The organism is Acidovorax sp. CF316 (genome assembly GCF_000276605.1).
Taxonomy (GTDB): domain Bacteria; phylum Pseudomonadota; class Gammaproteobacteria; order Burkholderiales; family Burkholderiaceae_C; genus Acidovorax.
In genome coordinates this window covers 1-49058 of record NZ_AKJX01000129.1, presented here as the reverse complement: position 1 = coordinate 49058, position 49058 = coordinate 1, and the positions used below count along the sequence as shown (strand labels likewise).

The 49058-nt window shown below is 67.7% G+C and carries 46 protein-coding genes, 3 tRNA genes and 1 pseudogene; 25 read left to right on the top strand and 25 right to left on the bottom strand.

The features are described from left to right. Window positions 1-317: 317 nt before the first annotated feature. Both murI and PMI14_RS16080 read left to right on the top strand, forming a co-directional pair. Complete coding sequence (gene murI / locus PMI14_RS16085) at window positions 318-1196, top strand: glutamate racemase (RefSeq protein ID WP_007856116.1); 879 nt, start codon at window positions 318-320, stop codon at window positions 1194-1196. Between the two features lie 47 nt (window positions 1197-1243). Continuing rightward, complete coding sequence (locus PMI14_RS16080) at window positions 1244-1906, top strand: TonB family protein (RefSeq protein ID WP_157405899.1); 663 nt, start codon at window positions 1244-1246, stop codon at window positions 1904-1906. A gap of 53 nt (window positions 1907-1959) precedes the next feature. Here PMI14_RS16080 and PMI14_RS16075 read toward each other — a convergent pair whose 3' ends face one another. The 4 genes and pseudogenes from PMI14_RS16075 to PMI14_RS16060 form a co-directional block, all read right to left on the bottom strand. Next, the gene (locus PMI14_RS16075) at window positions 1960-2496 is read right to left on the bottom strand and encodes a M48 family metallopeptidase (protein ID WP_007856105.1); all 537 of its coding nucleotides are present in this window, start codon (window positions 2494-2496) and stop codon (window positions 1960-1962) included. A 58-nt stretch (window positions 2497-2554) separates the two neighbouring features. Beyond that, window positions 2555-3199: a DUF6806 family protein gene (locus PMI14_RS16070; RefSeq protein WP_035204089.1), complete on the bottom strand. Its 645-nt coding sequence runs from the start codon at window positions 3197-3199 to the stop codon at window positions 2555-2557. A gap of 469 nt (window positions 3200-3668) precedes the next feature. Beyond that, window positions 3669-5182 (bottom strand): annotated as a pseudogene (locus PMI14_RS16065) (tripartite tricarboxylate transporter permease). Between the two features lie 7 nt (window positions 5183-5189). Beyond that, window positions 5190-5612, bottom strand: a complete 423-nt coding sequence (locus tag PMI14_RS16060; protein ID WP_007856097.1) for a tripartite tricarboxylate transporter TctB family protein — start codon at window positions 5610-5612, stop codon at window positions 5190-5192. Between the two features lie 151 nt (window positions 5613-5763). Between PMI14_RS16060 and PMI14_RS16055 the strand changes: the two genes are divergently transcribed. Together PMI14_RS16055 and PMI14_RS16050 are read left to right on the top strand one after the other, a co-directional pair. Continuing rightward, window positions 5764-6465 (top strand): response regulator transcription factor, encoded by a 702-nt coding sequence (locus PMI14_RS16055; RefSeq protein WP_007856089.1) that lies wholly within the window; start codon window positions 5764-5766, stop codon window positions 6463-6465. Continuing rightward, a complete protein-coding gene (locus tag PMI14_RS16050) occupies window positions 6446-7927 on the top strand; it encodes a sensor histidine kinase (protein WP_007856087.1) in 1482 nt (493 codons plus the stop codon). The genes PMI14_RS16055 and PMI14_RS16050 overlap by 20 nt, the downstream gene beginning before the upstream one ends. A gap of 33 nt (window positions 7928-7960) precedes the next feature. Here the strand turns inward: PMI14_RS16050 and PMI14_RS16045 are convergent, their stop codons facing one another. The 7 genes from PMI14_RS16045 to PMI14_RS16015 form a co-directional block, all read right to left on the bottom strand. Beyond that, window positions 7961-8923, bottom strand: coding sequence for a tripartite tricarboxylate transporter substrate binding protein (locus PMI14_RS16045; protein ID WP_007856086.1), 963 nt, complete (start codon window positions 8921-8923; stop codon window positions 7961-7963). 14 nt (window positions 8924-8937) lie between these two features. Further along, window positions 8938-10071 (bottom strand): porin, encoded by a 1134-nt coding sequence (locus PMI14_RS16040; protein ID WP_007856083.1) that lies wholly within the window; start codon window positions 10069-10071, stop codon window positions 8938-8940. A gap of 125 nt (window positions 10072-10196) precedes the next feature. Next, a complete protein-coding gene (locus tag PMI14_RS16035) occupies window positions 10197-11888 on the bottom strand; it encodes a dihydroxy-acid dehydratase (RefSeq protein ID WP_007856082.1) in 1692 nt (563 codons plus the stop codon). Next, on the bottom strand, window positions 11885-12340 hold the full coding sequence (locus tag PMI14_RS16030) for an aconitase X swivel domain-containing protein (RefSeq protein WP_007856080.1): 456 nt from the start codon (window positions 12338-12340) through the stop codon (window positions 11885-11887). Before PMI14_RS16030 ends, PMI14_RS16035 begins: the two co-directional genes overlap by 4 nt. Next, window positions 12337-13632 (bottom strand): aconitase X catalytic domain-containing protein, encoded by a 1296-nt coding sequence (locus PMI14_RS16025; protein ID WP_007856079.1) that lies wholly within the window; start codon window positions 13630-13632, stop codon window positions 12337-12339. Before PMI14_RS16025 ends, PMI14_RS16030 begins: the two co-directional genes overlap by 4 nt. A 40-nt stretch (window positions 13633-13672) precedes the next feature. Next, a complete protein-coding gene (locus PMI14_RS16020) occupies window positions 13673-14515 on the bottom strand; it encodes an IclR family transcriptional regulator (RefSeq protein ID WP_007856078.1) in 843 nt (280 codons plus the stop codon). A 73-nt stretch (window positions 14516-14588) separates the two neighbouring features. Then, entirely contained in the window at window positions 14589-16049 is a 1461-nt protein-coding gene (locus tag PMI14_RS16015; protein WP_007856077.1) for an FAD-dependent oxidoreductase, read from the bottom strand. 154 nt (window positions 16050-16203) lie between these two features. On the opposite strand from PMI14_RS16015, the gene PMI14_RS16010 reads away from it, so the two are divergent. Both PMI14_RS16010 and PMI14_RS16005 read left to right on the top strand, forming a co-directional pair. Then, window positions 16204-17202 (top strand): tripartite tricarboxylate transporter substrate binding protein, encoded by a 999-nt coding sequence (locus tag PMI14_RS16010; RefSeq protein ID WP_007856076.1) that lies wholly within the window; start codon window positions 16204-16206, stop codon window positions 17200-17202. Continuing rightward, window positions 17199-18209 (top strand): tripartite tricarboxylate transporter substrate binding protein, encoded by a 1011-nt coding sequence (locus PMI14_RS16005; RefSeq protein WP_007856075.1) that lies wholly within the window; start codon window positions 17199-17201, stop codon window positions 18207-18209. Before PMI14_RS16010 ends, PMI14_RS16005 begins: the two co-directional genes overlap by 4 nt. 40 nt (window positions 18210-18249) lie before the next feature. On the opposite strand, the gene PMI14_RS16000 is transcribed toward PMI14_RS16005, so the two are convergent. The 3 genes from PMI14_RS16000 to PMI14_RS15990 all read right to left on the bottom strand — a co-directional run bounded on the left by PMI14_RS16000 (window position 18250) and on the right by PMI14_RS15990 (window position 19962). Beyond that, window positions 18250-19503, bottom strand: coding sequence for a serine hydrolase (locus tag PMI14_RS16000; RefSeq protein WP_007856074.1), 1254 nt, complete (start codon window positions 19501-19503; stop codon window positions 18250-18252). Window positions 19504-19628: 125 nt separating this feature from the next. Beyond that, a tRNA-Leu gene (locus PMI14_RS15995) sits at window positions 19629-19721 on the bottom strand. Between the two features lie 165 nt (window positions 19722-19886). Continuing rightward, window positions 19887-19962, bottom strand: a tRNA-Gly gene (locus tag PMI14_RS15990). A gap of 584 nt (window positions 19963-20546) precedes the next feature. Between PMI14_RS15990 and PMI14_RS15985 the strand changes: the two genes are divergently transcribed. Further along, window positions 20547-22040, top strand: coding sequence for an ABC transporter substrate-binding protein (locus PMI14_RS15985; protein WP_007856072.1), 1494 nt, complete (start codon window positions 20547-20549; stop codon window positions 22038-22040). Window positions 22041-22138: 98 nt separating this feature from the next. Here the strand turns inward: PMI14_RS15985 and PMI14_RS15980 are convergent, their stop codons facing one another. Further along, entirely contained in the window at window positions 22139-24115 is a 1977-nt protein-coding gene (locus PMI14_RS15980; RefSeq protein ID WP_007856070.1) for a GAF domain-containing protein, read from the bottom strand. Window positions 24116-24421: 306 nt separating this feature from the next. Here PMI14_RS15980 and PMI14_RS15975 point away from each other — a divergent pair, with 306 nt between their 5' ends. The 9 genes from PMI14_RS15975 (at window position 24422) to PMI14_RS15935 (ending at window position 34213) form a co-directional block, all read left to right on the top strand. Continuing rightward, the gene (locus tag PMI14_RS15975) at window positions 24422-25213 is read left to right on the top strand and encodes an SDR family oxidoreductase (protein WP_007856068.1); all 792 of its coding nucleotides are present in this window, start codon (window positions 24422-24424) and stop codon (window positions 25211-25213) included. Window positions 25214-25256: 43 nt separating this feature from the next. Beyond that, on the top strand, window positions 25257-26507 hold the full coding sequence (locus PMI14_RS15970; RefSeq protein WP_007856067.1) for a branched-chain amino acid ABC transporter substrate-binding protein: 1251 nt from the start codon (window positions 25257-25259) through the stop codon (window positions 26505-26507). A gap of 128 nt (window positions 26508-26635) precedes the next feature. After that, window positions 26636-27577, top strand: a complete 942-nt coding sequence (locus tag PMI14_RS15965) for a branched-chain amino acid ABC transporter permease (RefSeq protein ID WP_007856066.1) — start codon at window positions 26636-26638, stop codon at window positions 27575-27577. A 4-nt stretch (window positions 27578-27581) separates the two neighbouring features. Next, entirely contained in the window at window positions 27582-28907 is a 1326-nt protein-coding gene (locus PMI14_RS15960) for a branched-chain amino acid ABC transporter permease (RefSeq protein WP_007856065.1), read from the top strand. Continuing rightward, complete coding sequence (locus tag PMI14_RS15955) at window positions 28904-29659, top strand: ABC transporter ATP-binding protein (RefSeq protein ID WP_007856064.1); 756 nt, start codon at window positions 28904-28906, stop codon at window positions 29657-29659. The genes PMI14_RS15960 and PMI14_RS15955 overlap by 4 nt, the downstream gene beginning before the upstream one ends. Continuing rightward, the gene (locus PMI14_RS15950; RefSeq protein WP_007856063.1) at window positions 29656-30375 is read left to right on the top strand and encodes an ABC transporter ATP-binding protein; all 720 of its coding nucleotides are present in this window, start codon (window positions 29656-29658) and stop codon (window positions 30373-30375) included. The genes PMI14_RS15955 and PMI14_RS15950 overlap by 4 nt, the downstream gene beginning before the upstream one ends. A 65-nt stretch (window positions 30376-30440) precedes the next feature. Beyond that, window positions 30441-31382, top strand: coding sequence for a 3-keto-5-aminohexanoate cleavage protein (locus PMI14_RS15945; protein WP_007856062.1), 942 nt, complete (start codon window positions 30441-30443; stop codon window positions 31380-31382). 55 nt (window positions 31383-31437) lie between these two features. Then, on the top strand, window positions 31438-32346 hold the full coding sequence (locus PMI14_RS15940; protein WP_007856061.1) for an SDR family NAD(P)-dependent oxidoreductase: 909 nt from the start codon (window positions 31438-31440) through the stop codon (window positions 32344-32346). Window positions 32347-32506: 160 nt separating this feature from the next. Further along, the gene (locus tag PMI14_RS15935) at window positions 32507-34213 is read left to right on the top strand and encodes a tannase/feruloyl esterase family alpha/beta hydrolase (protein WP_007856060.1); all 1707 of its coding nucleotides are present in this window, start codon (window positions 32507-32509) and stop codon (window positions 34211-34213) included. A 24-nt stretch (window positions 34214-34237) separates the two neighbouring features. On the opposite strand, the gene PMI14_RS15930 is transcribed toward PMI14_RS15935, so the two are convergent. The 8 genes from PMI14_RS15930 to PMI14_RS15895 all read right to left on the bottom strand — a co-directional run bounded on the left by PMI14_RS15930 (window position 34238) and on the right by PMI14_RS15895 (window position 39834). Further along, window positions 34238-34570: a YciI family protein gene (locus PMI14_RS15930; protein ID WP_007856059.1), complete on the bottom strand. Its 333-nt coding sequence runs from the start codon at window positions 34568-34570 to the stop codon at window positions 34238-34240. Window positions 34571-34607: 37 nt separating this feature from the next. Beyond that, complete coding sequence (locus PMI14_RS15925) at window positions 34608-35045, bottom strand: nuclear transport factor 2 family protein (protein WP_007856058.1); 438 nt, start codon at window positions 35043-35045, stop codon at window positions 34608-34610. After that, entirely contained in the window at window positions 35042-35593 is a 552-nt protein-coding gene (locus PMI14_RS15920; RefSeq protein ID WP_007856057.1) for an NADPH-dependent FMN reductase, read from the bottom strand. The genes PMI14_RS15925 and PMI14_RS15920 overlap by 4 nt, the downstream gene beginning before the upstream one ends. A 63-nt stretch (window positions 35594-35656) precedes the next feature. Further along, window positions 35657-36646: a tripartite tricarboxylate transporter substrate binding protein gene (locus PMI14_RS15915; protein WP_007856054.1), complete on the bottom strand. Its 990-nt coding sequence runs from the start codon at window positions 36644-36646 to the stop codon at window positions 35657-35659. A gap of 105 nt (window positions 36647-36751) precedes the next feature. Beyond that, window positions 36752-37339, bottom strand: coding sequence for a VOC family protein (locus PMI14_RS15910; RefSeq protein WP_007856053.1), 588 nt, complete (start codon window positions 37337-37339; stop codon window positions 36752-36754). A gap of 19 nt (window positions 37340-37358) precedes the next feature. Next, window positions 37359-38198: a fumarylacetoacetate hydrolase family protein gene (locus tag PMI14_RS15905; RefSeq protein ID WP_007856052.1), complete on the bottom strand. Its 840-nt coding sequence runs from the start codon at window positions 38196-38198 to the stop codon at window positions 37359-37361. Window positions 38199-38425: 227 nt separating this feature from the next. After that, window positions 38426-39175 (bottom strand): TetR/AcrR family transcriptional regulator, encoded by a 750-nt coding sequence (locus tag PMI14_RS15900; protein WP_007856051.1) that lies wholly within the window; start codon window positions 39173-39175, stop codon window positions 38426-38428. A gap of 143 nt (window positions 39176-39318) precedes the next feature. Further along, window positions 39319-39834, bottom strand: coding sequence for a DUF1697 domain-containing protein (locus PMI14_RS15895; protein ID WP_007856050.1), 516 nt, complete (start codon window positions 39832-39834; stop codon window positions 39319-39321). Between the two features lie 265 nt (window positions 39835-40099). Here PMI14_RS15895 and PMI14_RS15890 point away from each other — a divergent pair, with 265 nt between their 5' ends. The 8 genes from PMI14_RS15890 to PMI14_RS15855 are packed head-to-tail and all read left to right on the top strand — an operon-like array spanning window position 40100 to window position 47377. After that, entirely contained in the window at window positions 40100-40891 is a 792-nt protein-coding gene (locus tag PMI14_RS15890; RefSeq protein ID WP_007856049.1) for a GntR family transcriptional regulator, read from the top strand. Next, entirely contained in the window at window positions 40888-42627 is a 1740-nt protein-coding gene (locus PMI14_RS15885; RefSeq protein ID WP_007856047.1) for a fumarate reductase/succinate dehydrogenase flavoprotein subunit, read from the top strand. The genes PMI14_RS15890 and PMI14_RS15885 overlap by 4 nt, the downstream gene beginning before the upstream one ends. 27 nt (window positions 42628-42654) lie before the next feature. Further along, on the top strand, window positions 42655-42888 hold the full coding sequence (locus tag PMI14_RS15880) for a ferredoxin family protein (protein ID WP_007856045.1): 234 nt from the start codon (window positions 42655-42657) through the stop codon (window positions 42886-42888). Between the two features lie 49 nt (window positions 42889-42937). After that, the gene (locus tag PMI14_RS15875; RefSeq protein ID WP_007856043.1) at window positions 42938-44350 is read left to right on the top strand and encodes an ABC transporter substrate-binding protein; all 1413 of its coding nucleotides are present in this window, start codon (window positions 42938-42940) and stop codon (window positions 44348-44350) included. 53 nt (window positions 44351-44403) lie between these two features. Next, a complete protein-coding gene (locus tag PMI14_RS15870) occupies window positions 44404-45213 on the top strand; it encodes an ABC transporter permease (protein ID WP_007856042.1) in 810 nt (269 codons plus the stop codon). Next, window positions 45210-46058, top strand: a complete 849-nt coding sequence (locus PMI14_RS15865; protein WP_007856038.1) for an ABC transporter ATP-binding protein — start codon at window positions 45210-45212, stop codon at window positions 46056-46058. Before PMI14_RS15870 ends, PMI14_RS15865 begins: the two co-directional genes overlap by 4 nt. Window positions 46059-46068: 10 nt before the next feature. Further along, window positions 46069-47082 (top strand): HEAT repeat domain-containing protein, encoded by a 1014-nt coding sequence (locus PMI14_RS15860; protein WP_007856037.1) that lies wholly within the window; start codon window positions 46069-46071, stop codon window positions 47080-47082. Continuing rightward, window positions 47072-47377, top strand: a complete 306-nt coding sequence (locus PMI14_RS15855; RefSeq protein WP_007856036.1) for a gamma-butyrobetaine hydroxylase-like domain-containing protein — start codon at window positions 47072-47074, stop codon at window positions 47375-47377. The genes PMI14_RS15860 and PMI14_RS15855 overlap by 11 nt, the downstream gene beginning before the upstream one ends. Window positions 47378-47486: 109 nt before the next feature. On the opposite strand, the gene PMI14_RS15850 is transcribed toward PMI14_RS15855, so the two are convergent. After that, window positions 47487-47560, bottom strand: a tRNA-Cys gene (locus tag PMI14_RS15850). Window positions 47561-47609: 49 nt separating this feature from the next. Continuing rightward, on the bottom strand, window positions 47610-48302 hold the full coding sequence (locus PMI14_RS15845; protein WP_007856035.1) for an aspartate/glutamate racemase family protein: 693 nt from the start codon (window positions 48300-48302) through the stop codon (window positions 47610-47612). A 26-nt stretch (window positions 48303-48328) separates the two neighbouring features. Between PMI14_RS15845 and PMI14_RS15840 the strand changes: the two genes are divergently transcribed. Continuing rightward, a partial coding sequence (locus PMI14_RS15840) for an AraC family transcriptional regulator (RefSeq protein WP_007856034.1) occupies window positions 48329-49058 on the top strand: 730 nt, incomplete at its 3' end.

Sequence of the window (49058 nt, the reverse complement as noted above, 5' to 3'; positions counted from 1 at the left end):
GGTGACGGTGGCGGTGGATGCCGGCGGTACCAGTGCCCACATCACCGGGCCGGCCGAGTGGCAAAAGCGCATCGCCACGGGCGAGTTCCGCGGCATCGAGGTAGCCGCGGCCTGAAACGCAGACACTCCCGGCTGAGCCACGGTCCCCCGGCAGCGCACAAGGCGCGGCCGGGGGATTTTTTCTGGGCCGTCCGCGCACCCGGGCGAGTCCAGCAGCGGTCACGGGTTTTCGCGCCGCCATCCGTGCACCAAGGGCCCGGCAGCGTTACAGTGCGGGGCATCGATCGCATGCCTGCTCCGCCCTATTCCTTTCTCCCATGACCTCCCCGAATTCCCAGCCCATTGGTGTGTTTGACAGCGGCGTGGGTGGCCTGAGCGTGCTGCGGGCCCTGCGCGCCGAGCTGCCGCACGAGCGCTTCGTCTACCTGGCCGACAGCGCGCATGCCCCCTACGGCGAGCGCGGCGATGCCTATGTGGGTGCGCGCACGCATGCCATCACCCGCCACCTGCTGGAGCAGCATGGCATCAAGGCGCTGGTGGTGGCCTGCAACACGGCCACGGCGGCGGCCATCCACGAGGTGCGCAGCCGCTACCCGGCGCTGCCGCTGGTGGGGCTGGAGCCGGCCATCAAGCCCGCCCTGGCCGCCACCCGCACCGGGCGCGTGGGCGTGATCGGCACGCGCGGCACCTTGACCAGCGCCAAGTTCGGCAAGCTGCTGGCCAGCCTGCAGGGCGCCACCGAGTTCGTGGTGCAGCCCTGCGACGGCCTGGCCCATGCCATCGAGCGCAGCGTGGACCAACCTGTGCCCACCAGCCCCCAGGGCACCGAGACCTGGGAGCTGTGCGAACGCTACATCCAGGCCATGGGTGCCTTTGGCACTGGCGCAGGCGAGATGGACACCCTGGTGCTGGGCTGCACGCACTACATCTTTGCCGAACGCGACCTGCGCACGCTGGTGGGCCCCGCGGTGCGCTTCATCGAGACCGGCGAGCCCGTGGCGCGCCAGACGCGGCGGCTGCTCGAAGGGGCCGGCCTGCTGGCCGGGCCGGGCGTGGCGCCAGCACCGCTGCAACTGCTCACCACCGGCGGCTTGCCCCAGTTGCAGGCCGCCGCGCAGCGCTGGCTGGACGTGCCCGCCGGCCGCTGCGAGACCGTGGCGATCGCCTCGGAAACCACGGAACACAGCGCGCTCTGATCCGGCATGCCGCCGGATTTCCCAGCCTTCCATTGACGATGACCACCATGCGAATCCGGCCCCTCATGGCCCTGGTATGCGCCCTGGCCGCCGCTTGCGCGGCCGCGCAGCCGGCCCCTGCCACGCCCCCCTCTCCGTCTTCTTCTGCATCGCCCGCAGAGCAGGCCGCGCAGATTGCCGAGCTGGAAAAAGCCCAGCGCGAAATGCTGCGCGACCTCAAGCGCCAGCTGGCGGAGATGCCGGAGACCGTGCGCAAGCAGCGGCTGCGTGCCCGCATTGCCGAGATTGAAGGCCGCGCCAACCCGCCCCGGGACCTGTACATCTCGCCCGGCGCCAACATGAGCGCGCCCATGAAGACCTACTACGCGCGCATGAAGCGGCGCATCGAAGACTGCGGCACGCGCCATTTCCCGAGCAAGGACGGGAACCGGCTCTACGGCCAGGGCGTGGTGGGCGTCACCCTGGCCAACGACGGCGCAGTGATCCAGGCCGATGTGCTGCAGTCATCGCAAGACCGCGCGCTGGACGAGCACATGCTCAAGGTCGTGCAGGCCTCGGCCCCCTTCGGCACGCCCCCGGCCAGGCCCATGGCCGATGGTTCGCAGCGCTACCGCAGGCTGGTCGTGATCACCGGCTTCGATTTCAACCGCGACAATGGCAAACCGGCACCCGAGCCCGTGCCGGCCCAGGAGCGCTGCAACTGGCAATGAACTGAGCACCGCCCGCGCACGGGAGCGGGCAAGCCCCTGCGCACAGTAGCCAGTCAGGCCGGTTCGCCACCCCAGAGCCTCTCGCCCGAGTGCTCCACATGCGTGAGGTACAGGCGCAGGTCGAACTCGTACTGGTGGTACTGCGGCTCCATGTGCTGGCACAGCTGGTAGAAGGCCTTGCCGTGGTCTTTCTCGCGCAGGTGCGCGAGTTCGTGCACGACGATCATGCGCAGGAACTCGTCGGGCCCCTGCTTGAACATCGCGGCAATGCGGATCTCGTGCTTGGTTGCAAGCCGGTTGCCCTGCACGCGTGACACCGTGGTGTGCAGGCCCAGGGCATGCCGCACCACGTGGATCTTGTTGTCGAACAGCACCTTGTTGATGGTGCCCGCATTGCGCAGATGGCGGTTTTTGAGCTCCTGCGCATAGTCGTACAGGGCCTTGTCGCTGCGTACGGCGTGGGCCGCAGGGTACTTCTTCTGCAACGCCATACCCAGGCGCCCCTGGGCGAGCAGCTCGCGCGCCTGCTGCTGCAAGGGTGCGGGGTAGGACTGCAGGTAGGGCAGCAGTGCGGGGGCAATCGTCGTCATGCGTCACGCTCCCTGCATCCCCGAAGGGTCCGTGGATGCAGGTGAGATGCAGGATCGATCAGTGCAGGTGGCGCGGACGGCGGCCACCGCCACCATGGCCGCTGCCGCCAGAACCGCCGCCACCCGGGCCGCGCGGTGGCTTGCCGATCTCCAGCGAATTCACCAGGGCGTCGAAACGCTGGCTGAACAGCTTGTCGATCTCGGCCACCACGCCACCGAGCTCGGCGCCGTCGAAGTGGCGCTCCATCATGTTCACCACGTCCTGCACCAGCAGGTCGCGCTGCACCTGCATGATGGCTGCGGGCGTGGGGCCCACGAAGAGCATCAGGAAGTCGTCGCGCGACTCGGCACCCTCGCCACCGTCGTCGTCCTCTTCGTCGAAGTCCGCGTCGTAGAACGTGACCTCGATGGCCGCGCCCAGTTCGGAGAGCTCGTTGAGGCTCATGCACATCTCGTCGAGCGACTGGCGGAAATCCTCGTCGCCGCGCACCGTCCAGCACATCTGGAGCAGATGCTCCTGGGCGTCGAACTTGATGCCGGGCTCTTCCTCGTAGGCGCTGGCAGCGCCATCGGCCAGCGAACGCGCGCCAGCGTATTTCCACAAGGGCTTCAGGGCCTCCTGGATCTGTTCGAAGCTGGCATCGGCGCGCAGTTGGACCTGGCCATGGACGTGGATTTCGAAGGGTGCGTTGTAACTTGACATGATTTTCGAATCGTAATGGAACCCGGGGCCGGGATCGGCAAGCCTCATGCCTCTGGCTCGCCCTGGATCTGGGGAAAAATGGGGACCTGTGCTTGCGCTGGCGCATCCTTTCGGCCCCACGATAGCGCTATTTTCTCATGGCGCCAAGGGTGTCCCGGGGAACCTGCGCGGCGCCGTCCTGCCAGGGAGCGGCGTGGCCACCGCCGGAGCCGGCATCCAGAGAACCGGCCCGCGCCAGGAAATTTGCTTGCTTTTTCACAATCTGGAATTTTCCTAGACAGACGGCTCTTCACTAAGCAAGCGATCGCCGGACCGAATCGACGCCACCGCTCCAGCCCCCCCCCGGAGTGGGAATGTCCTGGCGGCGCCGCGCAACGGTCCCCATCCCCCGCCCGGTGGACACCACAAAAAAAAGGGCTGGCCCCATGGCGGCCAGCCCCTCTCTTCATAGCAAGCCAGCAACACCAGCTCAGGCGGCGGCTGGCTCGGCCTCCAGCTTCTTGGCGCCGCTGCCGCGCTGGCGGAAGAAGGACACCGTCTGCCACAGGATGAACAGGACGATGAGCCCGATCAGCGTGCCGCTGATCGGGCGGTTCACGAACACCTCGAAGCTGCCGCGCGAGAGCAGCATGGAGCGGCGGAAGTTCTCCTCCAGCATGGGGCCCAGGATGAAGCCCAGCATCAGCGGCGAGGGGTCCATCGCCAGCCGCATGAAGAGGTAGCCCAAGGCGCCAAAGGCCACGGTGATGAACACGTCGTCCAGGTTGTTGTTGATGCTGTAGGTACCGATGCAGCAGAAGAACAGGATGGCGGGGAAGAGCACGTTGTACGGGATCTTGAAGACCGACAGCCAGTAGCGCACCAGCGGCACGTTCAGGATCAGCAGGAAGCAGTTGCCGATCCACATGCTGGCCACCAGGCCCCAGAAAAGCTCGGGGTGGCCGGCGATCATGTTCGGGCCGGGCTGGAGCCCTTGATGATGAATGCGGCCATCATCAGCGCCATCACCGCGTTCTCGGGGATGCCGATGCTCATCAGCGGGATGAAGCTGGTGCGCGCGGCAGCCTCGTCGGCAGCGGCCTGGCCGGCCACGCCCTCGATGGAGCCATTGCCGATCTCGTGCCTGTACTTGCTGACCTTCTTGTCCAGGGCATAGGCCGCGAACTGCGCGATCACCGGGCCGCCGCCGGGCAGGATGCCCAGGATGGAGCCCACCACGCTGCCGCGCAGGGCGCTCGGGATGATGCGCTTGAACTCGGGCCAGGTGGGCATCAGCTTGATCTTGCCGTTGAAGGGCGAGCGCTCTTCGCGCGCATCCAGGTTCTTGGTGATCTCGGCGATGCCGAAGCAGCCCAGCGCAATGCTCACGATGCCCACGCCGTCGGCCAGGAAGGGCATGTCGAAGGTGAAGCGCGCCAGGCCGCTGTTGACGTCGGTGCCGATCGAGCCCAGCAGCACGCCCACCATGCACATGGCCAGGCCATTGAGCAGGCTGCCGGTGGTGACGAAGCTCACGCACACGAAGCCCACCAGCATCAGCGCGCAGTAGTCCGCGGGGCCGAACAGGAAGGCCACCTCACCCAGGCTGGGGGCCAGGAAGGCCAGCACCACGATGGCCACCGTGCCGCCGATGAAGCTGGAGACCCCCGCCGTGAACAGCGCCAGGCCGGTCTTGCCCTTCAAGGTCATCTGGTACCCGTCGATACACGCCACGATGGAGCTGGCGTGCGGGATTTTCATGGTGATGGCGCTCACGCTGTCGCCGTACTGCGCCCCGTAGTAGATGCCGGCCAGCATGATCAGCGCGCCGGTGGTGTCGATGGAGTAGGTCAGCGGCAGCAACAGGCTGATGGTGGCCAGCGGGCCCAGGCCCGGCAGCAGGCCCACCAGGGTGCCCACCGTACAGCCCAGGGCGCAGAACATCAGGTTCTGCAGTGTCAGTGCGTGGCTGAAGCCGAACGCAAGGTTGTGGAGAACGTCCATGGCGACCTCAGTAGAGTGGCAGGTTGACGCCCAGAAGCTTCTGGAACATGAAGGCGATGCCCACCAGCACCGCCGCAATCTTGAGGTTGCGCACCACCGAGTACGAGGTGCCGGCGAAGCCCGAGCAGAACACCAGGAAGACGATGCCGGCGATCATGTTCACGAAGTGCGACAGGGCCGCGAAGCCGCACAGGCTGGCGAGGATGACGGCGATGTTGCGGAACTGGAAATCCATGGGCACCGGCGCCACCAGGCGCGCACGCACCACGGTGACAAGCCCGATGGCGAACAGCATGCAGCTGACGATGAACGGAAACAGCCCCGGGCCGGCACGGCTGAGCTGGCCCAGCGAATACCCCATCGACGGCACGCCGAAGCCCAGCGCCAGGGCCATCAGGGCGAAGCCCCGGACCATATTGCGGTTGACCATGAAATTTGTCTCCATGAAGATTTTTGGGATACCCCAGGTGGCCTGGCGATGCCGCACAGGGCTGGGGTATGCTGGAGAGGACTATCCCCATCGAACCTGATCGCAGGCTGATATCGGCCATGCGTAATTCCACGTAGCCCCTCCTCCTCCCATGCGCCTCCTCCTGGTGGAAGACGATCCCGTGCTGAGCCGCACCATGGCCCGGGGCCTGGAAAGCGCGGGCCACCGCGTCGAGCTGGCCTGCACGGTGGAAGATGCACAGCACTGGTGGGCCGTGCAGGCCTTCGATGCCGTGCTGCTGGACCTGAACCTGCCCCACGCTGCCCACGCCCGCAGCGGCCTGGGCAGCGGGCTCACCGCCCTTCGCGCCGCCCGCGCACGCGGCGACCGTACCCCCGTGCTGGTGCTCAGCGCACGCGACAGCACCGAAGAACGCATCGCCGGGCTGGACGCCGGGGCCGACGACTACCTGGGCAAGCCCTATGAGCTCAAGGAGGTCGAAGCCCGGCTGCGCGCGCTGCTGCGCCGTGCCAGCGGCACGGCCGACCTGGTCACCGTGGGCCGGCTGGCGCTGGACCGGCTGGCGCGCCGCGTGAGCATTGCAGGGCAGCCGCTGGAACTGCCCGCACGCGAATTCGACCTGCTGTGGGAGCTGATGACGCCCCCCGGCCGCGTGCTGAGCAAGGGCGACCTCTCGGCACGTCTGTCGGACGCGGGCGAGGTGCTGGGAGAGAATGCACTGGAAGCCTCCTTCTCGCGCCTGCGGCGCAAGATCGCGGACAGCGGCGCCACCATCCGCACCCTGCGCGGTCTGGGCTATGTGCTGGAGGACGATGCCGGCAGCACCCGCTAGCAGCCAGCGCCACCCTCCCGCGCTGCGCCAGCGCATCGGGCGCCGCGTGCTGCTGTCGCTGCTCTTGATCTGGGGGCTGGGCAGCGCCGTGATGCTGGGCGTGGGCAACCACTTCGTGGCCCAGGCTTTCGACCGGGCCCTGCTGGACGATGCCCATGCGCTGGCGGCGCTGGTGCATGGCGGCGGCCTCCGTGACCGCGATGGCCAGGGAGCCAGCGGGCTGCGGCTGGAGCTGACGCCGCGCGAGATGGATCTGCTGCGCTTCGACCAGAGCGAGACCGTGTGGTTTGCGGTGTACGGACCCGGCGGCAACTTCATCGCGGGCGACCGGGACCTGACAGCAGGCACGATCACCCCCGGCAGCACCCATGCGTTCTCGCAACTCGCGCGCGAGGGACTGGAGCTGCGCCGCGTGACCTTGCTCACCCCGGGAACGCCCTCCTTCACGGTGGTCATGGCGCAGACCACGGCCGAGCGCACGCACCTGCTGCGCCGGCTGCTGGTGTATTCAGGCCTGGCCCAGCTGTGGCTGCTGGTGGTGCTGGGGTCGTGGCTTCTGCGCGGCATCGAGCGCGACCTGCGGCCGTTGACCGCACTGCAGGATGCGGTGGACCAACGCGACGCGGCCGACCTGCAGCCCCTGCCCCAGGCACTGACGCAGCGGGCGGACAGCAGCGATGTGCAGCGCCTGGGGGAAGCCCTGGATGGCCTGCTGGCGCGGGTGCAGCACAGCCTGCATGCCCAGCGCGAGTTCGCCGGCAATGTGGCGCACGAGCTGCGCACGCCGCTGGCAGGCATCCGCGCACAGGCCGCGCACGCGCTGGCGCAGGACGACCCCGCCGTCTGGCGCAGCGAGCTCGAAGGCATCCGCGCGTCCGAACAGCGTGCAAGCCGCACGGTCGACCAGTTGCTCGCACTGGCGCGTGCGGCCGAGGGCGGCATTGCGCTGGCGCTGCAGCCCATGGATCTTTCCACCCAGGTGCGCGATGTGCTGCTGCGCTTTCTGCCGCGCGCAGACGCCCTGGGCGTGGACCTCGGTGCCGAAGGCCTGGAGCAGGCGGTGGAGGTGCGCGCGAGCGCCGCCCTCGTCGAAGGGATCCTGAACAACCTGCTGGACAACGCACTGCGCTACGGGCGCGGCCATCCACCGCGCATCACCGTGGCGCTGCAGGTGCAGGACGGGCATGCCGTGCTGGGCGTGATCGACAACGGCCCCGGGGTGGATGCCGCCCTGGCCCAGCGGCTGCTGCAGCGCTGGGCACAGGGCGACCAGGGCATGCGCCTGGGCCAGGGTGCGGGGCTGGGGCTGTCCATCGTGGCGCGCTACGCGCAGCTGATGGGCGGGCGGCTGGCGCTGGACCCGGCGCCGCATGGCCCGGGCCTGGTCGCCAGCGTCCGGCTGCCGCTCGCCAGGCCCACCGAGGGGCCCGAGGCTGCTGCCGCGGGTGCCGCCGGGCTGTAACCCGTCCGCTTGCACGGCACAGGGCCGTGCGGGTTACTCGAACTTCACGTTGTGCTGGCGCACGGTGGCGCCGAACGCGTCGTACTGCGTGCGGAAGAACTCGGCGAACTTCGCCGGGTTCATGCCGTAGCCCTCGAAGCCCTGCTGCACCAGTTGCGCCTGCACCTCGGGCCGCTTCAGGGTGTTCTGCAGCTCCTGCGACAGCTTGTCGGCAATGGCCTTGGGCAGCCCCGGCGGCCCGAAGAAGCCCGCCCACGGCGTGATGGTGAGCGTGCCCAGCCCGAGCTCGGCGCCCGTGGGCACATCGGGCAACAGGCCGCTGCGCTGGGGCAGCAGCGTGGCCAGCGCGCGGATGCGCCCCTCCTTCACGAAGCCCGGCGCCAGCGTGCCGGTGGTGAACATCATGTGGATCTGCCCGCCCAGCAGATCGGTCATGGCCTGCATGTCGCCCTTGTAGCGCGCGTTGACCACCTTGCGCTGCTCACCCAGCAGCTGCAGCATGGCCAGTTCGGAGGCGCTGTTGCTCGATGCCGAGTTGTAGGCGCCGGGTTTGGCCGCGACCAGGGCCAGCAGCTCGCCCACACTCCTGGCCGGCAGGCTGGCCGGCACCACCAGGAACATCGAGAACTGCCCGGCCGAGCTGATGGGCGTGAAGGCCTTGAACGGATCGTAGGGCGGCGTGGGCCGCAGCGTGGGTGCCGCCACCATGGCGGTGTTGGTGCCCATCAGCAGCGTATAGCCATCCGGCCGGGCGGACGAGGTGGCCTGGGCCGCCAGCACGCCGTCGGCGCCGGGGCGGTTTTCCACGATCACCTGCTGGCCGAGCTGCTTGGACAGCCCCTCCGCGATGATGCGCGTGAGGGCGTCGGCACCGCCGCCGGGGGCAAAGCCCACGATCAGGCGCAGGGGCTTGTCCGGAAAGGACTCGGCCCCGAAGGCCTGCACCGCCGGCAGTGCTGCGCCGGCCGCCAGGGTGATGAGGTGTCTGCGTCGCATGTGCGGCCCCTTTCTCAGAAGAGGTGGCGCACGCCGAACTCCCAGCCCGACGAACTGCGCCCGCCGGCCGGTGCCGCACCACCGCTGACCACGTAGCGCGCCTCGCCCTTGTTCGAGATCCGTGCCCAGGTGCCGTAGAGCGCGGTGCGCTTGGACAGGTTGTGCACGTAGCCGGCGCCGAGCTGGCGCGCGTCGTCGCCGCTGCGTGCCAGGCCCCCGGCGGTGCGCAGGCCGCTGTCGCTGCGGTCGTCCAGGATGGCATAGCTCAGCCGGATGCGACCCACCTCACCCGCCGGGATGTGCGCGCCGATCTCGGCCGTGTTCTTGCGCACGGAACCGGCTGCGAGCTTCACCGCCACGCGGTTGTAGAGCACGAAGAATTTGGCAAAGCCCGCATCCCAGGTACCGCCGATGTTGGCATGCGTGTAGTTGCCGATGGCGGCGGTGCTGCTGAACTGCGTGCGCGTGACAGCCGCCGCGATGTCGAAGGGGCCCGAGGCATAGCCCAGGCGCGCTCCCGCGAAGTTGCCGTCGTCGCTGTTCGCCACGCTGGAATCGTTCTCTCCGGTACCCGCCATCGCCATGCCGTAGAGGCCGCCGAGCTTGCCCGGCAGCCAGTAGCTAACCGTGTTGCTGCCGGTAATGGCGGTGGGCAAGGGCCCGGTGCCCACGCCTGCAAAGGTGAGGTTGCCGGCCCGCGCCACGCCGTTGGCGTTGAAGGGGTCGAAATAGATGCTGTTGTAGTGCGTGGGAATGAAGTCGCGGCCCAGGCGAACCTCGCCGAAACTGTCGTGCGACAGGCTCACATAGGACATGCGGTCGAAGGTGAGCGGCCCGGCCGTGGTCGCGCCCGTGGTCTGGTTGTTGGTGTTGCTGGCCCGGCCGGTGCCGCTGTCGGGATTCAGGCTGCCTTCGAGCCAGAAGCCCGCGCGCAGGCCGCCGCCCAGGTCCTCGGTGCCGCGAAAGCCGATGCGGCTGGTCGAGAGCCCGCCGTTGGACAGCGCCCGCACCGAGCCATTGCCCCCGCCCTTGGTGTACTGGACCCCCAGGTCCACCACGCCGAACAGGGTGACACTCGATTGCGCGTGCGCCGCGCCACAGGCCAGTGCAATGGCCGAACAGATCCACAGTGGTTTTTTCATCTTCATGGTTTTGTCTCCTGCTTCTTTCTTCTCTGGTTGAACAACTCACTCACTCGACAATCGCGCATGGCTGCGCCACCGGGGGCGGACTCGGGTCCGCACCGGTTGGCGAAAAGCCGGGGAAAAAGGGCTTAGCCGGACAGCTCGGTGCGCACCAGCACCGCACCCTTGGACAGGGGGCTCACGTTGCGCCGGTACTGCTGCAGCCAGCCGGTGTCGAACGCCGGTGCAGGCGCCTGCCAGTCGGCGCGGCGCGCCTGCAGTTCGGCGTCGGTCAGCGCAATATCGAGGCGCCGTGCATCGAGGTCGATGGTGATCACGTCGCCATCGCGCACCAGGCCGAGCGGCCCGCCCAACGCTGCCTCGGGCGAGACCTCGGCAACGACCAGGCCCTTGCAGACCAGGCCCGAGAGGTGGCCGTCGGTCAGGATCGCGACCTGGTCGCCCAGGCCCGCACCGTCGACCGCAAAGACCACGCGCGATGCACCGCCGCCCATGGCCGGGCCACCGCAGGCACCGGCACCGCGCATCACCACCACCTGGCCGGGCACGATCTCGCCGTTCTTGAGCGCCGCGATGGCCGCGTCCGAAGTCCAGAAGCACACGGCCGGTCCGGTGAAGCGGCGCACCTTGCGCTCCACGATGCCGGTCTTGATGAGGCCCGACTCGGGCGCCAGGTTGCCGCGCAGCAGCACGATGGCCGGCAGCGGCGCCACGGGGTTGCCGATGGGGCGGATCACCTCGGCATCGGCCACTTCGGTACCGCGCAGGTTGTCGGCTACCGTGCCACCCGTCACGGTGAGCGCGCTGGTATCGAGCAGGGGCGCGAGTTGCTTCATGAGCGCGCGGCAACCGCCCGCGGCCTCGAAGGCTTCGATGGAATGGTGGCCGATGGGCCGCACGCCGGCCAGCACCGGTGTGGTCGGGCCCAGGCTCTCGAACAGCCCGTACACGTCGACCCCGCACTCCCCTTCGGTCGCCACGGCCTGCAGGTGCTTGGCGGTGTTGAGCGAGCCGCCGACGGACAGCACCGCGCGCACCGCATTGGCAAAGGCACCGGGGGTGAGGATGTCGCGTGGCTTGAGGTCATCGAGCACCATCTGCACGATGCGTGCACCGGCCGCGCGCACGTCGGCCATCATCTTGGCGCTCAGCGCCGCCACCGGCGCGCTGCCGGGCAGGGCCAGGCCGAGCGCCTCGCACACGATGTGCATGGAGTTGGCCGTGCCCAGGCCCGAGCACACGCCCGGCCCGCGGATCGCCTCGCGGCTCATGCCCACCAGCTCTTCCACCGGCAGGTGGCCGGTCACCGCGTGCATGGCGCCGATGAACACCTCCTCGATGTCCATGTGCTTGCCGCGGTACTCGCCGCTGGGCTGGTAGCCGCAGGGCACGAGCAAGGTGGGAATGTTCAGCCGCGCCGCCGCCATGAGCTGGCCCGGCACGGTCTTGTCGCAGGACGTGAGGCAGACCATGCCGTCGAGCTGCGCGCCCTCGACCGCAACCTCGATGTCGTTGGTCACCAGGTCGCGCGCGCCGAGCATGTAGGCGCCGCGCGCGCCCGCGCCGGTGATGAAGTCGCTGGGCGCCGCCGTGCGGATCTCGAAGGGAACGCCGCCCGCCGCACGGATGGCGGTCTTGATCTCCGCCGCCACCTGGTCCAGGTGGCTGAAGCAGGCGGCCAGCTCCGAGGAGCTGTTGACGATGGCGATCTTGGGCTTCTCGCAATCCTCTTCGGGGATGCCAAGCGCTCGCCAATGCGCGTTGCGCACCGACCAGAGGTAGGAGCCGCGCGGGAAGTTGCTGCGCAGGGGGCGGGTCATGGGCGGTCTCCGGACAGGTTTTTCTTGCTGATCTCGATCACGCCACGGTCGGCGTCCACGCGCACCCAGTCGCCGGTGGCGATGCACTCGAGCGGGTCGCGCTCGAAGTCGGTCATCGATGGCGCGTGCGTGACCACGGCGCCCAGCGCCATCTTGGTCGTCATCTCGTTGAACAGAAAGGCCGCGGGCGCCACGTTCATGAGCCGCGTCATGTGGAACATGGCCGACCAGCCCGAGGAGCCCTTGGCCCCGGGGAACACCAGCACCTTGCCCGCGAAGCTCTGGCCGCGCAGTTCGTGCCGGGTCTCAACGACGGTGCCGGTGCGCGGATCGATGCCGCCCCAGCCCGAGATGCGGTCGCGGGTGACCAGGGCCTCGCCCTCGGCCACGCCGCCCACCACCTTGCGGCCGCGGATCACGATGGTTGTATCAGTGACGACTGCATCGCTCATGCCTGTCCTCCGTTCCAGCGGCCGGTGCAGGCCGCGTCGATGCATTCGGCCGTGCTGCCGAACCACGCCTGCACGCCCAGGATGGCGGGCAGGTAGTGCGCCTGCTTGGCCGAGTCGAGCGCCACGGTCTTCGTGCCCTTGGGCACGGCACGGCTCATGGCCGAGCAGCTGTCGGTCATGAGGATGCCGCCCGCATCCTCGATGATCTTCGTGTACCCATTGCGGTCGGCCAGCGACTTGATGGCGCGCGGCGTGAAGATCCACAGCTCGCAATCGGGGTGGATCCTGCGGCCCTCGATGAGCTGCGCGGCCTCCCAGATCTGCTCGATGGTGTAGTGCGGGCAGCCCAGCATGACGTACTGCACCTCGGCATCCTTGCCGGTGGCGTTGATCTTTTCGTAGGTGGCACGGCGCTCGGCCTCGCCGTAGCGCAGCACCTGCATCGGCTTGCGGCCGCCCAGGGCCTGCTCCAGCGTCAACGCCTCGGGCGTGACGCCGACGATGTGGTACATCTCCACGCCGCCTGAAGACGACGCCGCTGCACCGAAGTGCTTGAGCCGCGGCAGGTTGGGCACCCTGCCGATGCCGCCCTTGCGGTGCACCACGGGCACGCGCTCCTGCACATGCTCGCCCATGAAGTAGCCGAGCAGGCCCCAGTCCTGCACCGATTCCACCTCGACGTCGAGCTCCACCACGTGCGTGGCGAGGCGGTTCTCGTCCAGGTGGTAACCCCAGTAGGGAATGCGGCCGGTGAGCATGGCGGCGCCCGTGCTCTCGCGGCCTTCGGTGTTGGTGCGCGCACCCAGCACCGAGTTGCAGTACACCACGGCCGACGACTCCATCCATGCGCAGTGCTCGCCACGCGTCGGGATGTTGCCCACCTGGTAGGGCGTGCAGGTGTTCATGATCTGCGCGCCCAGGCCGGCCGCGTGGCGCTCGCTCTGGTGGTAGAAGTTCACGATCGCCTCGCTCACGCCCATGCGCTCGGGCTGGCCGGGATCGAAGCCCAGTTGCAGGTGGCTGGTGAAGACCTTGAACTTGGGGATCTTCACGGTCTCCTGGCTGTCCAGGCTGAATTCGGAGAACACCGCGTCCATGCCACCACCCTTGGCGAGCGCGAAATCGCGCTGGAAGGGCGTGGTCGAGGTGATGCTGGCGCAGACGTTGCGTGTCTCCACCAGCCGCTCTGCCCCCAGCGCCTCGCCGTAGCGCACCAGCAGGTCCATCGCCTTCTGCAGGGCCGGCCCGTCGCGGCCGTCCATCATGGCTTGTTCTTCATCGCTCAGGTACATGGCCTGTGTCTCCGTTCTTTTGTTGTCGTGGGGTGCCGGGCTATCCCGGCAAAGGGGTGGGCACATGGCCCCCGATGTCGCGCGCAATGGTCAGCGCGATGTCGTGCAGGCGCGGTGCCAGTTCGTTGCGCAGGCGTTCTTCGGTGAAGACGAAGCCCGCACCGCCGCCGTTGAGCGCCATCACCTCGCCGTCAGGCCCTATGAGGGGCACCGACACCGAATTGATCTCGCGGTGGAACTCACCGAGCGACAGGCAGTAGCCCAGCCGCCGGGCTTCGCCGATGGCGCGGTTCATGCCAGGCGCAATGCTGTCCCACTCGGGCCCGCGCAGCAGGCGCATCGAGTCGACCAGCTGGTTGCGCTGCGCCTCGGGCAGGGCCGACAGGTAGGCCCGGCCCAGGGCCGAGTTGGCCAGGGGCGCACGCGAGCCCACGTCCAGCCTCGCCGAGAGCATCGACGAGCGCGGCCGGCAGGCCTCGATCAGCACCATCTCCATGCCGTCGCGGATGGCCAGGTAGACCGAGGCACCCACCTCTTCCGCCATGGCCTGCATGCTGGGCCGAGCGGCGGCGCGCACATCCAGGCTGCCCAGGAACACGCGCGACAGCGACACCACGCCCGGCCCGAGCATGAAGCGGTCACTCGCCTGCGCGGCCTTGAGCATGCCCAGCGAGAGCAAGGTGGCGACCAGCCGGTTGATGGTGGGCCGCGGGATGCCGGTCATGCGCGCGATGTCGGCATGGCCGAGCACCGGGCGCTCTTCGCTGAAGCAGCGCAGCACCGAAATGCCGCGCTCCAGCGCGCTCACGGTGTCGGACCGGTCGCCACGCGCATCGGCGGAGTCGGCGGCAGACAGGGAGGTGTCGTTTTTGTCAGTGGACATGGAAGAACCCTTTGCAAGACTCTGCACTGTAGAGGCTGGCGAAAGAGAATCGGTCAGGTGCACGGCAAATCACTCACGCACTGGCTTCGGCCGCCACGGGCGCCTGAAGGTCCTGCACGCCCTGCCCGGCACCAGGGCGCAGGTACACGCCCTGTGCCAGCAGCGCGGACTGCAGCGCCGCCACGTCCACCGCCCGCGGCTGGACACCGCCCTGCGAGGCCAGGGCCGCCGCTACGCCCGCGGCCTGGCCGGTGATCCAGCACTGCGGAATCTCGCGCATGAAGCCGTGCGAATTGCGGTCGCACGAGATGTGGCGGCCACAGGCCAGCAGGCCGTCGAGCTGCTGCGGCACCAGCGCGCCGTAGGGGATGGAGATGTTCGGGAACTTGGGCGACACCGCGGGCGTCACGCCCACCTCGTCGGGCAGTGCCACGCCGTCGGGCCACTGGCTGCGCAACACCGCGCCCACACCGGTCAGGCGCCGCGCATGGCGCACGCCAATCTGCGGCGCGCTGAGCATCAGGAAGGCGTCCTCGAACCCTGGCGCATGGGCGCGAAAGTAGTCGAGGTGCGCGGCCATGGCGCGGTGCGAGCGCACCTCCACGGCGGTGAGGTCGTCCACGTCCAGCGCCGAGTAGCCCGACTGGCGCGGCCCCATGAAAAGGGCCACGTCGTTGCGCCAGGAGACGAAGGGCCGCTCGAACAGGCCGAGCTGCTCGCGCCCGCGCGCCATGAAGCCGGAGAAGGCCTCGGGCTGGCCGGCCTTGAATTCGATCCAGCGGTTCATGTCCACGCCGCCGAACAGCCACGAGGTGTTCATGCAGTGGTGCACGTCGGCCTCTTCGATGTCGTTGACGAAGGCCGCGCCAGCGCGGGCGAACAGGTCGCCGTCGCCGGTGGCGTCCACCACCACGTCGGCCATGATGGCCATGCGGCCTTCCTTGCTCTCGAACACCACGCCCTTGACGGCGCCGTCCTGCACGATGGGGATGGCGGCCCACGAGTGGTAGATGAGCTTGACCTTGCGCTCCAGCACGATCTCCTGGCTCAGCAGCTTCAGGCGCTCCGGGTCGATGGTCGGCGACCAGGTGACCACGCCGTGGTAGGCGGCCGTGCGCTGTGACCAGTGTGCGGCCTTGGCCGCGTCCTGCGAACCCCAGTCCTCGCGCACCGGGCCGGCGATGGCGTCGGCGGGCAGGCGTTCGAACAGCTCTTCGGCGAAGCCGCGGATCACGAGCTGGCCCTCCCAGTCGGTCATGCGGTCGATCCAGATCACCAGGCCGCCGGTGGACAGGCCGCCCAGGTGGTTGTAGCGCTCGAGCAGCGCCACATCGGCGCCGGCCCGCGCAGCCGCAGCGGCCGCCGCGGTGCCCGAGGGCCCGCCACCGACCACCAGCACGCCGCAGCGGTGGTAGACCGGAATGTTCTTGCCGGGCTCGGCCCAGCTGCCATGGTCAGGCCGCTTCGTGCGGCTGTCGCGATCGAAGATGTCGGAGGTCAGGATGCGCTCGTCGGTACGGACGACTGTTTTCATGGATAACTGCCTTGGGTGGTCGATTTCGTTGAATTATGATTTCATTTTCCATTTTGTCAAAATAAAAAGCCATGATTTCAGGGTTTTCCCTGGCTTGTATGGACTTTTTATGATTTCAAAGACCAAAATACAAACAACAACCAAGGAGACATCGATGAAGCGACTTCACGGCACCCGCCGTGCCTTCGGCCTGGCCGCGGGCGCAGCGGCCTTCTGGGGCCTTGCGCCGCTGGCCCGGGCACAGGACTTTCCGGCACGCGGCGGCAAGCCCATCCGCATCGTGGTGGGCTTCACCGCGGGCGGGGGCACCGATGCACAGGCGCGCATCGTGGCGCAGAAGCTGGGCGAGGTGCTGGGCACCAGCGTCATCGTCGACAACCGGCCCGGTGCCAGCACCATGCTGGCTGCCAGTGAGGTGGCGCGCGCGCCGGCCGACGGCTACACGCTGATGTACGCACCCTCGTCCACGATGGCGCAGAATCCGCACACCTTCGCCCAGGTCCCCTACGACCCGTTCAAGGACTTCACGGCCATCTCGATGGGCGGGCGCGGGCCGCTGGTGCTGTCGCTGAGCACCAGCGTGCCGGTGAGCAACGTGAAGGAACTGGTCGCCTACGTGAAGGCCAACCCCGGAAAGGTCAGCTATGCCTCGTTTGGCGCAGGCACCTCGTCGCACATCTACGGCGAGGCCTTCGTGAAGAAGACCGGCATCGACGCGGTGCACATCCCCTACAAGGGCGGCTCGGACGCGGCCAAGGACCTGATCGGCGGGCGCGTGCAGTACATGTTCGACTCGGCCTCGTCAGCGATCATCACGGCGGGCACGGGCAAGGTGAAGATCCTGGCCGTGGCGGCCAATGCACGCATCTCCGCGTTGCCTGAGGTGCCCACCTTCGCCGAGCAGGGCTATGCCGGGCTCGACCTGCCCAGCTGGCTGGGCTTCTACGGGCCGGCGCGCATGCCGCAGCCCGTGGTCGACAGGCTCAACACCGCGCTGGCCCAGGTGCTGGCCATGCCGCAGGTGCGCGACTTCTACCGCAACGGCGGCTACGAGGCCGGCAGCACCACGCCGCAGGAGTTCGCCAGCATCACCCGCACCACGTACGAGCAATGGGGCGCGATGGTGCAGCAGGTCGGGTTGGCCAAGCAATGAGCGGCATGCCACTCCACCTGTGCCGCCGGCGCTTTGCCACCGGGCTGGCGCTGGGCGCGCTCGGCACGACACTGGCACCGCTGGGCGCGCTGGGCGCCGAGCCCTTTCCCGCCAAGGGCCGCACCATCCGCATCGTGCTTGGCCTGGCGGCGGGCGGCGCCTCGGACGCACAGGCCCGCTTTGTCGCCACCAAACTCGGCGAGGTGCTGCAGACACCAGTGATCGTGGAAAACCGGCCGGGCGCGAGCTTCATCCTGGCGACCGAGGAGGTGATCCGCGCCGCACCCGACGGCTACACCATGATGTATGCGCCCTCCTCCGTGGTGGCGCAGAACCCGCAGACGCTGGCCAGCGTGCGCTACGACCCGTTCAAGGACCTCACGCCGATATCGCTGGGCGCGCGCGGGCCCCTGGTGCTGACCGTGCATGCGAGCGTGCCCGCACGCACGGTGCGCGAGCTGGTCGACTACATCAAGGCCAACCCGGGCAAGATCGGCTATGCCTCCTTCGGCACCGGCACCTCCTCGCACATCTACGGCGAGGCCTTCGTGCGCCAGGCCGGGCTGGATGCGGTGCACGTGCCCTACAAGGGCGGCGCCGACGCGGCCAAGGACTTCCTTGCGGGGCGCGTGCAGTTCTACTTCGACGCGGCGCCCAATGCCATCCAGAACACCGCCACCGGCAAGGTGCGCATGCTGGCCGTGGCCGCTCCCCAACGCAGCCCCCTGCTGCCCGACGTGCCCACCATGGGCGAACAGGGCGTGAGCGGCATCGACATGGCGAGCTGGCTCGGCTTCTACGGGCCGGCCCGCATGCCCGCACCGGTGCTCGAGCGGCTCAACGCCGCGCTGGCCCAGGTGCTGGCCATGCCGGCCACGCGCGACTTCTTCCGCCAGGGCGCCTACGAGGCCGAGTCGTCGAGCCCGGCCGCGCTGGCGGCGCTCACGCGCACCACCTACGACCAGTGGGGTGAGACCATCCGCAAGCTCGGTCTCACCAAGCAGTAGCAGGTGCCTGCCGGGGCCTGCCGAGGCCCGGCCCCCGCCACTACCACTGACCGTAGTGCTCGACGATGCCGCGCCACAAGGCCAGCAACTCGGCACGGGCCGCCCGGTCACCCGCCGTCTTCCAGACAGCGGTCTGCACCAGGACCAGGCCCAGGGCCGGGTCCACGAAGATCACCTGGCCACGCACGCCGATGAATGCAAACCGCCGCTGTTCGCCGGGAAACACCCAGACCTGGTAGCCATAGCCGAAGTAGGAGCTGGCGATGAACGGCTGTGCATGCGGCGCGGCCGCCCCGGTGGCGCGTTGCAGCCAGGCGGCCGGCACGATCTGCCGGCCGTTGGCGCGACCGCCGTTGGCCGCCAGCATGCCCAGCCGGCCAAAGTCGCGCAGCCTGGCATGCAGGAAGGCGAAGGTCGCCTCCTGGCCGGCCGCGTCGATGAGGTAGCTGGCATCGTCCTCCGCCCCCATGGGCTGCCAGATGCGCGTGCCCAGGTAGTCGGCCACCGGCATGCCGGTGGCGGCACGCAGCACCAGGCCCAGCACCTGGGTGTCGGCCGAAGAGTAATAGAACATGCGGCCGGCCGGCGCGCGCCGCTCGGCGTACGGCAGCAGCGCCGCTGCCGCACCGGCAGACTGCTGCTCGATGGTGTCACGGATCAGCGCGGCCAGGTCGTCCCGGCCATCGTACTGTTCCGCGAAGCCCACGCCCGAGGACATCTGCAGCAGGTCCTTGATGGACGTCTCGCCATACGGATGGCCCGCCAGGGCCGGGACATACTGCCGGGCCAGGTCGTCGATCGAACCGATCCGCCCTTCTTCCACCGCAATGCCCACCAGCAGCCCGACGATGGACTTGGCCATCGACGCCGACAGGAAGCGCGTGGTTTCCGAGCGCCCGTACTGGTAGCGCTCCAGCACCACCGTGCCATCCTTGATGACCAGCAGGCCCGTCACCCGCTGGCGTGCAAGGTAGTCCTCGACGCCCAGGCGCCGGCCCTCGTGCAGGTAGGTGAACGCCTGCGGCGTCTCGGCGCGTGCAAGCAGCGAGGCGGACACCCCTTTTCGCACGGTGCGGTGGGGCAGCAGCTTTTCCAGCCCGCCGCTGAAGGAGTCCACCAGGTTCTCCGGCCGCTCCGTGCCGACCAGGTGCTGCACCTGGGGCCCGCTGGCACCACGGGGATAGCCCTTGGGGCCGCCCAGCAGCACCTCGTCGGGTGCAGCCTGCGCACACACCGCCCCACCGAAGGAGAGCCACAGGGCGATGATCGTCGACAGGTACGGGGGGCGGGGCATCGCAACTCCTGGGTGGTCCCGCATGCATTGTGCGCGAGCCAGGGTGGACAGCGGCCAGGCGGGGAGGCCCGCCAAGTGACTGGTGGAAAGGAAAGCTATGCAATTGATAGCTACAACCCGTTATCTGGTGCCCCGAGCCGGGGTCGAACCGGCACGCCCCTTTTCAGGAAAGCGGCGGATTTTAAGTCCGCAGTGTCTACCAATTTCACCATCGGGGCGCCGGCTGCCAGCGGGGTGCGTACGCGGTACGGACCTGCGCTGCAGCGTAGCGTGGGCCGTGCGGGTGTGCAATGCCCTGTCGCATCCGGTCACAAAGCCGTCCCTCACGGGTGCGCATTGCAACGCCAAGAAAAAAGGGAAGCCTAAGCTTCCCTTTTTGAATCTGGAGCGGGAAAAGAGTCTCGAACTCTCGACCTCAACCTTGGCAAGGTTGCGCTCTACCAACTGAGCTATTCCCGCATTTCACTGAACTACTGTCGTTACCGTCAGTCTGCATCAGCAAGACTCAAATTATAGCGCCATTTTTTGGGCTTGCAAACTTCGGCACCAAAATTTTTTGCATCCGACCTGCGCAGGCCTGCCCGGAGCCTCGCTCACGGTACAGGCCGCAGGTCGGCAGCCTGCCCGATCCGCCCTGCACCGCACGGAAAAAAGCCCGTATGGAGGCGGGCTTGAACTCGTGATGGTCACGAGGGAGGAAGCCGCTGGTGCTGCGGCGCTTCCATGCTACTACGGAACCGGGGCGCGGTGTAGGCAATGCGCCCCCGGCCGGATCGCCACGCCGGCAAGGGGCACAACGATTCTTCTTCTTAGACCCATTCCGAGGAAGCAAAGGTGGAAAACCTGCGTTCCGCCACGGCGCTCCAGGGGGCAACCGATCGCCATGGGCCCGCATGCGTGCTCATGGACGATTCGGTCATAAGCATCTGGTTGCACGGCGCCCCGCCCCTCGCAGATGATGCGGCGCACTTGCGTGCCCTTGCATTCTTTGTGCAGTGGCGCATTCCCGACATCGAACATCTCCTCTTCCCCAGGAATCCAACTTGTTGAAACGCCGTACCTTGCTGGCCAGTGGCGCCGCAGCCGCCGCAACCCCAATGGCCGTGCCCCGCGCATTTGCGCAGAAGAAGAAAGACAGCCTCGTGATCGGCCTGACGCTGGAGCCCACAGGGCTCGATCCGACCGCCAAGGCGGGCGCGGAGATCGCCGAAGTGGTGCTCTACAACATCTTCGAGACGCTCACCAAGATCCAGTCCGACGGCAGCGTCAACCCCCTGCTGGCCGAGAGCTGGGAGGTGTCGCCCGATCTGAAGACCACCACCTTCAGGCTGCGCAAGGGCATCAGGTTCCACAATGGAGAGCCCTTCAATGCGCAGGCCGTGAAGTTCTCGTTCGACCGCGCGGGCGGCGAGAAGAGCACCAACAAGGACCGGCGCCTCTTCAGCGGCCTCACGACGCGCGTGGTCGACGAGCACACCGTGGTCGTGCTCAACAAGGACATCGAGCCCGACCTGCTGTTCCTGCTGGGGCAAGCCACGGCCATCATCGTCGAGCCCAAGACCGCAGACACCAACGAAACCCGTCCCGTGGGCACGGGCCCCTACCAGTTGGGCGCCTGGAACAAGGGCTCGCTGATCGCGCTGACCAAATGGGCGGGCTGGCGCGATGCCAACGCAGTGCAGATCCCGCGCGTGACCTTCCGCTTCATCTCCGAGCCGGCCGCGCAGACCACCTCCCTGCTGGCGGGTGACGTGGACCTGTTTCCGCACGCGTCCGTATCGCGCACCCTGCCGCAGTTCGAGCGGGACAAGCGCTTCCAGGTGGTCTTCAATGCCTCGCGCGGCAAGACCATCCTGGCCCTCAACAACGCCAGGAAGCCGCTGGACGATGTCCGCGTGCGCCGGGCCATTGCATCGGCCATCGACCGCAAGGCCGTCATCGCCGCTGCCGTGGATGGCCGTGGCGTACCGATCGGAAGCCACTATGTGCCCGGCGCGCCCGGCTACGTGGACACCACGGGCGTGAACCCCTTCGACATCGAGAAGGCCAAGCGCCTGCTGGCGGAAGCCGGCGTCAAGACGCCGCTGGAACTGAGCTTCGTGCTGCCCCCGCCGCCCTACGCGCGCCAGGGCGGCGAGCTGATCGCGGCCCAGCTCGCCAAGATCGGGATCATCGCCAAGATCCAGAACGTCGAATGGGCGCAGTGGATCAGCGGAACCTATGGCCAGAAGAACTACGACCTCACCCTGATCCTGCATGTGGAGCCCTTCGACCTGGTGAACTACACCAAGCCCGAGTACTACTGGGGCTACCAGTCGGCCAAGTTCAACGAGATCTTCGAGAAGACCAAGAGCAGCCTGCGCACGGCGGACCGCCAGCGCTACCTGGGCGACGCCCAGCGGCTGCTGGCCGAGGACGCGGTGCACACCTACCTCTACCAGCCGCAGTTCATCACCGTGGCGGCGCGCAACCTGCGCGGGCTGTGGAAGGACGCGCCGATCTTTGCCAACGATCTCTCGGCGCTGTCCTGGGGCTGAGGGGCCGCCAGCCCGCGTGCTCACCACCATCGCACCGGCTTGCGGCAGGTGCGGTGCTCGCCCTGCGGCGAAGCCCTGCCCTGCACTGCCCGCGCAGGTCAGGCCTGCGTGCGCCCACTGAGGACCCAGAGCCTCAAGGACACATGGATCTCCAGCGCACGCAGCGCGTTGCCCCAGTGCCCGGCCAGTCCTTCCGCGGTCGCCAGCCTCTGCCGGATGGTGTTCACATGGATGCCCAGCCGCTCGGCTGCGGCCTTGGCGTTCTGGTTGCAATCAAAGTAGGCCAGCAGCGTGGCCACCAGCTCCGAGCCCCGCTTTGCGTCATAGGCGACGAGGGCGCCGATGGTGCTCTGGAGATAGGCATGCAGGCTTGCCTGGTCATGCGTCTCGAACAGCGTGGAGTACAGCGCCATCTCGTTCTGGCCGATGATCACTCCGCGCATGCCCACGCGGGCCATCACCGGAAGCGCACGGCGCAGCGACGAGTGGAGTGCGGGGATCTCCGAAGGCTGCGCGATGGGGCGAGAGACCACTCCGAGGAAGCCCGCCCCGAAATGCTGCCGTGCCGCGCTGTCGATGGTGCGCCGGACATCGTCCGCGCGGGTCGTGGCACACAGCACGGTCAGCACGCCATCGATTTCATCGAAGAGGATGTGCGGCAGCACCTGCGCGGAGCGCAGCCACCGTGCCAGGTACCCGGTCTCGGGGGCGCGTGTTTCCAGCAACAGCAGGGACGTGGGCCGCGACAGGTCCACCCCGAACCGCCCGGCACGGTCGCCGAGCAGGTGAAGGTCGTCCTGGCGGGGTGACAGCAGGCTGCGCAGCAGGCTGGACAGATCACGGCTTTGCGAGGCCTCCGCGCGCTCTCGCGACAGCAGCACGATGCCCACGATGCTCGCGCATCGCTCATACGTGCGTATCGCCACTTCATCCAGCGCCGCCCCGCTGAACAGCAGCATCGTTCCGAGTACATCGTTGCCACCGATCACCGTGATGAGGCGGCAGGTCTCGCCCAGCGCTTCGTAGGCCACCACCGAGCGACCGATGCGGCGGCTGTCACCCAGCGCACGTGACAGAGCGTCGCTGTGCTCTCCATGGGGTCGGTACGCACCGGCACCCTGGCCCTGGTAGCCCTCGGCTGCGCCCCGACCGATGGTCTGGCCGACCTCGTCGAGCACCAGCACCTCGCCCTCCATGATCTGCGCGACCGACTGGCAGATGGTGGCCAGCGTGGCGCCCTTGGCCAGCAGCGTGGTCATCTGGTCATGCGCCTCGGCCGCAGCCTGCACGCTCAGGGCATGTCGCTCCAGTTGCGCATGGGCCATCTCGGCACTGCGCAGCGCCGCATGGGTCTGCTCGAACGCCATGGCGTTCTTGATGGCCACGGCCGCATGCGTCGCCAGGGTGCTGAGGATGGAGATGTTGTGCGCGGTATGCGTCCGGTGGTACCGGTCGGCCACGAAGAGCAGGCCGATGACCTCGTCCTCCCACAGCAGCGGCACCCCGACCACCGCGGCAATGCCCTCCTCCCGAAACGTCACGTCCAGCTGCGGGTCGTGGGGGAAGCGGGTGTCATGCAGGTAGTCGGCGGTGGTGAAGGGCAGCCGGGTCTGGACCACCACACTCACGATACCCAGGTCGCGCCCCGCCAGCATCTCACCGGTGCCGCGCGACAACGCGCCATCGGCCGTCAGCACGTGAAAGGCGTCCAGGCCCGCGTCGTAGGCCGACAGCCAAGCCACCTGCGACCCCAGGAGCCGGCGGGCCCGCGACACCACCGTGGCCAGCAGCTCGGGCAGGTCCAGGCGGCTGGAGAGGTCGCGCGCGGACTCGATGACGGCCAGCATCCCGCTCTCGCGCTGGTGCTGCACGTCCAGGCGGTTGCGAATGGCCATCGCCATGCGCACCAGCTCCAGAAGGTCTGGCTTGCGGGCCGTTGCGTCGGGAAGCGACTCCACGCGCGCCAGGCAGGCCGCAAGCTCCTCGGAGGAGCCGGCGCGGTGCAGCAGCTGGATCAGCTCCTCACTGATGCGCTCGCTCGCATCGGTCTCGACAAGGTCTGCGGCACGGGTCATGCGCGGGTTCTCCAACGGGCTGGACAAAAGCGTGTGGCGCGCACCGATTGGCGCCAGCAAGCCTTGAGTGTGGGCCTTCGGCGAACCACCCGCAGCGCTTTTTCATGGCGATCGCGGGTTTCTACCAAGTGGTTCGCGCACATTCAACCCCTGCCGTGAATGTGCGCAACCCACATAGATATCTCCCCCGCATTCCAGGACAGTTCGGTCACTAGGCGGGCAACACCAGCCCGTCCCCACCAACCACTTCGCCGGAGCCAGCAGGCGCTGGGCGGCAATCACCGCAATACAACCGCTTCCTGTCCTATGAGCATCCTGAATTCTCTGGTCCCAGCACCGGGCCTGCGCGTACTGGTGACCGCCGGCGCCAGCGGCATCGGGGCAGCCGTCGCCCGCGCCTTCAGCGAAGCCGGCGCGCATGTACACATCTGCGACATTGATCGCTCCGCCATCGACCGGCTGGTCACGGACATGCCAGGCATCACCGCCAGCGTCGCCGATGCATCGGTCGAACGCGATGTGGACCTGGTCTTCGAGGACATGCTGGGCAGCATGGGCGGGCTGGACGTGCTGGTCAACAACGCAGGCATCGCCGGCCCCACGGGTCCCATCGAAGACCTCAGCGCCCACCAGTGGGAGCGCACGGTGGACGTGAACCTGAACAGCCAGTTCCTCTTCGCGCGGCGCGCCGTGCCGCTGCTGCGCAAGTCCACCCACAGCCCCGGCATCGTCGCCATGAGCTCGGTGGCAGGACGCCTGGGCTATGCCCTGCGCACGCCCTATGCCTCGACCAAGTGGGGCGTGGTGGGCCTGATGAAGTCGCTGGCCATCGAGCTCGGCCCTGCGGGGGTGCGCGTCAACGCCATCTTGCCCGGCACCGTCGAGGGCGAGCGCATGGAGGGGGTGATTGCAGCCAGAGCCTCCAGCGCCGGGATCAGCGTGGATGCGATGCGCGAGGAATACCTGCGCAAGATTTCGCTGCGCCGCATGGTCACACCGCAGGACGTGGCGGCCACCGCCCTGTTCCTGAGCTCGCCTGCGGCCCGCAACATCACCGGCCAGGCGATCAGCGTGGACGGAAATCTCGAGTACCTGTAAGGCACCTGCTGCCGGTACGCCCATATCAACAAAAGGAGACCGTATGAAGATGATCAACCACACCCTCGGCGCTGCCGCCATTGCCGCGGCCGGCGTGTTGGCCAGCGGCACCGCATCCGCACAGAACGTCAAGATCGGCGTGATCGAGACGCTCTCGGGTCCGCAGGCAGCTTCGGGCCTGATGTACCGGACGGCGGCCCGCTATGCCGTGGACCGCATCAATGCCCTGGGCGGCTGGAACGGCCAGCCCGTCCAGCTGGTGGAGTACGACAACCAGGGTGGCCCCACCGGCGCAGCCGACAAGCTCAAGACCGCGATTTCCGATGGCGTGCACCTCATCGTGCAGGGGGCCTCGTCCGCCGTGGGCGGGCAGCTCACCGAGGACGTGCGCAAGCACAACCTGCGCAACCCGGGCAAGGAGATCGTCTACCTGAACGTCGGGGCCGAGGCGCTCGAACTCACCGGAGAAAAGTGCCACTTCCACCATTTCCGGTTCAGCGGCAACGCCCAGGTGCGCACCAAGGCACTCGTGCAGGCGATGAAGTCGGCAGGCGCCCTGGGCAGCCGTGTCTATGCGATCAACCAGAACTACTCCTGGGGCCAGGACATGGAGAAGGCCACGGTCGACAACGCAGCGCCGGGCGGCTACGAAGTGGTCGAGAAAACACTGCACGACGTCAACCGCATCCAGGACTTTGCCCCCTATGTGGCCAAGATCGGGGCGGCCAAGGCCGACACCGTGATTACGGGCAACTGGTCCAACGACCTGCTGCTGTTGATGAAGGCCACGCGCGCCGCCGGCCTCAAGACACGCTTTGGCACCATCTTCCTGGACCAGCCAGGCAACATCGCCAATGCCGGGGACCTGGCCGTCGGCCACTTCATCGCGCACACCTTCAATGCCGAGGCCGGCGGGGCCGAGGGTGAGAAGTTCGTCAACGACTACCGCACCAGGACCGGCAGCGCGCCTGTAGCCACCGACCCGCAGACCGTGTTCGGTCTGCTGATGGTGGGCGATGCCCTGGGCCGCGTGAAACCCGAAGGTGGCAAGTTCAACGTGAACGCCTTCGCTCGCGCACTGGAGACCACGAAGATCTCGACACCGAACGGCGAGATCAGCATGCGGGCGGACGACCACCAGGCCCTGCTGCCCCTGGTCGTTTCTACGGTCTCCAAGGAGGCCCGCTACAAGGTGGACAACACCGACATGGGCTTCAAGCCGGTGAAGCTGTTCTCGGCCCAGGAAGCGGCTACGCCGGCCCAGGCCAGCTGCAAGATGCAACGCCCCTCCTGATGGGCAGGCGCCCCGCGCGGGGCGCCACGTCTCCCCTCGCTGTTTGCGTCCCACGAGATCCCGGCGGCCCCACGGCCCGCCGCGGGTTGTCGCTCGTCCGCCTTTTTCCTCGCGAACCACACACTCCTATGGACACCCTCATCGTTTCGTTGCTGAACGGAACCATCTACGGCCTGCTGCTGTTCATGGTCTCTGCCGGCCTCACGCTCATCTTCGGGATGATGGGCGTGCTCAACTTCGCGCACGCATCGTTCTACATGCTGGGTGCGTACTTTGCCTACGCCCTCACCGACGTGCTGGGCTTCGCCCTGGCCCTGGTTGCAGCCACCGTACTGGTCGGACTGGTGGGCGTGGGGGTGGAGAAGTACTTTCTGCGCCGCGTGCACCACCACGGCCATGCCCATGAGCTGCTGCTCACTTTCGGCCTGTCCTTCATCATTGCCGAGCTGATCAAGCTGTTCTTCGGCAATTTCCCGGTCAACTACCGCCTTCCCCACGGGCTGGACTTCGCGGCGTTCTCCATCGGCGCGGCCAGCTATCCCGCCTACCGGGTGTTCATGGGGGCGGTGGCGGTGGCCATGTTCGTGGTGATCTACCTGCTGCTCACACGCACCCGGGTGGGCATCGTCGTGCGCTCGGCCATCTACCGGCCGCGCATGGCCGAAGCGCTGGGGCACAACGTTCCCCTGGTGTTCATGGGTGTGTTCGGCGTGGGGGCGGCCCTGGCCGGCCTGGCCGGCGCGGTGGCCGGCGCCTTCTACACCACCAATCCCAACATGGCCCTGGAGCTGGGCGTGATGGTCTTCGTGGTGGTGGTGGTGGGCGGCCTGGGCTCGCTCGGGGGCGCCATGCTGGCCTCGCTTCTCATCGGCGTCATCACCTCGCTCGCGGTGGCCATCGATGCCAGCCTGGCCGACCTGCTGGCGGTGTTCGGCGTCCGCGGCTGGGCCGAGGGCGTGGGCGGGCTGCTCACGCTCAAGCTTTCCAGCCTTGCCGCCACCCTGCCCTTCGCACTCATGCTGCTCGTGCTGCTGGTGCGCCCCTCCGGTCTCCTGGGTGAAAAGGCCTGATGCCATGACCACACGCCATCTCCTGCTTGGCAGCCTGTGCCTGGGCGCCGCCATCCTGGCGGGCCTGCCCTCCCTGCTGTCCGCGGGCCTGCTCAACGCAGCCATCCAGATGCTGATCGCGGCGCTGTTCGCCTCGGCCTACAACGTGGTGTGCGGCCAGGCCGGCATGCTGTCGTTCGGCCACGCGGCCTACTTCGGCGTGGGTGCTTTCGCCACGGTCCACGCCATGAACGCGGTCGGGGGCGCCGGCATTGTCCCGACCCCGCTGCTGCCGCTGGCCGGCGCACTGGGAGGGCTGGCGGTGGGCGTGATCGCGGGCTGGTTCTCCACCCAGCGCACGGGCACCTACTTCGCCATGATCACCCTGGCGATCGCAGAGCTGCTGCACTCCATCGCTCCGCACATCAAGGGTGTCTTCGGCGGCGAGGCCGGCGTTTCCAGCATGCGCATGCCCTCCTTGGGTCTCAGCTTCGGCTCCACCGCCGAGGTGTACTACCTGACGCTGGCCTGGGTGCTGCTCTCCCTGCTGCTGCTGTACCTGTACACCCGCACCCCCGTAGGCCGGCTGGCCCTGGGCCTGCGCGAGAACCGCCACCGGCTGGCCTTCCTGGGCTACGACGTGCACCGGCTCAGCGTTCTGGTGTTCACGGTGTCGGCCATGTTCTCGGGCATCGCGGGCGGCCTGCAGGTCATCAACAACGAAGCGGCAAACTACGTGCTGTTCGAGAGCACGCTCTCAGCGGCGGCCGTGCTCAACACCTATATCGGTGGCGTGGGTACCTTCCTCGGGCCGGCGCTGGGAGCGGCACTGATGACGTTCTTCGGCTACGCGGTGTCGGACCTGACCCAGTCCTGGCTGCTCTACCAGGGCATTGTCTTCGTGGTGGTCATGATGTTCATGCCGCAGGGGCTGGCAGGGCTCGCGAGCGGATCGGTGTTGCTGTGGCGCAGGGTCGGCCCGTTGCGGCTCGCGCCCGTGGTCGCACTCTTCACAGCTGCGACGGTCCTGCTTGGCAGTGGCACGGCCTTCGTGGTGGAGATGCTTCGCCGCGTGTTCTCACGCGACTACCGTGCCTCGCTCGGCACCGATCCCTCGGCGCCCTGGCCAGCCATCCCGCTCTTCGGCGTGGATTGGGTGCCCCTGGCCTTGACCACCTGGCTGGTGCCGCTCGCGCTGCTGGCCGCAGGCGTTGCGCTCGCCTGTGTCGCCAGCAGGCAGCTGCGGACGCTGCAGGACGAGCGCCAGGGCGGCGACAGCCCCGCTGCATCGCCCGCGACCCCGGCCACCGCACCTTCCACCATCACCACCCGCACACAGGAGCCCGCATGACCGACTCCATTCTCTCCCTTCGGGGCCTCAAGAAGTCCTTCGGCCCGACCGAGATTATCCGGGGCGTGGACCTGGACCTGCGGCCCCGAGAGCGCCATGCGCTCATCGGCCCCAACGGTGCGGGAAAATCCACCCTGTTCCACCTGATCTCGGGCAACCTCACACCGACCTCGGGCGAGATCGTGTTCGACGGCGCGCAGATCCAGGGCAAGGCGCCCCAGGAGATCAACCGCCTGGGCCTGTCACGCTCGTTCCAGATCACCAACATCTTTCCCAAGCTGACGGTGTTCGAAAACCTGCGGCTGGCCGTCATGCGCTCGCATGGCCTGCAGTACACGTTCTGGAAATTCATCGACAGCGTCGTGCGCGTGCGCGAGCAGACCGAACACCTGCTGGAACGGGTGCGCCTGCAGTCACGCGCACGGATGATGGCGGCAGAACTCTCGTACTCGGAGCAGCGCTCTCTCGAGATCGCCATGACCCTGGCCTCGGACCCCCAGGTCATCCTGCTGGACGAGCCCATGGCGGGCATGTCCAACGAGGAAACCGACTACACCGCGCAGCTGATCTGCGAGGTGACCCAGGGCCGCGCGCTCTTCATCGTCGAGCACGACATGCAGGTGGTCTTCTCGATCAGCGACCGCATCAGCGTGCTGGTCTACGGCCAGGTCATCGCCACGGGCACCCCCGACGAGATCCGGGACAACGCCGCGGTGAAGGAAGCCTACCTCGGCGAGGAGGTGCTGGCATGAGCCCGGACGCAACGCTTTTGGGCGTGGACCAGCTGCATGCGCACTATGGCAAGAGCCACATCCTGCACGGCGTCTCATTCGACGTGCGCCGCAATGAAGTGGTCAGCCTGCTGGGCCGCAACGGCTCGGGCCGCTCCACCACCATGAAGGCGCTGATGGGACTGGTGCCCCCCACTACGGGCACCGTGCGCCTGCAGGGGCGCGACATCACGGGCCAGCGCCCATTCACCATCTGCCGCGCAGGCCTGGGCTACGTACCCGAGGAGCGCGAGGTCTTCGGCAACCTGACCGTGGACGAAAACCTGCACATGGGTGAACAGCCCGCCGTGCCGGGCGCAGTGCAGTGGACGGTCGGGCAGATGTTCGACTACTTCCCGCGCCTGAAGGAGCGGCGCAACACCAAGGCGGCCAGCCTCTCGGGCGGTGAGCAGCAGATGCTGACGATCTGCCGGTCGCTGCTGGGAAATCCGCTGGTGCTGCTGGTCGACGAACCCACGGAGGGCCTGGCGCCCAAGATCGTCACCGCCGTGGGCGAGTGCATCCGCGACATGCACCGGCGCGGTGTCTCGGTCGTGCTGGTCGAGCAGAAGCTGGCCATTGCCCTGAAGGTGTCCACGCGCGTCTGCGTGATGGGACATGGCCGCATCGTCTTCGAAGGCACGCCCGCAGAGCTGTCGTCCGACGCGCAGTTGCTGGCCGACTGGCTGGCCGTGTGAGCGCGCCCTGCGCCCCCTGTTTCCTTTCCCCACCTCTCCTTGCGACCCGTTATCCGAGCAACGCCATGGACAACCACCTGAACAAAGTCATCATCTCCAGCGCCGTGACAGGCTCGGTGCACACACCCAGCATGTCCCCCTACCTGCCGCTGACACCCGATGAGATCGCCCGGCAAGCCATCGACGCCGCCGAAGCTGGCGCGGCCATCCTGCACCTGCATGCGCGCAACCCCGCCGACGGCAGCCCCACCGCCGACCCCGCCGTGTTCGCGCAGTTCGTGCCGCGCATCAAGGCCGCCACGGATGCGGTCATCAACATCACCACCGGAGGCAGCACGCGCATGACGCTGCAGGAGCGGCTGGCCTATCCGCTGCTCGCCCAGCCGGAGATGTGCTCGCTCAACATGGGCTCCATGAACTTCTCGATCCACCCCGCAGCGCGCAAGATCTCCGAGTGGCGCCATGGCTGGGAAAAGCCCTACATCGAGGGCATGGAAGACCTGATCTTTCGCAACACGTTCCGCGACATCAAGCACATCCTGAAGGTGCTGGGCGAGGACTGCGGCACCCGCTTCGAATTCGAGTGCTATGACGTGGGCCACCTGCACAACCTGGCCCACTTCGTGGACGAAGGGCTGGTGAAGGGGCCTTTGTTCATCCAGGCCATCTTCGGCATCCTGGGTGGGCTGGGGCCCGACCCGGAGAACCTGTACGTGATGAAGTCCACGGCCGACCGGCTGTTCGGCCGCAACGGCTACCGCTTCTCGGTGCTGGGCGCCGGGCGCCACCAGATGCCGCTGCTCACCATCGGGGCGGCCATGGGCGGCAACGTGCGGGTGGGGCTGGAGGACAGCCTGTACCTGGGCAAGGGGCAACTGGCCACCTCCTGCGCGGACCAGGTGCACAAGATCCGGCGCATCCTGCAGGAGCTGTCCCTGGAAGTGGCCAGCCCCGCCGAGGCGCGGACCATGCTCGGCCTCAAAGGCGCGAGCGCGACGGCCATCTGAGCGCGTGCGCCCCTGAAGAAACCTGATTCATCTGAACGAAGCGAGAGGAACATCAATGAGCAAGCTGTTGCACAACAAAGTGGCCATCGTGACCGGAGCCGGCGGTGGCCTGGGGCGCTCGCACGCGCTGGAACTGGCGCGCCATGGCGCACGCGTGGTCGTCAACGACCTGGGTGCCGAGCGCACCGGCTCCCCGGCCCAGCGCGTGGTCGCGGAGATCCTACAGTCCGGGGGCGAGGCCATGGTGGACGGCGCCGATGTGACCCAGCCGGAGCAGGTGCAGGCCATGGTCGACAAGGCGGCCGGCCTGTGGGGGCGGATCGACATTCTGGTGAACAACGCGGGCATCCTGCGCGACAAGTCGTTCGCCAAGATGTCGCTGGATGACTTTCGCCTGGTGGTGGAAGTGCACCTCATGGGGGCCGTGCACTGCACCCGCGCGGTGTGGGAGCTCATGCGGGCGCAAGACCATGGCCGCATCGTCATGACGACCTCGTCTTCGGGGCTGTATGGCAACTTCGGGCAGGCCAACTACGGCGCGGCAAAGATGGCGCTGGTCGGCCTCATGCAGACTCTTGCGCTGGAGGGGGAACGCCACGGCATCCGGGTCAACTGCCTGGCGCCCAGCGCCGCCACCGGGATGACGCATGGCGTGCTGCCGCAGGACGCATTGGACAGCCTGGCGCCCGAACGGGTCAGCCCGGGGCTGATCGCTCTGGTGGCCGACGATGCGCCCACCCGCATGATCCTGCTGGCAGGCGCCGGCAGCTTCGAAAGCGCCCACATCACCATGACCCAAGGCATCCATGTCAGCGGCGGCCCCGACGCCGCCGAGGTGGTGCGCAGCAGGCTGCCGCAGGTGCAGTCCCGTGCGCAGGAAATGGTCCCCGCCTCGGGATGGGAGCAGTACCGGCACGAACTCGCCAAGGCGGGCTTGCAAGCGCAGGTCGCCACCGCTGTCTGACGGCGGCCCGGCGCCCGACACCGTGGGCAGCGCATATGTGCCGAGCATCCCAGGTGTCTGGCGCGCACATTGCCCTGGCTGTCTGGCCCATCGAGACTCGTCTCGGGCGGCGGCCCTAGGCGCTGCCCGGCATTCCATCCAAAAACACAAGGAGACAAGCATGAGACAGTTCTATGCGCTCAATACCCCCGGACGGTGGGCTGTGCTGGCCCTCGCCAGCGCGGCGGTGATTGCCTGCGGCGGCAATGGCTCGGCGGACGCTGCGCCGGCACCCCTGGCCTGCGACAAGCTGGCGGGGCTGGCCATCCCGGCATCCGCCATCCAACTGCCCACATCGGGCGGCAGCGTGCTCACCGCCACTCCAGTCGAAGCGAGCGGCAGCGGCGTCGCCACGGTACCGGCCCATTGCCTGGTCACCGCACGCATCGGCCCTGTCGACGCCGCGGCACCCGACATCCGCTTGAACGTGGCGCTGCCCATGGCCTGGAACAACAAGGCCATGATGTTTGGCGGCGGCGGCTTCAACGGCTCGGTTCCCAACGTGCGGGGCAATGTCTCCAACGGCCCCCTGGACCAGCCGACACCTCTGGGCCGCGGCTATGCCACGTTCGCCAGTGACTCGGGCCACCAGGCCAACGCCTACGGATCGCAGGACGGGACCTGGGGCCTGAACGACGAAGCCGTGCGCAATTTTGGCGGCGATGCGCTGAAGAAGACGCGCGACGCGGCCATGCACATCGTCAAGGCGCGCTACGCCGCCCATCCACAGAAATCGTACTTTGCAGGGGGTTCCACGGGCGGCCGCGAAGCGCTCGCCGCCATCCAGCGCTGGCCAGCCGACTGGGACGGTGCCATTGCCTGGTACCCGGCGTGGAACGACGCGGCGGCACTGCTGGGTGGGCATCGCAGCAACATCGCCCTGGCCCAGCCGGGCGCCTACCCCAATGTGCCCAAGCGGGCACTCGTCTACAAGGCCGCCATGGAGGCCTGCGACGCGCTCGACGGCATCCAGGACGGGCTGATCAGCAACCAGAGGCAATGCAATGCCAGCTTCGACCCGGTGCTGGCCACGGCGGGCGGTGCGCCACTGCGCTGCGCAGGTGGCGCCGATACCGGTGACAACTGCCTGTCCGACGCGCAGATCCGCGCGCTCAAGGTGATAAACACCGACACGGTCTTCCATTTTCCGCTGGCCAGCGGCGAAACACGCTACCCGGGCTACAACGTCTGGGGTGCGGACCTGGGCATCGCGTCCAACCCGTCTCCCGTGCAACCCACGGTGACCTTCCTCGCGCTGGGCACCACCGCGCCGGCCATGCCCGTGCCCCGCACAGCCCCCTACATCAGCGTGCTGGTGGACCAGTGGATCAAGTACTCGGTGACGCGCGACGCCAGCTTCAACTCGCTGCTGCTGGACCCCGAGAACCCCGGTCCCTGGGCCCCCCGCATCAGCGAGCTCAGCCGCCAGCTGGACACCGCAACCGACATCTCAGCCTTCGCAGCGAAGGGAGGAAAACTCCTGCTGGCGCACGGTCTGGCCGACGTGCTGGTCAGTTCACGCGCCACGGAGGACTACTACCGCCGTCTTCAGAGCCAGATGGGCCCGGAGCGCGTGCGCAGCTTCGCTCGCTACTACGAGGTCCCCGGCCTCGGGCATGCGGTGAGCACGGCCTTCAATGCCACCTGGGACTCGGTGACGGCCCTGGAGCGCTGGGTTGAAAGCGGCACCGCCCCCGGCAACCAGATCACCACCGACGCCACAGGGGTCCCCGGGCGGACCCGGCCCCTTTGCGACCATCCCCTGTGGCCAAAGTACAAAGGCACGGGCGACGTGAATCTGGCTGCGTCATTTACCTGCGCAGAGTAGCCGCCTGCCATCAAGAGGGGCACGTCAGCGCGCGAACGCGGTGATGCGCCCCAGATCACGCGGCGGCGCCCCCGCCTTCTGCGGCCACACATTGAGAAACGGGTGGATGGAAACCTGTCCGTAGACGCCCTGCTGCGTATACGGCTCGTCGCGCAGCCAGGCGTCCAGCGCTTCGCGGTCCGGGAAGTCGGCGACGACCAGGCTGCCGATCATGGTGACGCCATCCTCGGCGAATATCGGGCCTGCAAGCGCCAGCTGGTCTGCCACCTTGGCGACCTGGGCCTTGTGCTGGGGCCGCAGCGCCGCCCGGCGTTCCGACTGGTTGGGCGCATCGGTGCAGTACAGCATGAACAGCATGTCTGTCATCACTCCATGGGAAACGGAACGCAGGGGGTCAGGGCTTCATCGCCATCTCGATGCGGCGTTCGGCAATGCGCCAGCCGGCTGCCGTGCGCCGGTAACGGTCGCGGTAGATCACGACGGACGGCGCACCTGCTGCCGTGGCGGGCGCGCCCGGCTGGTCCGCCACGCCGCTGAAAAACAGCACATAGCAAAAGCCGGTGGCCTCGTCGGGCGATGCCCGCTCCACGCGGATGTTGGTGCACAGATGGCAGGTCGCCACCGTGGCCGGCCGCGCATCCAGGAAGCGCTTCAGCTCGGCATGGCCGCACATCCGCGTACCCATGCGGTCGAGCACCCCATCCTCGGTGAACAGGTCGAGCCACGCGCCGTACCGGCGCGCATCGATGTGGTTGGCGAAGTCAATGCACAGGCGCGTGCAGGCCGCCTCGTCGAGCGCGTCTGCCGCGGCCACAGGGGGATGGGTGTTCATGGGACCAACCTGGCGGCGAATGCCGAAAACCGCTGCATGTAGGCAGCCAGAAACACCCGCGTGTCCTCGACGGCAATGTCCCCGGCCGCGTCGATCAATCCTGGCTTGAAAGACACATAGGCCTCTCCGCCCAGCACGCTGGAGCCCAGGATGCCCAGGATCTGGCGCAGGTGCTGCTGCCCGACAGCGGTGCCGATGGCACCCGGCGACGTGCCCGTCATGGCCACCGGCTTGTCGCGCCACACGTTGCGATCCATCGGCTTGGAACCCCAGTCGATGGCATTCTTGAGCACTGCGGGCAGCGACCGGTTGAACTCCGGCATCACGAACAAAAAGGCATCTGCCCGTGCGCACTCGCGTGTGAAGTGGTTCACCGCTTCGGGCCGGTTGGCCTCCAGATCACCGTTGTACATCGGCAACTCGTCGAGCGCGACATGGCGAAACCGGAGATTCTCCGGGGCGAGGCGCACGAGCGCGTCGGCCAGCTTGCGGTTGATGGATTCGCGGCGCAGACTGCCCACGAGGATGGCGACGTCGATGGCTTGCATGGATTTCCTGAAATGGTTGGGGGGTGGTGCGACAGCACGGGCGTCAGCCGGTGCGGGCGTGCTTCATTCGACCTTGCCGATCTTGCGGATGATGTCCCTGGCCTGCTGGATCTCGGCAGACCAGTACTGCTGGAAATCCGGCCCATCCAGATAGGCGACCATGCCGCCGCTCTTGCTGTAGATGTCAGCGAAGGGCGCGTCCGCGGCAGCCGCGCGCAGTGCCTGTTGCAGGCGCCGCACGACCTCGGGCGCGGTCTGCGAGGGCGCAAAGACGCCAAGCCAGTTGACATAGTCGATGCGCAGGCCCGCCTCTGCCAACGACGCGGGAACAGGGGCCCTGGTCCACCGCTCCGTGCCGTAGCTCGCCAGGTAGCGGAGCTTGCCGGACTCCACCTGCGCGGAGATCAGCGAGCGGCTGAACACCGCGAAATCCACCTGGCCGCCCAGCAGGGAGGTGATCATGGGCGCGCCACCGGTATAGGGAATGTGGTTGAACCTGGCGCCGGCCGCATCGGCCAGGATGGCGGCGGGAATGTGGCTCGGGCCGTAGTTCCCGCTGGAGGCGTAGGTGACTTCACCGGGCTTCGCCTTGGCCGCCGCGATCAATTCGGCCGCCGAGCGGTAGGGACTGTCGGCACGGACTACGATGGCCACCGGGTCCGATGTGATGCGCGCCACGGGAAGCAGTTGCTCGAGCGTGAACGGCGGCGTCTGCCGGTTCACGATCGCCTGCTCGGGCAGGGTGGCCAGGGTCGAGAAGGTGAACAGCAGCGTGTAGCCGTCGGCCTTGCTGTTGGCCACGGCCGTGGCACCGATGGCACCGCCAGCGCCCGCCCGGTTGGAGACCACCACGGTTTGGCCCAGGCTGCGCTGCAGCGCGGGCAGGAAAGCCCGCAGTGCCGTATCGGCAGCACCACCGGCGGCAAACGGCACGACAAGGGTGATCGGGCGCGAAGGATAGGTGTCCTGCGCCAGCGCAGGGGCCGAGCAGGCCGCCATGCCGGCGAACAGGAGGACCCGGCACAGGGCCGATGCCAATGGAAGGGGCTTCATGGGGGTCCAGTCAATGGCGCAGTGCGCCCTCAGCCACCGCTGCCCCGGCAAGACCGCAGGCGCGTGGCAGCGAACGAAGAGAGAAGAGAAATCGGTGGCTCGGCGTCAGCCCATCAGCGATCCGCGGATGTCCGACACCGGAAGCTGCACACGCCGGGGCAGAAAGTCGGATGCCGGCGCTCCCGCGCGCAGCTTTGCCAGGAGTTCCTCGGGGTCGAACTCGACGCCAATCGGATTGGTCTCGAACTGCGGGCCATCCATGAACGCATTCGCAGCGTCGTTGTCGTCAAAGCAATCGGCCTGGAACTCCATCTGGTTGCCGTCGGGGTCCGCGTAGTACAGCGAGATGGTGATGCCATGGTGGATGCACCAGTAGGGCATCACACCTTTGCCCTTGAGCTCCTCGTACTTGTCCAGCAGCTCGGTCAGATCGCGGTAGCCGTAGGCGACGTGGTCCATGCCGGGCTGGCCACGTGGAGAGCGCGCACCGGACTCGCCCTCGCCCTTGATGATCCCCAGGTTGAGCAGCGCAACGCGGTGGTGTTCGTGGTCGTAGGTGACGAAGGCGATCACCGGGCTCTGGTACTGCACCTCGCCGTTGAACACGGCGACATACCAGTCGAGCATGCGCTGGAACTGGTAGGTTCGGTAGACGACATGCGCGAAGCTCTGCGGGCGAATTGGGGTGGACATGGTGTGCATTGCTCCTGGTTCAGATGACACGCTGGCGCTGGGTGCCGAGGGGCCCTGCGCTCAGGGTCATCACGTCGCCGCGCTGGAGAAACACCGGTTCCGGTTTCGTCCCCAGCCCCACTCCTTCCGGCGTGCCGGTGATCACCACATCGCCTGGCAACAAGGTCATGAACTGGCTGAGGTGAGAGACGATCTCGGCCACGGAGAAGATCATGTCCGCCGTGCTGCTGCGCTGGCGCACCTGGCCGTTGACCTGCAGCTCCAGCGGGATGCCCTGCAGGCCCTCCAGCTCGTCCGGGGTCACGAGCCAGGGCCCGATCGGGCCGAAGCCGTCGAAGCTCTTGCCCTTGCTCCAGGTGCCCCCGCGTTTTGTCTGCCAGTCGCGTTCCGACACATCGTTGGCGAGGCAGTATCCGGCGACATGCTCCAGTGCCCTGTCGACCGCGACCTGGCGCGCGGTGCTGCCGATCACGAGGCCGAGCTCGATCTCCCAGTCACCGGTCTCGGCACCCGGGGGCAGCGTGACGTCGTCGTCGGGCCCGGACAGCGAAGTGATCGCCTTCGAAAAAATCACCGGCTCCTTGGGGATCTCCATGCCCGCCTCGAGCGCGTGCTTTCGGTAGTTCAGCCCGATGGCGATGAACTGGCGTGTTCCGGCAACAGGCGTGCCGAACCGCGTGCCCTTGGGGACCAGGGGCATGCGCGCCAGGTCGATCGCAGCCAGGGCCTGCAGCTTCTCAGGTGCCAGCCAGTCGGGGGTGAAGTCGGCCACCAGCAGCGACAGGTCGCGTGCCTGCCCATCGGCATCCAGGGCACCGGGTTTCTCCTGGCCTGCGGGGCCATGTCGTAGCAATTTCATGAATCGGTCTCTTGCAGAGCCTGTCGCAGCAAGCGACGTGGCGAATGCACGAAGTATGCGAAGGGACCGGTGCAGCCACCATCGAGAGATACCTTGGGTCAAATTGACGAATTGTCATCCGCCGCAGGCGCACGGCAGCCAGGCGACAGCATGCGTGTCGCGGGCCAGGCGCCCGCGCGGGAAAGCACCGCCTGCAGCGAATGCCGCGGCGCAACCGGCCCGGTCTGCTAGTCAGCCTTCAGCGGCAACCACGCCTGCAGCTCGCCAGACTCCCACGCCTCCAGATGCTTTTGGGAAAACGCCACGGCACGATCGGCCAGCTCCGCCGAGGCACCCAGCGAGAGGAACAGCATGTGCTGTGCAGTCTCCATGTACCGCTGCAGGTCTGCCACTCCGCGCCGGCAGGCCTGCACGGTGTTGGCGGAAGCGCCCAGCACGAACTCGGTGGCCGCGATCGCATCCTGGAAGTGGAAATAGCCAGCCGCCTTGCCGTCCTCCAGATCGCGCAGGATGCTCTTGCCCAGCCGCGACTCGCACTGCCAGGTGTCCAGCCGCACCACGAACGAAGCCCATAGCGGGTCCTGCCAGGCACGGACCATGAACACGCGAAACCCCACGGCGGCACGTGCCCAGGGCTCCTTCAGGCAGCTGTGGAGCTGGTCGATGTCCCGCATCATCTGGTCCTGCGCCTGGAGGCCGGCCGCCAGACAGGCCTTGTCCAGCGAGTCGAAGTAGGTATAGAACGTCCCGCGGGAAATCTTGGCCTCGCGCACCACGTCCTCGATCACCGGGGCATCGTCGCGGATCCGCACCATCACCCGCTGGGTGGCGGCCAGGATGCGCGCACGCATTTCTTCCCGCCTTCTGCGCGCGGTCTCCACCCGGTGGTCCAGCGCGACTCCATCGGACGCCTGCACTGCGAAATGGGAGGCAGGTGAAGGAGGCTGCTCGACGAGGCGCTTGTTCGATCTGGCCATGCCGGAAACCCTTGTGTGGAGCGACATCGCGGACCAAAGCGTCTCCGGCCGACGTCAACACCGGTGGCACACTGGCCCCGCACCACGCCCTCGCGGACCTGGAGCCAGCACAGCCTAGTTTATCGGTTCGCTCCACACCACCGCTAGGAGGCAGCGCACTTTCGCACCGTTTCCAGCGTTCTGGTCGTGATGGCCTTGCCGAATTTTCTCTCGAGCAGAGCCCCGAGCGCAGCGCCTTTCTCGTCGGGAACATAGGCTGAAAACACTTCCGTGTGCTCGAGCTTGAGGATGCGGGCGTGCGCTTGCCCTATCGGAAGCACGATCTCTGCGTCGCAGGGCTTGCGAAGAAAGGTAATGACCGGTTTCGCGTTGGCGGCAAGCTTGAAATCCGCGAACGGCTCCCGCCCCACCAGCCGCCCAAGGAAGGAAGACGGACGGACAATGGTTTGAAAAATCCGTCCAAGGTGCGCCTCCATTGCGGCCTCTGCCGCGCCCTCCAGGACGGGAACGATGTCGGGCTTTGCAGAAAAGGCCACGTTTCCGCTGGACAGCAGGGTCTTCACATCGCAAAAGCCAGCCGCCTCGAAGCAGCGCTTGAGTTCTGGCATCTTGCAGTTCATGGGGCTGACGCCCCGCAGAAAAGCGACATAGCGTTCCACAGTCACTCCAGGTGTGGTTTGACAAAAGTCTACTGCCGCCTGACAGAGAGACGTGTTCGGGGCGGATCACCCCGCGCACATCCAGGCCGGTGCCACGGGTTTGGACAACCGGCATGGCGCGCGGGACTGCGCGATGCCAATGCCGATGCGGGCCATCCGCACACTCAGCATTTTTCAAATATAGAAGCACGTTTTGGTTATTTAACCGAAGAAGCGTCGCTGGCTAGCATCAGACCCAACCCAACTGGTCATAACAAGTCAGCCAATGTCTTCAGCCAAGGTCCTCGCACCGATCGCCTTCTCGCCCGTTCCCCTCTATACGCAGGTGCGCGAGACCTTGCGCGAGCGCATCCTCGATGGCACCTACGCGCCCCATGCCCAGCTACCGTCGGAGAGCGACATGGTGGCGCTGTTCCAGGTCAGCCGTATCACGGTGCGCCAGGCGCTGAGCGACCTGCAGCGCGAGAACCTGATCTTCAAGATCCCGGGCAAGGGCACCTTCGTCACCAAGCCCAAGGCCTTCCAGCACCTGGGCCAGCTCGAAGGCTTCGCCGAGGCCATGGTGCGCATGGGCTACGAGATCCGCAACCAGGTCACGAGCCACAAGACCGTGCCCGCCTCACCGCGCGTCGCCCAGCGCCTGGGCCTCGACCAGGGTTCACCCGTGGCGCAGATCAAGCGAGTGCGCAACCTCAACCGGGCGCCCGTGTCCTATGAGGTGACCTATCTCCCGCACGCCATCGGCGAGCGCCTGCGCCAGGCGGACCTGGCCGGGCGCGACATCTTCCTGATGCTGGAGAACGACTACGGCATCGCACTCGGCCACGCCGACCTGCAGATCGAGGCCATGCTGTCCGACGAAGTCCTGGCGCGGGCGCTGAGCGTGCCCGAGGGCACGGCCGTGCTGCATGTGGAGCGCCTGACCCACACCGCCAGTGGCGCGCCGCTGGATTTCGAAGACCTGTACTTCCGCGGCGACGCCTTCCAGCACCGCCTGCGCATTGCGCGCACGCCGCCGGCCCCCGACCGCAACCACCCCGCAAAGGCCACCCCATGAACACCATTACCCGCACCGTGGACGTGCTGGTCATCGGCGGCGGCACGGCCGGCCCGATGGCCGCCGTCAAGGCCAAGGAGGCCAATCCCGCGCTCGAAGTGCTCTTGCTGGAGAAGGCGAACGTCAAGCGCAGCGGCGCCATCTCGATGGGGATGGACGGCCTGAACAACGCGGTGGTGCCAGGCTTCGCCACGCCCGAGCAGTATGTGAAGGAAATCACCACGGCCAACGACGGCATCGTCAACCAGAAGACGGTCATGGCCTATGCGCGCAACAGCTACGCGATGATCGAAGAGCTCGACAGCTGGGGCGTGAAGTTCGAGAAGGACGATACCGGCGACTACGCGATGCGCAAGGTGCACCACATGGGCACCTACGTGCTGCCCATGCCCGAGGGGCACAACATCAAGAACGTGCTCTACCGGCGGCTCAAGCGTGCGCGGGTGGAAATGACGCAGCGCCTGGTGGTGACGCGCCTGCTCACGGCGGCCGACGGCGGCATTGCCGGCGCCATGGCCTTCGACTGCCGCACGGCCGAGTTCCACGTGGTCCGCGCCAAGGCTGTGGTGCTGGCCACCGGCGCCGCTGGGCGGCTGGGGCTTCCGGCCTCGGGCTACCTCTTCGGCACCTACGAGAACCCGACCAACGCCGGCGACGGCTACAGCATGGCCTACCACGCGGGCGCCGAGCTCTCGGGCATCGAGTGCTTCCAGATCAACCCGCTGATCAAGGACTACAACGGCCCTGCCTGCGCCTACGTGACCGGACCCTTCGGTGGCCACACTACCAACAACAAGGGCGATCGCTTCATCGAGTGCGACTACTGGAGCGGCCAGATGATGATGGAGTTCTACAACGAACTCCAGGGTGGCAACGGCCCCGTCTTCCTCAAGCTGAACCACCTGGCCGAGGAGACCATCGCCACCATCGAGCACATCCTGCACACCAACGAACGCCCGAGCCGGGGCCGCTTCCATGCCGGGCGCGGCACCGACTACCGCGCGCAGATGGTGGAGATGCACATCTCCGAGATCGGCCTGTGCAGCGGCCACTCGGCCTCGGGGGTGTGGGTGGACGAACACGCGCGCACCACCGTGGCGGGCCTGCATGCGGCAGGCGACCTGGCCTGCGTGCCGCACAACTACATGCTCGGCGCCTTCGTCTACGGCAGGCTCGCCGGGGAAAGCGCTGCGCGCCATTGCGCAGAGACCGACCTGCCCGCCCTCGATGCCGGGCAGGTCGCGCGCGAGCATGCGCGTGTCACCGCACCGCTGCTGCGGGGCAGCGGCGGCCTGCCGCCCGCGCAGGTCGAATACAAGCTGCGCCGCATGGTCAACGACTACCTGCAGCCGCCCAAGGTGACGCGCAAGATGGAGATCGGGCTGGCGCGTTTCGAGCAGATCCACGAGGACCTGGAACAGCTCAGCGCCCCCGGGCCGCATGAGCTGATGCGCGCCATGGAGGTGCACGCCATCCGCGACTGCGCCGAGATGGCCGCACGCGCCTCGCTGTACCGCACCGAGAGCCGCTGGGGTCTGTACCACCACCGCGTGGACTTCCCCGAGCGCAACGACCGCGACTGGTTCTGCCACACGCAGCTGCAAAAGCAGGGCGAGGCCATGGTGAGCTTCAAGCGGCCGATCGATCCCTACATCGTGCCGCTGGATGCCCACGAGATGTCGGCCTACCAGCACCTGCGCGTGCCCGCCACGGCGCGTGAAACGGCCGAGACCTGACCACCCCCAACACCCCAAGAAGACCCCATGCCACTCGCCTTCAACCCCACCAGCGTGCCCGTGCGCGTGGACGAGGACAAGTGCATTGCCCACAAGGGCTGCACCGTCTGCGTCGACGTCTGCCCGCTCGACGTGCTCGCCATCGATCTCAGCAAAGGCAAGGCCTTCATGAAATTCGACGAGTGCTGGTACTGCATGCCCTGCGAAAAGGACTGCCCCACCGGGGCCGTCACGGTCGATATCCCGTATCTGCTGCGCTGAGAACCTGTTCGAGGCAGCAGCCCTGTCTATCCAACCGGAGGAAACCACGATGAGAAACGCACGATCCCTGGCCCTGTGGGGCGCAACCCTTGCCCTGGCGCTGGCCTTTCCGGCTGCCCAGGCCGAGACCATCCGCATCGCCATCGGCACGCAGGACACCACGATCAACTGCGCCACCGGTGGCCTGCTGATCCGTGAGCTCAAGCTGCTGGAGAAATACCTGCCACGCACCGGCAAGTACAAGGACGCGCAGTACCAGATCGAGTGGAAGAACTTCACCTCCGGCGCACCGCTGACCAATGAAATGGTGGCGGGCAAGCTCGACCTGGGCTCCATGGCCGACTTTCCGGGCAGCTTCAACGGCGCGGCCTTCCAGAAGGCGGGCAAGAAAAGCATCTTCATCACGGTGCTCTCCGGCAGCACCACCGGCAGCGGCAACGGCATCGTCGTGCCCAAGGATTCCAAGGTGCAGTCGCTCGCCGAGCTCAAGGGCCGGACCATCTCGGTGCCCTTCGCGTCGACCTCGCACGGCATGCTGCTGCGCGCCATCCAGGCACAGGGCTGGGATCCGCTCAAGGATGTCACCATCACCACCCAGGCGCCCGAGGTGGCAGGCCCGGCGCTGCAGGCCGGCAAGGTCGAGGCGCACGCGGACTTCGTGCCCTTCGCCGAGCTGTTCCCCTACCGCGGCTTCGCACGCAAGATCTACGATGGCTCGCAGGCGAATGCGCCCACTTTCCATGGCAGCCTGGTCGATGAGGACTATGCCAAGAAGTACCCCGAGATCGTCGCCGCCTACCTGCGTGCCGCGCTCGAAGCCGATCGCCTGGTGGCCGCCGAACCCGAAAAATACAGCGAGCTGATCGCCAAGGTCACCGGCATCGAGGCCGAGGTCAACTACCTGTTCCACGGCCCGCTGGGCCTGCAGACGCGCGACCTGAGCTGGAAGCCCGAATACCGCCAGGCGGTGAAGACCTCGCTGGAGACCTTGCGCCTGCTCAAGCGCACCGACAACGACATCGATGCCGAGGCCTTCGTCCAGGACGGCTACATCCGCACGGCCTTCAAGGAGGCAGGCCTCGACTACGACCGCCAGCTCAAGAACTATGCCCGCGCAGCGCTGGTGGCCAAGGACGCCGTGACCGGCAAGCCCATCACCGACGTGGCCCGCGTGGCCCAGGTCTGGGTGGCCGGCGAACCGCTGGTGCGGCACTACGCCTCGCCCGAGAATGCCCTGGGTGACCTGAACAGGCTGGAAAAGGCCGGCAAGAAGGCCCGCGTGGTCTACGCCCAGGACCGCAACAGCGGCAACAAGCTGCTCGCGGCCGATGCCTGGTTCGTGCTGGGCGCCAAGGGCGAGGTCGATGCCTTCCTGCTCAAGGAGCAGGCCGATGCCTGGGCCGCCAGGCACGGGGGCAAGGTGGCGGACTTTGCCGGCGTGCGCGCTGCGCTGGCCGGCTAACGGCCCGCCCCACCGACCTGACTGCACCACGCGCCAACCGCTCCTGACCGACCATGGCCAGTTCCACCTCCCTGCCCCTGCGCGCCGGCCTGCCGCGCGCGGCCTGGCGCATCGCAGCGCTGCTCGCCTGCGTGCTCGCCTGGCATCTGGCCACCGGCCAGCGCATCAACCTGGGTTTCATCACCTTCCAGAACGTGCCGCCGCCGCGCGAGGTGGCCGCGTCCGCCTGGGCCCTGGTGCAATCGCCGCTGGTGCTGCAGCACCTCGGCGCCAGCCTGCGCCGCGTGTTCATCGGTTTCGGGCTGGCCGCCGTGGTGGGCGTGGCGCTGGGCCTGGCCATCGGGCGCGCCCGCTGGGCCGAAGACACGCTGCTGCCGCCGCTGGAAGTCCTGCGCCCGATTCCTGCCGTGGCATGGATTCCGCTGGCGATCCTCATGTTCCCCTCGTCGGAGGCGTCGATGGTGTTCATCACCTTCGTCGGTGCGCTGTTCCCGGTGCTGCTCAACACGGTGCATGGCGTGGATGGCGTGGATGCGCGCCTCGTGGCGTCGGCACGCAGCCTGGGCGCGGGCCGCCTCGCCGTGTTCCGCGAGGTGGTGCTGCCCGGGGCACTGCCCAGCATCATCACGGGCCTGGCCATCGGCATGGGCACGGCGTGGTTCTGCCTGGTCACGGCCGAGATGATCTCGGGCCAGTTCGGCATCGGCTACTACACCTGGATGTCCTACACGATCCAGAACTACGCCGACATCGTGGTCGGCATGCTGTGCATCGGTGTGCTGGGCATGGGCAGCAGCACGCTGGTGCGCCACGCCGGCCAGGCGCTGATGCCCTGGCGCGCGTTGCAGGAGCAGCGCTCATGAAGGCCGACGTGCGCACCGGGCGCATCGCCATCGACGGCCTGCGGGTGCGCCTGGGCCAGGGCGCCCAGGCCTTCGATGCCGTGCAGGACATCACGCTGCACGCCGAGCCCGGCGAGTTCATCTGCCTGCTCGGCCCCTCGGGCTGCGGCAAGTCCACGCTGCTGGGCGCGCTGGCCGGCCACCTCACGCCCGCCGGCGGTGCCATCCGCGTGGACGGCGAGCCGGTGCACGGACCGCATCCGGACCGCGGCCTGGTGTTCCAGCACCACACCCTGTTTCCGTGGAAGAAGGTGCTGGACAACGTGGCATTCGGCCTCAAGATGCAGGGCGTGGGCCGCCGCGAGCGCCATGCGCGCGCGCAGGAGATGCTGCGTGTCGTCGGCCTCGGCGACTTCGCGGGCTTCTACCCCTCGCAACTGTCGGGCGGCATGCAGCAGCGCGCGGAAATTGCGCGCGTGCTCATCAACCGTCCGCGCGTGATGCTCATGGACGAGCCCTTCGGCGCGCTCGACGCCCAGACCCGGCTCATGATGCAGCGCCAGCTGCTTGATGCCTGGGCGCGCGTGCGCACCACCATCGTCTTCATCACGCACGACATCGACGAAGCCCTGTTCCTGGGCGACCGGGTGCTCGTGATGGGGCCACGGCCGGGCCGCATCGTCGCCGAGTTCGCGCTCGGCTTCGCGCGGCCGCGCGATCCCTCGCTGGTCACCTCGCCCGAATTCACCGCGCTCAAGCGGCAATGCCTGCAACTGCTGCATCCCCATGCGGCGGCCAGCGCGCCGCTGGAACGCCTCACGCCGCTGGGTGCGCCCACGGCTGCACAACTGCGTTTCGCCATCTAGACCACCGCCAATGAATCCCTCGACCCTCGACGATCCCGAACTGCAGGCCCTTGCCGAACGCCTGGCCTCGACCGATGCACAGGTGCGCCGCATCGCCGTGATGGACCTCGGCGATCTGGCCGACGAGGCGCATGCGCCCTGGCTGGTCGCGGCCCTGCGCGACGATACGCCGGCCGTGCGCGCCGCGGCCGCGCTGGCGCTGGAAACCATGGAGCAGCAGGACGCGGTGGAAGGCCTGGCCCAGGTGCTCGACGACCCCGATGCCCAGGTGCGTGAGGCCGCCGCCCACAGCCTGGCCGAGCTGAAAGACCCAGCCTGCGCGGCATGGCTGCTGCCGTACGCGAATGGAGGGCCTGCGCGGGTGCGCGCGGCCGTGCTGCGCGCCCTGCGCGAGCTGCGCGTGCCGGCGAGCGCCGCGCCTGCGCTGGCGGTGCTGCAGGAGCCAGGCCCTGGGCAGGACACGGCGGAGGCCGTGGCGCTGCGCCGCGAAGCCATCGGCGTGCTCGGCTACCTCAAGCATGCGCCCGCGCTGCCCGCCCTGGCCGCGCTCGCGGTGACCGACGCCGTGGACGAGGTGCGCCGTGCGGCCGTGGGCGCACTCTCCTTTGCGGCCGGCGACGCCGGCGCCCGCGCCGCGCTGGAAACAGCGCTGCGCGATGCCAGCTGGCAGGTGCGCGAGGAAGCGGCCACCGCGCTGGGCAAGCTGCAGCAGCCGGCGGCCACCGGCGCCCTGCTGGTGGCGCTGGATGATGCTTACTGGCAGGTGCGCCTGCGCGCTGCGCGCAGCCTGGGCCGCTTGCGCAGCGCCGACAGCGTGGCCCCGCTGCTCGCGGCACTGGGCCACAGTATCAGCAACCTGCGCAAGGAGGCGGCGCTGGCCCTGGGCGAAATCGGCGATGCCGCAGCGCTGCCCGGGCTGGAACAGGCGGCGCATGACCCGGACCCGGAAGTGCGCAAGTCCGTGCGCCTGGCCATCGCACAGATCGCTGCCGCAGCGCAGTCGGGCACACCCCATGGCGCCTGACTCCATCGTCGACCACCGTGCACGTGCGGCACTCGAGTTCTTCTGGGCGGACGGGGAGCGGCAGGTGGTGGCCTACCCCGTGCTGCGCGCCCACTGCCCTTGCGCCGACTGCAAGGCATTGCGCGGCAATGGTTTGAGCGGGCTGGTCCCGGAGGCCGCGGTCCAGGTGGCAGCCATCCAGCCGGTGGGAGCCTACGGGGTGCAGTTCGTGTTCAGCGACGGGCACGACCGCGGGATTTTTCCGTGGGGGTTTCTCAGGGGATTGCTCGAACGGCAGCACGCCAGCGGCTCTTAGCCCAGAAACAGCCCGCTGAAGCCGGGACAATACGGGCGATGGACGACCAAAAGAAAAAAGCCCGCTATCGATGAAATAGCAGGCTTTTCAATACTGACTTGGAAAATTCTGGAGGCGCGAACCAGAGTCGAACTGGTCTAACCGGATTTGCAATCCGGGGCATAACCGCTTTGCTATCGCGCCGTGAGCCTCAGATTCTAACCGAATTTGCGGCAGGTCTGGAAAACCACCGCTATGCCAGAGCGAAGTCCACGGCCGCACGAGCGTGCAGCGCCGTGGTGTCCAGCAACGGCAGCGGGCTGTGCGCCTGCTGCACCAGCAGCGAGATCTCGGTGCAGCCCAGCACGATGGCGTCGCAGCCCTGCGCCTGCAGTTGCGCAATGGCACGCTGGTAGAAGCCGCGCGAGGCGTCGCGCACGATGCCCTGGCACAGCTCTTCGTAGATCACGCGGTGCACCTCGGCGCGCGTGGGCGCGTCGGGGGTGACGACCTGCAGGCCGTGGTCCTGCGCAAGCTTGTCCTTCAGAAAGGGCTGCTCCATGGTGAAGGCAGTGGCCAACAGGCCCAGCCTGCGCAGGCCGCACTGGCGTGCCGCCTCGCCCACGGGCGCGGCAATGTGCAGGAACGGCAGGGGCGTGGCGGCGGCGATGGTGCCGGCCAGCTTGTGCATGGTGTTCGTGCACAGCACGATGGCGTCGGCGCCTGCGGCATGCAGGCGGCGTGCGCTGCCGGCCAGCAGCTCGCCCGCGTCGTCCCAGCGGCCTTCGTGCTGGGCCTGGGCGATGGGGCCGAAGTCCACGCTGTGGATGAGCAGCTGCGCCGAGCGCAGCGGACCCAGGCGGGTGCGCACCTCCTGGTTCATGAGGCGGTAGTACTCGGCAGTGGATTCCCAGCTCATGCCACCGATCAGGCCTATGGTCTTCACACGAAGCTCCTTTGCAAAAAAGTGCCATGATCCGGGCCGTGCAGTCCATCGTCTATCACGGAATTTCAGCGGCCCCTGCCCCTGGCCTCACGGTGGAACTGCTCGCGCGCGCGCCCTACAGCGCCCATGACAACCCGCAGTGCGCCTCGCTGGGCATGGCGCTGGAGCGGCAGATGGGCGTGCACGCCTTCGGCACGGACCGGCGCGAGGACTTCGACACTTGGATGGGCACCCTCTCGTACACGCCGCCGGGCCTGGACGTGTTTTCGGAATCGCCCATAGGCGGTGAGTACCTTGTGATCCGCTGGAATGCTGCGCCCGACGATGGCACAGCTGGCCCGCCCACGCGCCCGCAGTGCACCGCCCCACCCGCCCTGCTGCGCCAAGCCCTGGCCCTGCGGGGGCTGCTGGTGCGCCAAGCCCCGCCTGCAGCGCTGGAGCCCCTGGCGCAAAGCCTGCTGGCTGGACTGGATGCCATGCAGGCCGCCCCCGCCACCCCCAGTGCCCTGGCCGAACTGCGGCCACTGTACGCCCGCGTGCTCGAGCGCATCGACGACGAGGTCGGCCACCCCGATGAGGACCTCTCGCTCGCCGCGATGAGCGCCTGGCTGCAGCTCACGCCGCTGGCCTTTTTGCGCCACTTCAAGCAGCTCACCGGCATGACGCCCCACGCCTACGTCAACGAGCGCCGGCTGCAGCGCGCCCGCCACATGCTGCATGCCGTGCCGCAGGGCACGCTGGCCGATGTGGCGGCCG

What these genes read in the sequence shown, in the direction of transcription:
- murI (WP_007856116.1), top strand. Translation starts at nt 318, where the DNA reads ATGACCTCCCCGAATTCCCAGCCCATTGGTGTGTTTGACAGCGGCGTG.
- PMI14_RS16080 (WP_157405899.1), top strand. Translation starts at nt 1,244, where the DNA reads ATGCGAATCCGGCCCCTCATGGCCCTGGTATGCGCCCTGGCCGCCGCT.
- PMI14_RS16075 (WP_007856105.1), bottom strand. Translation starts at nt 2,496, where the DNA reads ATGACGACGATTGCCCCCGCACTGCTGCCCTACCTGCAGTCCTACCCC.
- PMI14_RS16070 (WP_035204089.1), bottom strand. Translation starts at nt 3,199, where the DNA reads ATGTCAAGTTACAACGCACCCTTCGAAATCCACGTCCATGGCCAGGTC.
- PMI14_RS16060 (WP_007856097.1), bottom strand. Translation starts at nt 5,612, where the DNA reads ATGGTCAACCGCAATATGGTCCGGGGCTTCGCCCTGATGGCCCTGGCG.
- PMI14_RS16055 (WP_007856089.1), top strand. Translation starts at nt 5,764, where the DNA reads ATGCGCCTCCTCCTGGTGGAAGACGATCCCGTGCTGAGCCGCACCATG.
- PMI14_RS16050 (WP_007856087.1), top strand. Translation starts at nt 6,446, where the DNA reads ATGCCGGCAGCACCCGCTAGCAGCCAGCGCCACCCTCCCGCGCTGCGC.
- PMI14_RS16045 (WP_007856086.1), bottom strand. Translation starts at nt 8,923, where the DNA reads ATGCGACGCAGACACCTCATCACCCTGGCGGCCGGCGCAGCACTGCCG.
- PMI14_RS16040 (WP_007856083.1), bottom strand. Translation starts at nt 10,071, where the DNA reads ATGAAGATGAAAAAACCACTGTGGATCTGTTCGGCCATTGCACTGGCC.
- PMI14_RS16035 (WP_007856082.1), bottom strand. Translation starts at nt 11,888, where the DNA reads ATGACCCGCCCCCTGCGCAGCAACTTCCCGCGCGGCTCCTACCTCTGG.
- PMI14_RS16030 (WP_007856080.1), bottom strand. Translation starts at nt 12,340, where the DNA reads ATGAGCGATGCAGTCGTCACTGATACAACCATCGTGATCCGCGGCCGC.
- PMI14_RS16025 (WP_007856079.1), bottom strand. Translation starts at nt 13,632, where the DNA reads ATGTACCTGAGCGATGAAGAACAAGCCATGATGGACGGCCGCGACGGG.
- PMI14_RS16020 (WP_007856078.1), bottom strand. Translation starts at nt 14,515, where the DNA reads ATGTCCACTGACAAAAACGACACCTCCCTGTCTGCCGCCGACTCCGCC.
- PMI14_RS16015 (WP_007856077.1), bottom strand. Translation starts at nt 16,049, where the DNA reads ATGAAAACAGTCGTCCGTACCGACGAGCGCATCCTGACCTCCGACATC.
- PMI14_RS16010 (WP_007856076.1), top strand. Translation starts at nt 16,204, where the DNA reads ATGAAGCGACTTCACGGCACCCGCCGTGCCTTCGGCCTGGCCGCGGGC.
- PMI14_RS16005 (WP_007856075.1), top strand. Translation starts at nt 17,199, where the DNA reads ATGAGCGGCATGCCACTCCACCTGTGCCGCCGGCGCTTTGCCACCGGG.
- PMI14_RS16000 (WP_007856074.1), bottom strand. Translation starts at nt 19,503, where the DNA reads ATGCCCCGCCCCCCGTACCTGTCGACGATCATCGCCCTGTGGCTCTCC.
- PMI14_RS15980 (WP_007856070.1), bottom strand. Translation starts at nt 24,115, where the DNA reads ATGACCCGTGCCGCAGACCTTGTCGAGACCGATGCGAGCGAGCGCATC.
- PMI14_RS15975 (WP_007856068.1), top strand. Translation starts at nt 24,422, where the DNA reads ATGAGCATCCTGAATTCTCTGGTCCCAGCACCGGGCCTGCGCGTACTG.
- PMI14_RS15970 (WP_007856067.1), top strand. Translation starts at nt 25,257, where the DNA reads ATGAAGATGATCAACCACACCCTCGGCGCTGCCGCCATTGCCGCGGCC.
- PMI14_RS15965 (WP_007856066.1), top strand. Translation starts at nt 26,636, where the DNA reads ATGGACACCCTCATCGTTTCGTTGCTGAACGGAACCATCTACGGCCTG.
- PMI14_RS15960 (WP_007856065.1), top strand. Translation starts at nt 27,582, where the DNA reads ATGACCACACGCCATCTCCTGCTTGGCAGCCTGTGCCTGGGCGCCGCC.
- PMI14_RS15955 (WP_007856064.1), top strand. Translation starts at nt 28,904, where the DNA reads ATGACCGACTCCATTCTCTCCCTTCGGGGCCTCAAGAAGTCCTTCGGC.
- PMI14_RS15950 (WP_007856063.1), top strand. Translation starts at nt 29,656, where the DNA reads ATGAGCCCGGACGCAACGCTTTTGGGCGTGGACCAGCTGCATGCGCAC.
- PMI14_RS15945 (WP_007856062.1), top strand. Translation starts at nt 30,441, where the DNA reads ATGGACAACCACCTGAACAAAGTCATCATCTCCAGCGCCGTGACAGGC.
- PMI14_RS15940 (WP_007856061.1), top strand. Translation starts at nt 31,438, where the DNA reads ATGAGCAAGCTGTTGCACAACAAAGTGGCCATCGTGACCGGAGCCGGC.
- PMI14_RS15935 (WP_007856060.1), top strand. Translation starts at nt 32,507, where the DNA reads ATGAGACAGTTCTATGCGCTCAATACCCCCGGACGGTGGGCTGTGCTG.
- PMI14_RS15930 (WP_007856059.1), bottom strand. Translation starts at nt 34,570, where the DNA reads ATGCTGTTCATGCTGTACTGCACCGATGCGCCCAACCAGTCGGAACGC.
- PMI14_RS15925 (WP_007856058.1), bottom strand. Translation starts at nt 35,045, where the DNA reads ATGAACACCCATCCCCCTGTGGCCGCGGCAGACGCGCTCGACGAGGCG.
- PMI14_RS15920 (WP_007856057.1), bottom strand. Translation starts at nt 35,593, where the DNA reads ATGCAAGCCATCGACGTCGCCATCCTCGTGGGCAGTCTGCGCCGCGAA.
- PMI14_RS15915 (WP_007856054.1), bottom strand. Translation starts at nt 36,646, where the DNA reads ATGAAGCCCCTTCCATTGGCATCGGCCCTGTGCCGGGTCCTCCTGTTC.
- PMI14_RS15910 (WP_007856053.1), bottom strand. Translation starts at nt 37,339, where the DNA reads ATGTCCACCCCAATTCGCCCGCAGAGCTTCGCGCATGTCGTCTACCGA.
- PMI14_RS15905 (WP_007856052.1), bottom strand. Translation starts at nt 38,198, where the DNA reads ATGAAATTGCTACGACATGGCCCCGCAGGCCAGGAGAAACCCGGTGCC.
- PMI14_RS15900 (WP_007856051.1), bottom strand. Translation starts at nt 39,175, where the DNA reads ATGGCCAGATCGAACAAGCGCCTCGTCGAGCAGCCTCCTTCACCTGCC.
- PMI14_RS15890 (WP_007856049.1), top strand. Translation starts at nt 40,100, where the DNA reads ATGTCTTCAGCCAAGGTCCTCGCACCGATCGCCTTCTCGCCCGTTCCC.
- PMI14_RS15885 (WP_007856047.1), top strand. Translation starts at nt 40,888, where the DNA reads ATGAACACCATTACCCGCACCGTGGACGTGCTGGTCATCGGCGGCGGC.
- PMI14_RS15880 (WP_007856045.1), top strand. Translation starts at nt 42,655, where the DNA reads ATGCCACTCGCCTTCAACCCCACCAGCGTGCCCGTGCGCGTGGACGAG.
- PMI14_RS15875 (WP_007856043.1), top strand. Translation starts at nt 42,938, where the DNA reads ATGAGAAACGCACGATCCCTGGCCCTGTGGGGCGCAACCCTTGCCCTG.
- PMI14_RS15870 (WP_007856042.1), top strand. Translation starts at nt 44,404, where the DNA reads ATGGCCAGTTCCACCTCCCTGCCCCTGCGCGCCGGCCTGCCGCGCGCG.
- PMI14_RS15865 (WP_007856038.1), top strand. Translation starts at nt 45,210, where the DNA reads ATGAAGGCCGACGTGCGCACCGGGCGCATCGCCATCGACGGCCTGCGG.
- PMI14_RS15860 (WP_007856037.1), top strand. Translation starts at nt 46,069, where the DNA reads ATGAATCCCTCGACCCTCGACGATCCCGAACTGCAGGCCCTTGCCGAA.
- PMI14_RS15855 (WP_007856036.1), top strand. Translation starts at nt 47,072, where the DNA reads ATGGCGCCTGACTCCATCGTCGACCACCGTGCACGTGCGGCACTCGAG.